Genomic DNA, 57,318 nt, shown 5'->3' with positions numbered 1-57,318 from the left:
ACGCAGGGAGGTGTGGGCCCGCCATGGTCAGCTCGCGGCGCGGGCGGTGGCCTCGGACAGGGCGCGCGCGAAGGCGAGCACGTGGCTGACGGCCTCCGGGCCGTCGGCGGCCTCGCTCACCCGCAGTTGCAGGTCGTCGGCGGTGACGGCGCCGGTGTAGCCGTGGTCGGCGTCGCAGTTCTCGTCGCCGCAGGTGGCCGGTTCGAGGTCGACGTGGGAGATGGCCCCCCAGCCGATGGTGAGCGTGACCTCGCTGGGCGGCACGCCGGGCACATAGGAGGCGGGGTCGGGGACGACCCGGGTCAGCGCGACCGACTGGATCCGGCTGAGGCGGACCGCCTCGGTCGTGGTGGACGCGTGCGAGGCGGGGTTGCCCTCGGCGGGGGGATGCTCGTCGGTGTGGCAGACCAGCAGCCGGGTGGGCGACAGCACGAGCACGGTGACGTGCCGCCTGACCTCCATGGCCGGGTCGAACGTGGCCTCGTGGTGCACGACGAACGCCGTTACCTGCTCTTTCCCTAAGGCGGAGTCGACGGCGTCGGCGACCAGGTCGGGGTAGTAGCCGCTGCGGTCGATCGCCTCACGCAGGTCGGCAGCCGAGACTCGGGTATCCCTCATGGGTCCATCCTGCCCTGTCACGGGCGCGGATTTCACATGCGAAGCCACGTTCTCGCCAGCCCAGATATACCGAATTGGCAGTATTTGGAAAGGCTGACAAGGCTTTTCCCTCGCCGGTGTTCGCCTTGACCGAACATATGCGTTCGCCCTCACCGAACTCAGGCGAGCCGGCGCGGGCCGCCGTCCGGGCGGGGGCCCACGACCGGCCGGATCACCGCGCGGGCGCCCAGCACCGCGACGCCGCTCTCCCCCACCAGGACCTGGTCGAGATCGAGCCTGGCCACCTCGGGCAGCGCGTCCGCCAGCAGCCCCACCCGCACCAGCAGATCCTCCAGCGCCGGTACGGCCACCGGCGGGTAGCCGTACTCCCCGAACAGCAGGGGCGCGGTGCGCACGGCCCGCACCAGACCGGCCGCGTCCTCCTCGGTGAGCGGCGCCAGCCGGTACGCGTGATCGCCCAGCAGCCGGGCCGCCACCTCCCCCAGCCCGAACGACACCACCGCCCCGAAGTCGCGGTCCTGGGTCATGCCCACGACGGTCGGCACCGCGGGCCCCGAAGGCGGCGCGTCCGCGACGGCGATCCCGTAGCAGGCGAGCAGCGCGCCGGCGTCGATCTCGGCGCCAGCGGGCGCCTCGGCCACGATCCGCCGCGCCTCCCGCCGGTCCACGGGGATCTCCGGCACGCTCCCGGCCGGTCCCGAACGCCATCCGGCGTGCCGGACCACGTGCGCGAGCGCGCGTACGGCGTCCTCCGGCGCGGCATAGGACGGCACCGACCCCCGCGCGGGCCCTTCGCCGGGGACGCGCAGCAGGGGAAGCAGGCCCAGCGCGCCCTGGAAGGTGGCCAGCACCGGCTTGCCGGACTCCCGCGCGGCCTTCACCAGCTCGGCGGCGACCTCCTCGGCCCGCCCGGGGATGGGCGGCATGTAGATCGCCAGCACCGCGTCCGCCTCGGGCAGCACCCCGGTGAGCGCCTTCCCGTACTCCTCGGCCCCGGCGCGCGCGCCCAGGTTGACCGGGGTGGCGGGCACCAGACCGGCCGCCAGGCAGGCGTCGGCGGCCAGCAGCGCCAGCGCGTCCGAGTTGCTGACGACGCCGACCCGGGGACCCGCAGGTAACGGCTGGTGGGCCAGGAGCTGGGCCACGTCGAACAGCTGGGTCAGATCGTCCACCCTGATCACGCCGGCCTGGGCGAACAGGGAGCTCAGGGCGGTGTCGGGCAGGCCGAGCGCCGACGCGGCGTGCCCGCTCGGCACCCCCCGCGACTTGACCACCACGATCGGCTTGGTCCGCGAGATGCGCCGCGCCAGCCGGGTGAACTTGCGGGGGTTTCCGAGGGATTCCAGATAGAGCAGGATCACCTCGGTGGCCGGGTCCTCCTCCCAGTACTGGAGCAGGTCGTTGCCGGACACGTCGGCCCGGTTCCCGGCGGAGACGAACGTGGAGATGCCCATGCCGCGCTGGGCCACCCGTTGCAGCAGGGCGGTGCCGAGGGCGCCGGACTGGCTGAAGAAGCCGACCCGGCCGCGTCCGGGCAGGGTGGCCGCCAGGGTGGCGTTGAGGCGGATGCCGGGGTCGGTGTTGGCGACGCCCAGGCAGTTGGGGCCGACGACGCGCATGCCGTACAGGCGGGAGATGCGGACGAGTTCCTGCTGGCGCCTGCTGCCCTCCTCGCCGGTCTCGCCGAAGCCGCTGGAGACCACGATCAGGCCCTTGACGCCCTTGCGGGCGCACTCCTCGACCACGTCGAGCACGCTCTCGGCCGGGACGGCCACGACGGCCAGGTCCACGTCGCCGTCGATGGCGGCGACGCTGCGGTAGGCGCGTACCCCGGCGACGGCGCGGACCTCGCGGTGCACGGGGTAGACCGGGCCGGTGAAGTCGGCGGCCAGCAGGTTGCGCAGCACGGTCTGGCCGATGCCGCCGGGTTCCCTGCTGGCGCCGATGACGGCCACCGACTCCGGCGTGAGCAGCCGTTCGATGGAGCGGGCCTCGGCGCGGTGCTCGCGGGCGGCGGTGACCTCGACGGCCGTCTCGGTGGTGGCCAGGTCGAGCGTGAGCCGTACGACGCCGTCGGCGAAGCTGCTCTTGGCCGTGTACCCGGCCTGGCGGAACAGCATGTTCATGCGGTGGTTGGCGGGCAGCACGTCGGCGATGAAGGTACGGATGCCCCGCTCCCGGGCGGCCGCCCGCAGGTGCTCCATCAGCACGGCGGCCACGCCCCGGCCCTGGTGGGCGTCCTCCACGAGGAAGGCCACCTCGGCGTGGTCGGCGGGCTGAACCCGGTCGTAGCGGACCACCGCCACCATCTCGGTGCCGATCGTGGCGATCAGCGCGACCCGGTCGTCGTAGTCCACGTTCGTGAACCAGGCGATCTCCCGATCGGACAGCCGGGGGCGCGGTCCGAAGAACCGGAAGTAGATCGTCTGGTCGGACAGCCGCGAGTAGAACGCGCGCAGCAGCTCGGCGTCGTCGGGACGGATCGGCCGCAGGTGCGCGGTGCCCCCGTCGGAGAGCACGACGTCCGCCTCCCAGTGGGCCGGGTACGGTGGTTCCACAGGTCGAGCGTATCGACGCCCGGCTTGGGATGGTTGGGCAACGCTTGTGCATCGACTGTGCCCGAGTGTCCGCTCTACCCCCCACGACGTCACCGGAAGCTGTTAAGTTTCTCGGCGTCAGCCTCATATCGCACGGAGAGGACGCCGACCCCCCAATGGTGCGGCGGAATCACCTCCCTCAGCAGTTGGCAAGGTGGTGACATCATGACCCGGGTCGTCGTGGTGGGCGATCTCATGACCGACGCGGTCGCTCGCGCCAGGTTCCCTCTCGCCCGCGCCAGTGACACCCCGGCGATCGTCACCATGCACGGCGGCGGATCGGGGGCGAACATCGCCTCCTGGCTCGCCGTGGAAGGTTCCGAAGTGGCCTTCATCGGCCGGCGCGGCGCCGACATCACGGGCCGCAACCGGGACATGGAGCTGATGGGCTACGGCGTGGACGCCCGCCTCGTGATGGACCCGGAGCGGCCCACCGGCACCTGTGTCGTGCTGGTGACGCACAAGGGCGAGCGCACCATGCTCTCCGACCCGGGCGCCAACGCCGCGCTGTCCCCCGAGGACCTGCCGCGTGACCTGTTCGCCCAGGGCGGCCACCTGCACATGTCCGGCTACACGCTGATCTGCGAGGGCTCGCGGGACGCCGGCCTGGCCGCGCTCGACCTGGCCCGCCGGGCCGGCATGTCGATCTCGGTGGACTGCGCCTCGTCCGCGCCGGTGGAGCGCACCGGGGCCGAGCCGTTCCTGGAGTGGACCCACGGGGTCAAGCTGCTGTTCGCCAACGCCGACCAGGCCAAGGTGCTGACCGGCCGCGAGGAGCCCGACGCCGCGGCCAAGGTGCTCACCGCCTGGTTCCCGCAGGTCGTGATCAAGCTCAACAAGGAGGGCGCGCTGTGGTACACCAACAGCCGCTCCGAGCCCGTGCGGGTGCCCGCCGAGACCGTCGACCGGGTGGTGGACGGAACCGGCGCGGGTGACGCGTTCGCGGCCGGCTTCCTGCCGAGCTGGCTGAACGGCAAGCCCCCGGCGGACGCCCTGGCGGCGGGCAACGCCCTGGCCGCCAAGTGCATCTCCAACCTGGGCGCCCGCCCCCGCCTCTAACCCCCCGCTCAGGTCGCCAGCGTCAACGGCAGCACCGCCGTCGCCCCCGCGTGCCTGAGCTGGGCGGCGGCCAGCGTCAACGTCCAGCCCGTGTCGGTGCGGTCGTCGACCAGCAGCACCGGACCCGCCGTCTCGGCGATCCGCGCGGCCAGCTCGCGCGGCATCGCCAGCGTGCCCCTGATCGCCTGAACCCGCTGCGCCGAGTTGTACTGCTGCCCCGGCGAGCCGTTCCGGTAGCCCAGCTGCCCCAGATCGGCCAGCCTGCCGACCTGCGCCAGCCGTTCGGTCAGCGACCGGACCAGCACCGGCCTCGTGGCGGACGGCACGCCGACCACCGCGACCGGCCGCCGCTCCCACTGCCACGTCTTGAGCACGGTCACCACGGCCGCGAACACGTCGTCGGGTACGGGACCGTCCGGCTGGGCCAGCAGCTCGCGCAGGCGCGTCCCCCACCCGATGTCGGTGAGCCGCCCGAGCGCCCGCCCGGTCTCCGCGCCCAGCTCCGGCTTGATCCGCCCCTTGAGGTCGGCCAGACCGGTCGGCCACTGCCGCCGCGGCTCGATGTCGACCCCGGGCCTGGCCAGGCGCTCCTGCGCGGCCTGGACCGCCGCCGGGTCGATCTCGGCCGCCCGCCACGCGCCGGTGCAGTTGTCACAGCGCCCGCAGGCCACCGCCGTGTCGTCGTCCAGGTGCCGCCGCAGGAACAGCTCGCGGCACTCCGCGGTCGTCTGGTAGGCGAGCATGGCCTCCTGCTCGGCCCGGCGCTCGGCCGCCACCCGGGCATACCGCTCCGCGTCGTACGCCCAGGGCTCCCCCGTGGCCTCCCACCCGCCCTTGACCCGGCGCACCGCCCCGTCCACGTCCAGGACCTTGAGCATCATCTCCAGCCGGCTCCTGCTGAGGTCCACCCGGCTCTCCAGCGCCGCCGTGGACAGCACGCCGCCCGCCTCGCCGAGCGCGCCCAGCGTGGCCCGCACGACCGGCTCCGGGGGGAACGCCAGCGACGCGAAGTAGGCCCAGATCTCCCGGTCCTCCTGGCCGGGCAGCAGCACGACCTCCGCCTTGCGCACGCCGCGCCCGGCCCGCCCCACCTGCTGGTAGTAGGCCACCGGCGACTGCGGCGCGCCCACGTGCACGACGAACCCGAGGTCCGGCTTGTCGAAGCCCATGCCGAGCGCGGAGGTGGCCACCAGCGCCTTGATCCGGTTGGCGAGCAGGTCCTCCTCGGCGGCCAGCCGTTCGGCGGGCTCGGTCTGGCCGGAGTAGGCCGCCACCGGGTAGCCCCGCTCGCGCAGGTAGGCGGCGATCTCCTGGGCGGCGGCCACGGTGAGCGTGTAGACGATGCCGGACCCGGGCAGCTCGCGCAGGGTCTCGGCCAGCCAGGCCAGCCGCTGCCCGGCGCCGGGCAGGCGCACCACGCCCAGGTGCAGGCTCTCCCGCTCCAGCGGCCCGCGCAGCACCAGGGTCTCCTCGTCCTCCCCCGCCAGCTGTTCGGCCACGTCGCGGGTGACGCGGGCGTTGGCCGTCGCGGTGGTGGCCAGCACCGGGACGCCGGGGGGCAGCTCGGCCAGCATGGTCCGCAGCCGCCGGTAGTCGGGGCGGAAGTCGTGGCCCCAGTCGGAGATGCAGTGCGCCTCGTCGACAACCACGAGGCCGGCGCTCTCGGCCAGCTCGGGCAGGACCTGGTCGCGGAACTCCGGGTTGTTCAGGCGTTCCGGGCTGACCAGGAGCACGTCCACCGTGCCCTCGGCGACCTGCGCGTAGACCTTCTCCCACTCATCGGCGTTGGCCGAGTTGACGGTGGCCGCGTGGATGCCGGCCCGCTCGGCGGCGGCGATCTGGTTGCGCATGAGCGCCAGCAGCGGCGAGACGATGACCGTCGGGCCCTCGCCGAGGTCGCGCAGGAGCGCGGTGGCGATGAAGTAGACGGCCGACTTGCCCCAGCCGGTCCGCTGCACCACCAGGGCCCGGCGCCGGTCCATGACCAGAGCCTTGATCGCCAGCCACTGGTCCTCGCGCAGCCGGGCGTCCGGCCCCGCGAGCGCGCGCAACCGCTCCTCGGCCTCTTCCCGCAACACCTCTTCTTCGGTCACCGGTCCTTAGTACCAGGTCCGGACGACGGTTACGGCATCGATCGACCGGCGAACGGATGTGCTTGGATGACCGGAATGGACGTCACCACCTGGTATCTGGAGCAGACCGGCCGCAAGGACCTGCGGCGCGCCGCGCCGGCGCCCGTCGAGATCGTCCGGGCCGAGATCCCCTCGCCCGAGTTCAGCCGGTTCCTCTACACGGCGGTCGGCGGCGGCTGGCACTGGACCGACCGGTTGCCGTGGACGCCGGAGCAGTGGTCGGAGTGGCTCTCCGGCGACGTGGAGACCTGGGTGGCCTATCACCGGGGCACTCCGGCCGGGTACGCCGAGCTGCACGGCCAGGCGGGCGGCAACGTGGAGGTGGCCTATTTCGGGCTGCTGCCGTACGCGATCGGGAAAGGCATCGGCGGGCATCTGCTGAGCGAGGCCGTGAGCCGGGCGTGGGAGCGGGAAGGGACCAGGCGGGTCTGGGTGCACACCTGTTCATTGGACGGCCCGGCCGCGTTGCCCAACTACCAGGCCAGGGGATTCCGCGTTTTCCGGATCGATAGAAAAGCGGGCTGAAACAAAAGCGGCGGCGGCCGCATCTACCTCCATGACGATCCACCCCCTCGGAATTGGAGAACGACATGGACGTATACGACGCCGGCACCTCTGAGCTCGCCGACACCGACGGCGACGGCTACTACGAGTCGGCCGCGCTGGACACCAACAACGACGGCGTCGTGGACGCCGCGGTGTCCGACCTCGACGGCGACGGCGACATCGACATGGAGGCGTACGACACCGACGGCGACGGCGCGGTGGACACCGCGGTCCTGGACACCGACAATGACGGCGTCGCGGACACGGCGCTGTTCGACACCGACAGCGACGGCGAGCCCGACGTGGTGGCGGTCACCATCCCGGCCACCGCCGACGACGCGCCGCTGTTCCCCGAGGCCGGCGCCGACACCACCGGTGGGGACTCCGGCCTCACCGCGCACGACGTGGTGGAGGGCGCGATGCCCGGTCCGGAGTACACCGCCTAGCAGGAACGTTCCATCAGCGGAAGGAAACCCGACATGGGTACCCCCCAGGATCCGACCCAGCCCGGACAGCCCCAGCCCGGCTCGTACGGCCAGCAGCTCCCGCCGTACGACCCGGGTGCGCCGCTCCCGCCGCAGCAGCCCGGCTACCAGTACCCGCCGCCGCCCCCGTACGGGCAGCAGCAGCCCCACCAGCAGTACGGGCAGCAGTACGGGAAGCCGCCGGCCACCGGCGCCCAGACCATGTCGATCATCGCGTTCGTCATGGCCGGGCTGGCCCTGCTGATCCTCCCGCCCATCCTGGGCGCGATCGGCATCGCGCTGGGCGTCATCGGCCACCGGCGCGGCGAGAAGCTGGGCTCGGCCGCCGCCATCACCTCCGGCGTCTGCCTGGTCGTCGGCATGATCTTCAGCTACATCGTGAACGTCATGTAGGAAGGTTGTTCGAAAGGAGCCCGGTGCCGTCGGCGAGATGCCGTCGCCGGGCGGGCTCTGAGCAACCCTCCGGAGACCAGGGCCGATCGAACCCCCCTTCCTGAGGAGCCCGCATGGCTGTCGGCCGCCCCGCCCCCTCCCCCGCTCAACCCCCCCTGGGCGCGGGAGACGGGTTGGCGCGCGCGCTCGCCGAAGTCGCGGCGGGCGAGCCCAGCCAGGCCGTGACCCAGCAGATCGAGCGCCTGCTCGCGGAGGAGCCCGGCCGCGAGGCGCTGGCCCTGGCCTGCGCGCGGTTCCGCGACCAGCTGGCCGGGCGTTTCCCCGAGCTGGCCGACCTGCTCGGCGCCGCGCTGGCGGAGGCCGGCGTCAGCGAGGTACGGCCCGACGGCGAGCCCTTCGACGGCGAGCTGCACGAGGCCGTGGACACCGCGCCCACCGAGGACCCGGACGCGCACGGCACGATCGCCGAGACCGTGCGGGCCGGCTACCTGGACGGCGATCAGGTACTGCGGGTGCCGCAGGTCGTCGTGTACCGGCAGGACCCCCCGTCATGAGTCCCGTATTGAATCAGCCCAGCAACTCCCGCAGGCTCCGGCGGCCCCGGAAGATCCACACTTTGACGGTGTTCAGCGGCACGTCCAGGGTGGCCGCGGTCTGCTCGTACGTCAGGCCGCCCGCCCACAGCAGCAGGGCGTCCCGGTGCGCCGGGGCCAGCGTGCCGAGCGCGCGGCGCAGGTCCACCAGGCCGGCCACGGTCTCGTCGAACCCGCTCTCCGCGGCGTGCGGCTCGGCCGCCTCGGGGAACAGCAGGTCGTCGTGGGGGTTGCGGCGGCGTACCACGCTCAGAGCGGCGTTGCGGGCGATCGCCAGCACCCAGGCGGCGAAGGGCGCGCGGCCCTCGTACCTGTGCATGCCTTTCCAGGCGGCGATCTGGGTCTCCTGCAGCGCGTCGAGCGCGTCCGGGCGGTTGGCGGTCAGATGGAAGCAGAGCCCGAAGGCCCGCCGTTCGACCGGCTCCCAGAGGCGGCGGAAGGCCTCGCCGTCACCGGCGCGCGCGGCCGCGAGCAGCACGGCGTCGTCCGCACCCTGGGCACCACCGGTACCACCGGCACCACCGCCGGTGCCACCGTCGAGCTCTCCGCCGGCCAGTGGAGCAGACATGCGCAGCACGTCCTCCCGGATCAGGAAAGACCCGGCGCCGAAGGCCAGTACCGGGAAATCTGCGACGATCAGACCACGCTCGCCGCTGAAACGACATGAGACGACACGGCATGATATTCGAACGTAATGAGGGCGCGGAGGAGGATGACGCGACCGCGTTCTACGACCTTCTCTACGGCTCGGTTCCGCCTCCCACTCCGGCGGAAAGCCTGGCCATGTTCGAGGAGACAATGAACACCACCGAAGCCGAACCCGAAGCCCTTTACGAGGACTTCGAGGCATATTTCGACATTTCTGTTGAAGAAACGGACTTTAGTGGCGATTTCTCCGATGTTGGGGATTTCGGGGATCTGGCATGAACCCTGGTGACCGCCTGCGCGAGCTGTGCGGCACGACGATCGCCAAGCTGGTCGATCCCGGACTGCGGGACCGGGTGCGCCAGGTCCGGGCCCGCCTCGACGCGCCGCTGAAGATCGCCGTCGCGGGCGCGGTCAGCAGCGGCAAGTCCACGCTCGTCAACGCCCTGCTCGGCCTGCCCGTCGCGCCCGTGGACGCCGGCGAGTGCACCCGCGTCGTCACCCAGTACGAGTACGGCACCGATGACGGCCTCGTCGAGATCGAGTGCGAGGACGGCCGTGTCCTGCGTACCCGCCTGGCTCCGGGCCACCGGCTCCCCGACGACCTCGGCGTGCCGGTGGACCTGGTCCGGCGGGTCCGCGTGCGCCTGGCCTCCGAGGCGCTGCGGGCGATCACCGTGGTGGACACCCCCGGCATGAACACCACGACCGTCGAGAACGAGCGCGCCGCCCGCCGCATGATCTTCGGCACCGACGAGGACGACGACCACGCCCAGGCCCTGATCTACGTGCTCCGCTACGTCCAGGCCTTCGACGACACCACCCTGGCCGAGTTCCGCGGCCTCACCGAGGCGTGCGGCATGACCTGCGTGAACACCCTGGCCGTGCTCAGCCAGATCGACCGGCGCGGGGACGAGGAGGACCCCTGGCCGACGGCGCGGCGGCTGGCCGTCAAGGCGTACGCGGATCTGCGCGCCTCGGTCTTCGACGTGGTCCCGGTGATCGGCCTGCTCGCCGAGACGGCCGGCACCGGCGCCCTCGGCCCGGCCGAGCTGGACGGCCTGGCCGCCCTCGCCCGGCTGGACGAGGCCGACCTGGAGTTCCTCCTGCTCGACCTGGACGACCTGGCCGACTCCCCCGACTCGCCGCTCGCCCCCGACGTGGCCCGCCGCCTCATCCGCCACCTCCACCGGTACGGCTTACGCACCGCGATCGCCCACGCCGCCGCCGGCCCCGACGCCCTCCGCCAGACATTGCTCGATAAATCGGGATTCGGGGTGGATGCCCGTACGGGCACGGTGGCCGGTGGCATCGTGCACTTCGCCCGCCGGGCCGACCAGCTGAAGGCCCTGGCCGCGATCACCCAGCTGCGGCGCGTCTCCCGCGCCCCCGCGTTCGGCTCCGACCTGGCCACGCTGGACGCCCTCGCCGCCGAACTGGACGAAACCAAGCCGATCGCCGCCGGGCTGCACGGCCTGCGCATCTTCGCGGCCGTCGAGGCGGTCGCCCGGGGCCAGCTGGTGCTCAGCGAGGAGATGCGGGACGAGCTGCTCCGGCTGGCCCGCTCCGACGACCCGGCCGAACAGCTCGGCGTACCCGCCGGAGAGGTCCCGGAGGCGGCCCGGCGCGCGACCGAGCGGTGGCGGGCCCGCGCGATGATCGAACGCGGCCGGGTCGGCGGCCAGCGCGCCAGGGACGTGCTCGGCGTGCTGGAGGACCTGGCCGCGCCGCCGATCCTCCAGACCCCTGCTCCGATCTTCCTGCCGGTGGCCGCGGCCCCCGTGGACGGCGACGCCGTCCGGCGGCTGCTGGCCTCGCCGCTGGTCCCGGCCGAGGACCGCCAGGCCCTGACCTGCCTGCTGGCGGGCGGCGACGGCGCCGCCCAGGTCGGACTCAGCGCCGGGCCGCCCGACGTCGCCGCCTACGCGGCCGCCCTGAGCGCGCGGTTCCGCTCGCTCAGCCATTTCCTCCCCTTCACCGCCGACCGGCGCGCGGCCGAGAGCGTGAGCGACAGCTACGCCCACCTCGCGGTCACGGCCGTCCAGAAAGGTTCCCCGCATGTCGGCTGAGCTCGTCACCCGCGTGCTGCGCCTGGCCAACGAGGTCAACACGCTCGCCAAGCAGGCCGGGCGCGCCGACCTGGCCGAGGTGCTGGTCCAGGTCGCGGCCAGGTGGAAGGAGAGCGAGACCACCGTCGTCCTGGCCGGCGCGCAGAAGCGCGGCAAGAGCCGCCTGCTCAACGCGCTGATCGGCCAGCCCGGGTTACTGCCCGTGGACGCCGACGTGGCCACCAACTGCTACCTGGGGCTGCGCCGCGGTCCCGCGCTCACCGCGCGGGTGCACAAGGCCGACGAGGACTTCGCGATCGACCCCGCCCAGATCACCGACTACGCCTCGATGACCGGCGACCCGGCCAAACGCCGCGAGGTCGTCAACGTCGAGCTGACCGTCGACCACCCGCTCCTGGACGGCGTGCGGCTGCTGGACACCCCCGGCGTGGACAGCCTCACGGTCGGGCACCGCCAGGCCACCGTGGCGATCCTGCAGCGCGCGGACGCCCTGCTGTTCGCGCTGAGCGCGCAGGACCAGCCGGTGCTCCGGCACGAGCTGGAGTTCCTGGCCGAGGCGGTGCAGCGGGTTCAGGCGGTCACGTTCGTGCTGACCAAGGTGGAGGACTCGGCCAACTGGCAGGCCCTGCTGGCCGAGAACCGCCGCCGCCTGGACACCTTCGTGGCCGAGTCCGGCCTGGTGGCGCCGGAGAACGCGGCCATCCTGCGGGGGGCGGCCTGGCTGCCGGTGAGCGCCAAGCTGGCCGAGGCGGCGGTGGCGCAGCGCAGGCTCGGGCGGCCGGAGCGCGCCGACCAGCTGCACGCGCGCAGCGGCATCGGCCGGCTGGAGGAGTACCTGCGCTCCTGCGCGGAAGGGCGCGAGCTGGCGCGCAGCGCCACCGTGGTGTCGGCCTGCGCGTCGGTGCTGGCCGCCCTGGGCGCGGTGGCGACCGACCACGTGGCGGGGGCCTCGGACGACCAGAAGGAGCCCGCCAAGCGGCTGGCCGAGGTGGAGGCCGCGCTGGCCGACCTGGCCGAGACGGCCAAGGAGCGCCGCCGGTCGGCGGTGGGCAACCAGTTCCTGGGGCGCGAGGTGGCGGGCATCGCGCGGGCCCACCTGGCCCGGGTGCGGCAGCCGTACGAGCTGGCGGTGGGTGAGCTGACCAAGCGCGCCGATCTCGAACGCTATCTGGAGCAGCTGCCGGAGAGCGTCGAGCGCTCCATCCAGGCCGCCTGGGACGAGATCGTCGCCGAGGTGAGCGCCCTGGTCGGGAACGCGCTCAACGAGTTCCTGCGCTCACTGCGGCTGGACCCGATGGACATGGACCTGGCCAAGGTGGCCATGCCGCGGGTCTGGTCGCACGAGCTCAGGAGCGAACCGGCGGCCGAGGTCAAGATGGACATGTTCCGGGAGGGCGTGCCCGCCGCCGCGATGGCCGCCAGCCTCGGGCTGATCATCGCGCACCTCAACCCGATCGGCTTCATCATCGGCCCCGCCCTGGCCGCCGCCGTGCTCGTACGGCGCCGCGAATGGGACCAGGTCAACCGCAACCAGCAGGCCCTGCGGCGGCTGCTGGCCGAGCAGTTCACCCAGGCGGGCAACGAGATCACGCTGGCCCTGGAGCGGGAGGTGGCGAACTGGCGGGCCACCGTCGAGCAGAGCGCCGACACCGCCCTGGCCACCCAGCGCAAGGACCTGGAGACCCGCCGCGCCGAACTGCGCGCCCTGGCGGCGAGCAACGAGGCCGACAAGCGCAACACCCGCGAGTCCGCCGCCAAACGCCTGGAGACGATCACCGCCCTCACCGGCCGGGCGGCCGGACTGCGCGGCGAGATCGCGGCGGCCCTGGTCAAACCCGCCACGTGACCTGGGCGTTCCCGAAGAGCCCGCGTGCGGATGAGGCTGTCCCGGGAGCCAGCCCCGGTCAGCCCGGTTTGTGGCCTGGCGCGTCCGGCCGACATGGCGGGGTCAGTCGGGCAGGAGGCAGAGGCGTCCCGGCTGGGACTGTTCCGGGCCCGGCATGGCGTCGGGCACGCGCAGGTAGAGCAGGCCCTGCGGGACCTTGGCCAGCGGTTCGGCCCAGCCGGGCGCGGTGAGCGCCTGGCGGGCCCCGCCAGGGGTGACGTGCATGATCCGGGAGGTGTCACGCGCTCCGGAGACGCCGAGCCAGAGGGTCTCGCCGTCGGCCACCACCCGGGGGCGCTCGGCGGGCGACCGCGAGGTGAGGTGGCCGAGCAGGGCGGTGGCGGGCTCGTGGGCGAGCGTGCGCATGTTTCCGGTGCTGCGGTCGCAGTGCAGGACCGACCAGCCCTGGGCGGGCAGCACGGTGTCCATGCCCACCGCGTACATCTCCCGGCCGGCGGGGAACCAGCGGAGCGCGCCCGCGCGAGGGCGGGTGGCGAGCACCCGGGGCGGGTTCGGGGCGGCGTCGATCTCCAGGCCGGTGCTGGTGGCCACGAACCACTTCGACTCGTGCAGGACGACCTGCTGCAGCCAGTTGGGCGGGCGGCGCTCCACCCGGCGAACCCGGCCGCCCGGGTCGATGATCAGGAACACCTGCCAGGGCAGGAAGCCGTTCTGGAACGCGTACTGGCCGAGCACCACCGTGCAGCCGGGGGAGCCGATGGCCAGGGCGGGTTCGACGCCGGTCGGGCTGTCCTGGTCGAGGAGCCTGCGGCGGACGCCGTCCTCGTTCACGAACCAGCGCGCCGAAGGACCGAGCGGGATGTGGGCGGGCTCCTGGAAGAAACCGCCCAGCCGGAACTCCAGCATGGCCAGTTCGCCGGTCTCCCCCCAGGGCAGGCCGCGCGAGTTGTCCACCGGCAGCACCGGGCCCGGGTGGAAGAACGCCCACCCGGTCCCGCCCCTGGCGATCGTCCGCACGTCGGCGACCCCGGGCAGCGCCTGGGTGGACCGGATCACCAGCTCCGGCGTGAGGGTGCGGACCACCGCGCCGTTCGGGCCGCGCTCGGCCAGCAGGATGCCCTCGTCACTGGCCGCCCAGTCGATGACCGGGCCGAAGGCCAGTTCCCGGTCGGTACGGCCGGAGGCCACGTCGAACCGGCGCAGGAGCTGCCTGCCGCCCTCCACGCACAGGCAGTAGGTGCCGTGGGCGGTGACGTGGACACCGTACACGCCCTCCATGAGGGTTTTGACGGAGCCGCCCTCGGCGGGTTTCGGGGGGATTCTGATCTGGCTGGTGACCAGGCTGGCGTTCTTGGCGGCGTTCTTGGCCTGGTTCTTGGCCTCCTCGGCCTCCAGGATGGTCCAGGCCAGGCGGGCCGCCCCCAGGGCCACGACGATCTTCGGGTCGTCGTAGGTGCGGACCAGCTCGCCGTACCTGGCCTTGATGGTCTCGTGGACCAGGGGCATGCGGCTGGCGCCGCCGGTCAGGAAGATGCCGGACAGCTGGCGGCGGTCCACCCGGGCCGCCGCGATGGTCTCGTCGAGGATGTCGGCCGTCCTGATGATGTCCGCGCCCACCAGGGCGTGCAGGTCGGCCCGGGAGATCTGCACGTCCACGTCGGCGCCGGCCACGTACTGGCTGGCGGTGTCGTAGTTGGAGAGCGTCTCCTTGGCGGCCCGCGCCTCGTCCAGCAGGTCGGCGGCGGCGGCCCGGTAGCGGCGGTCGGGGTTGGCGCTCACCTCGGCCCACCAGTCGGCGGCGGAGCGCTCCAGCTGGGCGCCGAGGAAGGCGAAGACGCGCTCGTCGAATACCTCCCCGCCGATCATGTCGTCGCCGCCCGGCTCGCCGATCACGTCGAAGTCGTCGCCGTTGGCGGCCAGCACGGCCGTGTCGAAGGTGCCGCCACCCAGGTCGTACACGGCGACCTGGCGGCCGCCGGAGACGCTGTGGATGGAGGTGTAGTGCAGCGCCGAGGCGACCGGCTCCTCCACGATCACGATCCGCGCGCCGGGCACCACCGCCCGCCCGGCGGCCATCAGGATCTCCCGCCGGTCGGGCCGCCAGGCGACCGGGCAGGTCAGCACCACGGTGGCCGGATCCGCGCCGTCGAACCGGGTACGGCCCTCGGCCACGAACAAGGAGAGGATGGCCGCCATGGCGTCCTTCACGTCCACCGGGACGCCGCCGAGCAGCATGGCGGCCCGCCCCACGTAACGCTTGGGATTGCGTTCCACCCGCTCCGGATGGCGGACCATGGACCGCTGCGCCACCCGGCCGGCCACCAGCACGCCCTGCTCGTTCAGGAGGATCGTGGACGGCACCCGGCGCTCGCCGCCGACCTCCAGGATGTCCACCCGCCGGTCGGTCGCGATCGCCCCCGCGGAGAAACTCGTCCCCAGGTCCACGCCGAGGCACCACTGCGCCATCCCGGCCTCCCATCCCTGAAACCCGGCCAAGCGACAACGATAGTGGTCCAAGCGGGACCCGGCTGCGGGCGCGAAGCGCGTCTGAGTCGCGGCACGCCTGGATGACCGGCAAAATGTTCGACATGGCCCGACGAACCACCAGCCCCCCACCCGAGGACTTCGAGGAGCGGATCGTCGACATCGACGTCTCCGCGGAGATGCGCACCAGCTTCCTGGAGTACGCGTACTCGGTGATCTACCAGCGCGCGCTCCCGGACGCCCGGGACGGGCTCAAGCCCGTGCAGCGGCGCATCCTCTACTCGATGAACGAGATGGGGCTGCGGCCCGACCGGGGGCACGTGAAGTCCTCCCGGGTCGTCGGCGACGTGATGGGCAAGCTCCACCCGCACGGCGACAGCGCCATCTACGACGCCCTGGTCCGGATGGCCCAGCCGTTCTCGATGCGCCTGCCGCTGGTGGACGGCCACGGCAACTTCGGCTCGCCGGACGACCTGCCGGCCGCCATGCGGTACACCGAGGCCCGGCTGTCGGCCGCCGCCATGCTCATGGTGCAGTCCATCGACGAGGAGACCGTCGACTTCAAGCCCAACTACGACGGCCAGGAGACCGAGCCCACGGTCCTGCCGTCGGCGTTCCCGAACCTGCTGGTCAACGGCTCCACCGGGATCGCGGTCGGGATGGCCACCAACATGGCCCCGCACAACCTGGGCGAGGTCATCGCCGCCGCCCGGCACCTGATCAGGAAGCCGGACGCGACGCTGGAAGACCTGATGCGCTTCGTGCCGGGCCCCGACCTGCCCACCGGCGGTTCGGTCATCGGCCTGGCCGGCATCCGGGACGCGTACGAGACGGGCCGGGGCACCTTCCGGATGCGGGCCAAGGCCACCGTGGACAACGTGACGCCGCGGCGCAAGGGGCTGATCGTCACCGAACTGCCGTACAACGTGGGCCCGGAGCGGGTGATCACCAAGATCAAGGAGCTGGTGAACGCCAAGAAGCTCTCCGGGATCGCCGACCTCAAGGACCTCACCGACCGGCACAAGGGCCTCCGCCTGGTCATCGAGATCAAGAACGGCTTCATCCCCGAGGCGGTGCTGGAGGAGCTCTACCGGCTGACGCCGATGGAGGAGACCTTCGGCATCAACAACGTGGCCCTGGTCGACGGCCAGCCCCGCACCCTGGGCCTGCGCGAACTGCTCCGGGTGTACGTGGACCACCGGATCGACGTGGTCCGGCGGCGCTCCCAGCACCGGCGGCGCAAGCGGGAGGAGCGCCTGCACCTGGTGGACGGCCTGATCGTCGCGCTGCTCAACATCGACGAGGTCATCCAGGTCATCCGCTCCTCCGACGACTCGGCCGCCGCCCGCGGCCGGCTGATGGAGATCTTCGAGCTGACCGAGATCCAGGCCAACTACATCCTGGACACGCCGCTGCGCCGGCTCACCCGCTACGACAAGCTGGAGCTGGACAAGGAGAAGGAGACGCTGACCCGGGAGATCGCCGAGCTGACCGCCATCCTGTCCTCCGAGGACAAGCTGAACAAGGTCGTCTCGGACGAGCTGGCCGAGGTGGCCAAGACCTACGGCACGCCGCGCCGTACGGTGCTGCTGGAGTCGTCCGGGGTGTCCAAGACGGCCGCGGTGCCGCTGGAGGTCGCCGACGACCCCTGCCTGGTGCTGCTGTCCTCCACCGGGCTGCTGGCCAGGACCGGCGACGCGGACCCGCTGCCCGGGGACGGGGAACGCACCGTGCACGACGTGCTGGTGTCGGTGGTGCGCTCCACGGTCCGCGGCGAGATCGGCGTGGTCACCTCGCACGGCCGGATGATCCGCGTCTCCGTGGTGGACCTGCCCGCGCTGCCCCCGTCGGCCAATCCGCCGTCGCTGGCGGGCGGGCATCCCGTCGCCGAATACGTGGCGCTGAACCCGGACGAGGTGGTGGTGGGCCTCGGGTCGCTCGACCCGGCCAGCCCCGGCCTGGCGCTCGGCACCGCGCAGGGCGTGGTGAAGCGCGTGGTGCCCGAGTATCCCGGCAACCGGGACGAGTTCGAGGTCATCGGGCTGCGCGACGGCGACACCGTGGTCGGCGCGGTCGAGCTGATCGCCGAGGAGCACGACCTGGTGTTCATCACCTCGGACGCGCAGATGCTCCGCTACCCGGCCAGTCAGGTGCGGCCGCAGGGCCGCCCGGCCGGCGGCATGGCGGGCATCCGGCTGGAGCCGGGCGCGCGGGTCATCTGGTTCGGCTCCGTGGACCCCGCCCGGGAGTCCCGGGTGATCACGATCGCCGGGTCGTCCACCGCCCTCCCCGGCACCCAGGTCGGCGGCGGCAAGATCGCCGACTACGCCGAGTTCCCGCCGAAGGGCCGCGCCACCGGCGGCGTGCGCGCCCAGCGTTTCCTCAAGGGCGAGGACACCCTTCTCCTGGCCTGGGCCGGGCCCGCCCCCGCCAAGGCCGTCTCCGCCGTCGGCAAGCCGGTCCCGCTGCCGTCCGACCTCGGCCGCCGGGACGGCTCCGGCGTACGGCTCACGCACACGGTGGCCGCCATCGGCGGCGCCCTCTCCGGCCCGGGCACGGACGAGGCCCCCGAGGAACCTCCGCTGTTCTGACCCGGACATGACGACGGTGGGCCACTCCATGCGGGGTGGCCCACCATCGTTTGTGAAGGACGTTGTGAAGGGGCTCAGTCGACCAGGCAGAACGGATGGCCGGCCGGGTCGAGGAAGACGATGAAGCCCTCCTCCAGGCCCGGCTGGTGGTGGTGCTTGACCGCGCCGAGGGCGATCACCTCGTCGGTGGCCTTGACCAGGTCGGGGACCCGGATGTCCAGGTGGAACTGCTGCGGGTGCTCCGCGTCGGGCCAGACCGGGGGCTTGTGGTCGGGGGCGAGCTGGAAGGCGAGCTTGAACGGCCCATCACCCGCGACCGTCACCCAGTCCTCCTCCTCCCGCTCCACCTTCCAGCCGAGGATCTCGGCGTAGAAGCCGCCCAGCGCCTCGGGGTCGGGGCAGTCGAGCACGACCTCGCTGAGTGTTCCGATGGCCATGAATCCTCCTCATTCCGTAACCAGCAAAGAGCGTATACCGGTGTCACTGGTGCCCGCCAGGGTCAGCCGGGTATTGAATGGGCGGAAGCAGTCCTGACCAGATCACCCGCCGAAAGATGGGGACAACGTGGCCGTCAACTCGTCCATGGTGCCGCTCGGCTCCGCCGCGCCCGACTTCGACCTGCCCGCGATCAGCGGCGACCGCGTCGCCCTCAGCGACCACAAGGGCTCTCCCGTCCTGGTGGTCTTCCTGTCCAACCACTGCCCGTACGTGCGCCGCGTCGAGGACGGCCTGGGCCCGTACGCGACGGACTACGCGGGCCGGGTCGCCACGGTCGCGATCTCCAGCAACGACGTCGCCAACTACCCCGACGACGACACGGAACACCTGATCGAGCAGGCCGCGCGGGCCGGGTTCACGTTCCCGTACCTGATCGACGAGAGCCAGGACGTGGCCCGCGCCTACCACGCGGCCTGCACCCCCGACTTCTTCCTGTACGACGCCGACCACCGGCTCGCCTACCGGGGCGAGTTCGACGGCGCCCGCCCCCGCAACGACGTCCCGGTCACGGGGGCCTCGCTGCGCGCCGCCACCGAGGCGATGCTGGCCGGGCAGGCCGTGCCCGGCCAGAACCCCAGCCTCGGCTGCGGCATCAAATGGAAGCCCGGGAACGAACCCTCCTGAGCTACGCGTCCGCCAGCAGGCGGATCAGGTCGGCCGGCTCGCCCCACGGCCAGTGGCGCAGGACCTCCCCGATCTCCGGGAGTTCGGGGAGCGGGTCCTCCGCGGGCAGCGTCTCCACGTAGCAGGCGGCGTCGAGCAGGGCCAGCGCCAGGCGGGCGTTGCGGCCCTCGTCACGGGGTTCGACGCGGTCGAGGCGGCGGCGGGCCTGGGCGCGGAGCTGGTCGGCCAGCGTCTCGGTGGTGCTCATCTTTGCTCTCCTCGGGACTCGGCGACACCGCCGTCGTGGCGTACGGTCACCGATCTTGCACGTTGGGTCACGACATCATCACCCAAGGTGACCACTGATCGTGCGATCTTCGGCGTATTGATAGGCCCCGGAAAAGACCATGAAACGGCCGTAAGGGAATATCGGAGTCATGAACGGTGCCTTCGATGACCTGCTAGCCGCCAACACCGAGTTCGCGAGCGCCTTCGCGGGGAGTGAGCTGACTGGACGGGCCGCCCGCGGGCTGGCCGTGGTGACCTGCATGGACTCCAGGATCGACCCCCTCGGGCTGCTCGGCCTGAAGCCGGGTGACGCCAAGATCCTGCGCAACGCGGGCGCCCGGGTCACCGACGACGTGCTACGCACCCTCGTGCTGGCCGTATTCCTGCTCGGCGTCAACCGCGTCCTGGTCATGCCGCACACGGACTGTGGCATGGCCAAGGCCACCGACGAGGACGTGCACGCGCTGGCCCGGTCTCGCGGCATCGACACGCGCAGCCTGGACTTCCACACCGTCCCCGATCAGGACGCGGCGCTCCGCCACGACCTGACGCGGATCAAGGCCAGCCCCTTCCTCGTCGAGGACCTGGCCATCGGCGGCGCGATCTACGACGTGCACACGGGCAAGCTGGAGCCCATCGAGCTCCCTTAGCGACTCCTACGCGTCGATGTGGTCGCGGTCGACCTCGGCCGCGCTGCTCACGATGAACTCCCGCCGGGGAGCCACGTCACTGCCCATCAGCAGGTCGAAGATGCGCTCCCCGGCCTCGACGTCCTCGATCCGGACCCGGCGCAGCACGCGGTGGCGGGGGTCCATGGTCGTCTCGGCCAGCTGGTCGGCGTCCATCTCGCCCAGGCCCTTGTAGCGCTGCGGGGGCTCCTTCCAGCGCTTGCCCTTCTTCCGCAGCCCTTCGAGCACCTTGTGCAGCTCCGCGTCGGAGTAGCAGTAGATGTACTTCTCCTGCCCCCGGCCCGGATTGGTCAGCTCGACCCGGTGCAGCGGGGGCACGGCCGCGAAGACCCGCCCGGCCTCCACCATCGGCCGCATGTACCGGTGGAACAGCGTGAGCAGCAGGCACCGGATGTGCGCGCCGTCCACGTCGGCGTCGGCCATGAGGATGACCTTCCCGTACCGCGCCGCCTCGATGTCGAAGCTCCGGCCGGAGCCGGCGCCGACCACCTGGATGATCGCGGCGCACTCGGCGTTCTTGAGCATGTCGCTCACCGACGCCTTCTGCACGTTGAGGATCTTGCCCCGGATCGGCAGCAGCGCCTGGAACTCCGAGTCCCGGGCCAGCTTGGCCGTGCCCAGCGCGGAGTCACCCTCGACGATGAACAGCTCGCTGCGGTCCACGTCGTCGCTGCGGCAGTCCACCAGCTTGGCCGGCAGGGCGGAGTTCTCCAGCACGCTCTTGCGCCGCTGGTTGTCCCGGTGCTCCCGAGCCGCGATGCGTGCCTTGGCCGCCGCGACGACCTTCTCCAGCACCGCCCGCATGGCCTGCTTCTGGGCCCGCTTCGGGCTGGCGAACAGCTCCTTCAGCTCCCGCGCGACCACGTGGGAGACGATCCTGGTGGCCGCCGAGGTGCCGAGCACCTCCTTGGTCTGGCCCTCGAACTGCGGCTCGGGCACCCGCACGGTGACCACGGCCGTGAGGCCCTCGAGGATGTCCTCCTTGGTGACCGCGTCGTCGCCGTTCTTGAGCAGCCGGGTCTCCCTGAGCTGCTCGTTCACGGTGCGGACCAGGGCGCGGTCGAAGCCGGCCACGTGGGTGCCCCCCTTGGGGGTGGCGATCACGTTCACGAACGAGCGCACGGTGGTGTCGTAGCCCTTGCCCCAGCGCACCGCGACGTCCACGGTGAGCTCGCGCTCGACGTCGGTGGGGGTCATGTGGCCCTGCTCGTCCAGGACCGGCACGGTCTCCCGGAAGTGGCCCACACCCTGGAGCCGTAACACGTCGCAGAGCGCCTCGTCCTGGGCCAGGAACTCGGTGAACTCGGAGATGCCGCCGTCGAAGTGGAAGGTCTCCTCGGTCACCTCCTCGGTCCGGCTGTCGCGCACCATCAGCGTCAGGCCGGGCACCAGGAAGGCGGTCTGGCGCAGCCGCACGTGGATCTCGTCCAGCGAGACCTCGGCGTCGGGCAGGAAGATCTGGTGGTCCACCCACCAGCGCACCCGGGTCCCGGTGATCTTCTTGGTCAGCCGCCCGCCGTCGCGCAGGCCCGACTTCTTACGAAATTTCGCGGTTGGGCCGTCGCCCTCGAACACCCCGGGCACGCCACGGCGGAAGCTGATCTCGTGGACCTTGCCGTCGCGGTCGACCTCCACGTCCAGCCGGGAGGAGAGCGCGTTCACCACCGAGGCGCCGACGCCGTGCAGACCGCCGGAGGCGCCGTAGGAGCCGCCGCCGAACTTCCCGCCCGCGTGCAGCTTGGTGTAGACGAGCTCGACTCCGGCCAGGCCGCTCTTGGGCTCCACGTCCACCGGGATGCCGCGGCCGTTGTCGCGGACCTCGATGGACCCGTCCGCGTACAGCTCGACCTCGATGCGGGAGCAGAATCCGGCCAGGGCCTCGTCCACCCCGTTGTCCACGATCTCCCAGAGGCAGTGCATGAGCCCCCGGCTGTCCGTGGACCCGATGTACATACCCGGACGCTTGCGGACTGCCTCAAGGCCCTCCAGCACCGACAGGTGACGAGCTGTGTAACCCGTCTCCGCTACCGTCACACCAGCTCCCACGTTCACGAGTCGAACACGCGTACGCAGCTTAGCGTGTGGCGTGAATTCCCGACTACATAGCTTGCCAGGGATAGCGGAGTGCACGTTACTTGCCGTGTGATCCGCATCACTTTTCGGAACATTCCGCTCTCGGCGTAGCCAGGGGGTGATTGGGAACGCCCTCATCGGGTTAGATGTTGTCCCAAGTGACTGTGACGCCAACATCCCCGCTCAGACGGGGTGACCCGAAAGGCGATACGTGACTGGAGCTCTCGCCCCCGCTAAGCCGCTGACCGCTCTGGACCGGTGTGACCGGTGTGGCGCTCAGGCCTACATTCGCGCGACGCTGCAGGTTGGTGCGGAACTGCTGTTCTGTGCCCACCATGGGCGTCGGCACGTGGCCGCCCTGCGCGACAAAGGTGCCGAGATCCAGGACGAGTCGGCCCGACTCTCGGAAACCCCTTCGACGGCGTCCGCCGACGAACGTTGATCATACGCAACGGCGCGACCGGTTCACACCGGATCGCGCCGTTGCCCATATCTTCAGCCCAATATCTTCAGGGGCTCACGCGGTAGTGGTATCCGCCTGAGACGACGAATCCGGCCTGTTCGTAAAGGGCCCGCGCTCCGGCGTTGGCCTCGGTGACGACCAGATAGGCGCGCCGCGCGCCGCGTCCGTGCCCCCACCCCAGCAGCTGTCGCAGTACGGCCGTCCCGTTGCCCTTCCGGCGCGCGGACGGCCGTACCGCCATGCAGTAGACCCCCAGCCATTCACCCTGGACCACGCCGCGGCCCACGGCGTCCGGCCCGGCCGAGGCGTACCCGGCCTGGACGCCGGTCAGGATGCGCCGGGCCCAGTCCCGCGCGTCGGGGCGGCCGGGATGGCGTCCGCCGTCCACCTCCCACCAGGTGTCGAACCACTCCGCCGAGGGCGTGTCCGCCACATCCGCGCCATCCGCCGGCGCGGTCTCCGCCGTCATGATCAGTGTGGGGTCCACCGTGCGGTATCCGCGCGCCGCCAGCTCCGCGTCAAGGCCGCCCTCCGCGCCGGGGCCGATGGAGAACACGCAGGCGGCTCCGAGGCCCCGATAGAAGCGCTCAGCCGCGTCCACACGGTCCCAGGAGCCCGTCCCGCTGAGCGGGAGCACGGAATTGGCCCGTTTCGTCACCCCGGCCGCGTAGCGGTAGATCCAGGAGCCCGCCGTCACCTGCTCGGGCGCGGGCCACGCCCGATGAACCAGCCGATCAAAGGTTTCAATATCGTCCATCCCGGGACGATAGCCCCTCCAGAGCCCCTCCAGCCTGCGTGTTCACGACCGATAGGGTGACCGGGTGCTGATCCTGCTGCCGCCCTCCGAGGGCAAGTCCGCCGCCCGGCGCGGGCCCGCGCTCGACCTGGCCGGCCTCAGCTTTCCCGAGCTGACCGGCCACCGCGAGAAGGTGCTGGATGCGCTCGTGCAGCTCAGCCACACCCCGGAAGCCCAGGCGGTCCTCGAACTGACCGACGGCCTGGCCGGGGAGATCGTCAAGAACCGGGCGCTGCGCACCGCGCCCACGCTGGCCGCGGGCAAGCTCTACTCCGGGGTGCTCTACGACCATCTCGGGCTGGCGACGCTGCCCGCCCGGGCCCGCCGCAGGGCCGAGCAGCGCATCGTCATCATGTCCGGCCTGTGGGGGGCGCTGCGGCTGACCGACCGCGTGCCTCCGTACCGGCTGTCGATGGGGGTGCGACTGCCCCCGATGGGCGGGCTCGCCGCGTACTGGCGTCCGGCGCTGCGCCCGGTGCTGGACGCCGAAGAAGGGCTGATCGTGGACATGCGCTCGGCCACGTACGGAGCGGCCTGGAAACCTCCGCGGGAGGCCGGATCGCGGGTGGTCGCGGTCCGGGTGCTGCAGGAGGCGAACGGGAAACGCACGGTGGTGAGCCACATGGCGAAGGCGACGCGCGGTGCGGTCGCGCGGTCGCTGGCCGAGCATGCCAAGGCCCCGGCCACGCCGGAGCAGCTCGCCCACGTCCTGGCGGGTTTCGGCCACCGCGCCGAACTCCACCCCGGACGCCTCGACGTCATCGTCAGTTCGTGATCACATTCAGCTTGCCGCAGGCCCGCTGGAACTGGGACTCCGGATCTCCCAGGTGCGACCAGGGCACCCGGCTGTAGCGCCCGCCGGTCCTGATCAGGTGCCCGCGTGCGGGCCGTCGCAGGTCGGCGAGGTAGAAGGCGGCGCCGAAGGCGTTGTGCGCCTCGATCGAACGCGGATGCGGAGGACCGATCCGGCGCTCGGACCACTGCCCGGCCGCCGACACCATCTCCCGCTGCGCGTCGAAGGAGAACCAGCCGCCCCGGGACATCGGCGTGCGTTCCGCCGCGACATTCTCGAAATGGGCCAGCGGCAGCAGCGCCGGGAGCGGGCTGCCCTCCGGGGCCCGCGCCGCCGTGGTCCTGGCGAATTCCATCATTTCCTGCGCGGTTCCGCCCCAGCCCGGCGAAAGCGTGACCAACCTGGCCACATTCGCCGAATAAAGCGTCGGCCAGCGCCGCGTGCATTCGAACCAGACCGAATCCTTGTCGGCCCTCGGCCGCTCCAGCCCCAGCGCGAGCCACAACATCGACTCCCACGGCACCGGATCGCCGGGCGCCAGCCCCGCCGCCGTCAGCAGCGGCTGCCTGGCCTGCTCCATCGCCGTGTGATAGGCCTCAAGCCGATGCGCCTGTACGGCTCGCGCCTTCACCTCCGGCTTGATCTCCCAAGCCTCCTCTATCCGCGTACGGCCGAGCCACAACCACAGGTCGGCGTTGGACTGGTCTCTCACGATGAGGCTCTCGATGCCCCGGCTCATCCCCACGGCCGCGCGGGAGAGCGCCTCCACCCGCAGCGCCCGGACTTCGGGATCACCCCTGGTCGCGGCAAGCGCGGGCAGCCCCGCCTCGAGATTTCTGCGATGGACGGCGGTCACCGTCTCATCGAGCATGATGTCCGCCCAAGGGCGGTCCGGGATCACTCGTGGCCCCCGAGCACGTGCCCGATCCACTTCGATAACTCCCACGGGGCGCAGCCTAGGCCCTCCCCGTGCTACCGACGCTAAATGCGCGTTACACACACGTTAACGGCCCCACTTTTCATGAAATCGAAAAGTGAGGCCGTCAACTTATGTCGTGGTAATTCCGGATTTAGTCCAGATAATCCCGCAGAACCTGGGAACGCGACGGGTGCCGGAGCTTCGACATGGTCTTGGACTCGATCTGGCGGATGCGCTCCCGGGTCACCCCGTAGACCTTGCCGATCTCGTCCAGCGTCTTCGGCTGACCGTCGGTCAGGCCGAACCGCATCGACACGACGCCCGCCTCGCGCTCGGACAAGGTGTCCAGAACGCTGTGCAGCTGCTCCTGGAGCAGCGTGAAGCTGACGGCGTCGGCCGGGACGATGGCCTCGGAGTCCTCGATCAGGTCACCGAACTCGCTGTCACCCTCCTCGCCGAGGGGGGTGTGCAGGGAGATCGGCTCGCGACCGTACTTCTGGACCTCGATGACCTTCTCGGGGGTCATGTCGAGCTCGCGGGCCAGCTCCTCCGGCGTGGGCTCGCGGCCCAGGTCCTGCAGCATCTGCCGCTGGACGCGGGCCAGCTTGTTGATCACTTCGACCATGTGGACCGGGATGCGGATGGTCCGCGCCTGGTCGGCCATGGCCCGGGTGATCGCCTGCCGGATCCACCAGGTGGCATACGTCGAGAACTTGTAGCCCTTGGTGTAGTCGAACTTCTCCACGGCGCGGATCAGGCCGAGGTTGCCCTCCTGGATCAGGTCCAGGAACAGCATGCCGCGGCCGGTGTACCGCTTGGCCAGCGAGACCACCAGGCGGAGGTTGGCCTCCAGCAGGTGGTTCTTGGCCCGGCGGCCGTCCTCGGCGATCCACTCCAGCTCGGCGCGGACGTCCACCGGCAGCTGCTCGCCGTCGGTGCCGAGCTGCTCCTCGGCGAACAGGCCGGCCTCGATGCGCTTGGCGAGCTCGACCTCCTGCTCGGCGTTGAGCAGCGGGACCTTGCCGATCTGCTTGAGGTAGTCCTTGACCGGGTCGGCGGTGGCACCGGCCGCGGCCACCTGGGCCACGGGCGCGTCGTCATCGTCGTCGGTGAGGATCAGCACCTCTTCCTCGACCTTGGCGACGGCCTCCGGCTTGGGCTCCTCCTCGGCCTCCGCGTCCGCGTCGACCTCGCCTTCACCCTCGACCTCGACCTCGATCTCGACATCCTCGATGTCGAAGTCCTCGATCTCGACATCCTCGATGTCGATGTCGTCCTCGTCCTCGGACAGGTCGGCCGGCTTGGCCTTCGGCTCGATCTTGGGCGCCGCCGGAGCGGCTGCCGCCGCGGCGGGCTCGGCCTTCGGCTTGACCGGAGCCGCCTTCTTGGCCGGGGCGGCCTTCTTGCCCACCGGCTTCTTCGCCGCGGCGGGAGCGTCGGACACGGGATCGTTCACCACGGCGGTGACGGTCTCCGGATGCGACTCCTTGGCGGCGGCGGCCTTGGTGGTCTTCTTGACGGGCGCGGCCTTGGCGCGGCTCTTCGCCGGGCTCTTGGCCTTCTTGGGCGCTGCGGAATCCTCGGCCGTGAGCCTCACGATGATGCCCTCTTTGCTGAGGCTGCGCAGGATTCCGGCGACTTGCGGAACAGGAATGTCCGCTTCCTCGACGGCCCGGCGGACATCCTCAGCTTCGAGGAAACCCTGCGAGCGCCCACGCTCGAGGAGCTGCTGAATCACTGGCTCGTTCAGCTCCGACGGCTTCGAGCGAGTCGAACTTGCAGGCGACACGAACACCTCTCGAACGAACGCATGGCGAGAATGGACCCAGGTGGTTGCTTCTTTTCCGATGGCGAGGCCGCGCGGACCGCGACATGCCATTCTGGCACGCCATGACAGCCCGTACGGCCACCTCCGGCCGGTTGCTTCTCCACCCTAGGCCGACCGAGACAGTAGTGCGTACGGAAGTCGGTCACCGATACCCGAAAGCAACCGTTATGACTGATTCATTCAGTCACTCTTCGTGGCTGCGGGAACGTGGACCGCGAGCACCGTCACGTCGTCATCCTGCTCATACCCGGACAACATCCTGTCCACCAGGAAATCCAACAACATATGCGGACTTGTCACGACTTCTTCCGGCGCTTCGGCCACGACGGCCGCCAGCTCCCGCAGGCCGGCGTCGAGACCGCGCTTGCGGTTCTCCACCAGACCGTCGGAGTAGAGCACCGCCGTGTGCCCGGGCGGCACGGCGAACCGGAACTGCTTGCGGCTGGTCGCCCAGCCCAGCGGGGTGCCGGGCTCGGTCTCGTACAGGATCGCGGTGCCCTGCGGCGAGACCAGCAGGGGCGGCGGGTGACCGGCCAGCGCCAGCGTGCCCTCCCCCGTGCCGGGCTCCACCACCATGTAGGCCAGGGTGGTGACCTGCTCCTCCTCCTCGGTGGCCTCGAACACCCGGTCCAGGCCGGTGAGGACCGCCGCGGGCGGCGGATTGGTGAGGGCCAGGGCGCGCATGGCGTTGCGGATCCGGCCCATCCCGGCCGCCGCCTTGACGCCCTTGCCCATGACGTCGCCGACCACGGCCGCGACCCGCCCGTCCTGGAGCACGAACGCGTCGTACCAGTCGCCGCCGACCTGCACGTGTCGGGAGCCCGAGCGGAACCGCTGGGCCAGCACCAGGCCGCGCACCACGGGCAGCCGATCCGGCAGGAGGCTGCGCTGGAGCGTCTCGGCGGTCTTGTGCTCGCGCTCGAACAGGGTGGCCCGCTCCACGGCCAGCGCGCACTGCCCGGCCAGGGCCTCCAGGAAGACGCCGTCCTCCTGGGAGATCTTCTGCGGCCGGGTGAAGGAGAACCGGAGAGCGCCCAGGGCGCGGCCGGCGGCCAGCAGCGGCAGACCCACCCAGGCCCGCTCCTCGGTGTGCGAGAGGAACCCGTTGACCTGGGCCGCCTCGGCGCCGGCGTCGGTGAGCTGGGTGCGCAGGCTGTCCGGCGACTCGGCGAAGACCGGGCGGCGGCTGTTCACCGCCATGGTCATCACGCTGGAGCGGGACAGCAGGATGTCCTCGCCGGGCGCGCTCGGCACGTCCGGGATGCCACCGCTGTTGATCACTTTGAGGCTGGCGCGTTCCGCGTCCAGCAGGGCCACGGCCGAGTGGTCGGCGGCCAGCGCCGTACGCCCCACGTCGATGATGACCTGGACGACCTGCTCCACGGTGAGCGCCTCGGCCAGCATGGCGGTGGCGCCCTGGAGGCGGGCGGTGCGCAGCGCCGCGGCGCCGAGCTGGTCGGTGAGGCGGCCGCGCATCTCCTCGGCCTCACGCTGCGGGGTGACGTCGGAGTTGGCGCCGACCCACTCCACCACCCGGCCGTGCCGGATGATCGGGACGGCCCTGACCTCGAAGTGCCGGTAGCCGCTGGCCCGGGTGCGGACCCGGTAGCTCCACTCGAACATGGTCCGGCCGCGCAGCGCCTCCCGCCAGGCCTCCTCCGCGCCGGGACGGTCGTCGGGGTGGACCGCGTCCAGCCAGCCGTGCGCGAGGTACTCCTCCAGGCCCTGGCCGGTGATGGCGCGCCACTGCGGCGCGTCCTCGATCACGGCGCCGCTGGGCGAGGTGATCCAGACGAGCTGCTGCTGGGACTCCACCAGCGAGCGGTAGCGCTCCTCGCTGCGGCGCAGGTCCTCCTCGGTGAGCTGGCGCTCGGTGACGTCCACGCCGAACAGGGCGGCCCCCAGCGGGGCGCCCTCCTCGTCGTGCATGGGGAAGAAGGCGACCGTCCAGTGCCGGGTGTCGCCGTTCTCCGCGCGGGTCCTGAGCCTGAGGTCGGTGACCGGAAGTCCCTCGTCCGTGATCCTGCGCAGCGCGGAGTCGATCAACGTGGTCAGATCCGCCGAGAGGAGATCGGCGGGAATACGATCGATATGCCGCTCAACAGCGAGCCCGGTCAGTTCAGTAAAGGTCGAGTTGACACGGACGAACCGACCAGAGGGGTCGAAAAACGCGAAGGCGAACGGCGCCTCCGACATAAGGCCTCTGAGGAGGCCCGAGTCTGAGATGTCCAAACCCGACTCCCGGGGACGGGGCACGGAGGTTTCGGCGCTCATGGTCGGCACCTCCGTCGCGTGCCAGGGTCTCCCACGAGGCACATCTCCATAACTGTGTTGAGTAGCGCAGGTCTGCCCTACATCATCGGCGATGGGCATGCGCGGACGGAAGCCCCGCCCGGCATGCGGTCAACGCATCCTGTCAAAAAAGCGCCACCTCGCGCAGCAAGATCTGACGGCTCACCCCCACGGATGTGAGGACTACTTCTTCGCAGCCCGCTTCGCTTCCTGCTTCGCCTCGCGCACTTTCGCCAGGCTGTCGGGGTCGACCACGTCGGCCACCGACCGGTGCACCCCCTCCTCGCCGTACGGCCCGGCCGCCTCGCGCCAGCCCCGGGGACGCACCCCGAGCTGCTTGCCCAGTAAAGCCAGGAAGATCTGTGCCTTCTGTTTGCCGAACCCGGGCAGTGCCAGCAGGCGGCGCAACAGCTCGGCGCCGTCGTCGACATCGGTCCAGATCCCGTCGGCGGAGCCATCGTAGTGCTCGACCAGATAGGCCGCCAGCAGTTGGATACGACCGGCCATCGCGCGCGGATAGCGGTGCACCGCGGGCTTGGCGGCCAGCAGGGCCTCGAACTCCGACGGATCATAGGAAGCGATCGCGGCCGCGTCCAGATCGCGGCCCATCCGGGACTCGATCGTGTACGGCCCGGCGAACGCCCACTCCATCGGAACCTGCTGGTCGAGCAGCATGCCGAGGAGCAGAGCCAGCGGGCTGCGGCCGAGCAGCGCGTCGGCTTCCTGCTGCTGGGCGAGCTGGATTCGCATGGGCCAAGCTTCGCACGCGCCGCCCGGCCGGGGGGCGAGGACGGGCGATCGAGGGGAAAGATCGCCCTTAATCAGGTCAGAACCAGACCACAATAAGGGTTGACACCCGCGCGGAAAGTTATGGAATGAGAGACGCACCACCCCCCATCAATGAGAAAGTCGTGATCTGGGACAGCCGCGGCGGACGAACCCGCCCGGCCGGCCGCTGACCGGCTGTCTGTGGGACGGGTTTCTCGTTGGTACGACAGTGCCCGTGCGGACTTGGACACCTTCGGAAATCGAGCCTGCCTGCCGGCCATGAGCCCAGTCAGCGAGGAGTGCATCCGTCAATGCCTGTTCTGGCGCCACACATCCAAAAGAACCCCAAAATTCCCGACATTTCCGGCAAAGGCGAAATTTCCGGCGTGGTGGCTGGGCCGGACCCGCGCTTGACGCAGCCGGTCAACGCCGTGCTGGCCGCCGAGTTCCCCGCCGTGCCCCGTCCGGCCGTGGAGCGATGTGTCGCGGATGTCTGGGCTTGTGCGGAACACCTCGGCGTCGAGGTGACTCCGGCTATCATCGAAAGGATCGCTCGCGAGCACCTCCTCGCGATGATCAACTCTGCCCCGCCGAGCAGCAGATAACGGGGTAGTCACCAGCCCGCGTTCCGGATGCCGTTTCGCGCCGTTATGCGAGAAGGTAGAAGCGTGAGTGTGCGGACCGAGCCGACCGACTGGAACGGCAGTCGCGACGCCGGAAACGACGGGAGGACCGAGGAGCCCCCGTGAGTCGAAGACGGCGACGAGACCCCCGTGAGAATCCGCCCGACGACGTCTTCGCGGAGATGCTGCTGGCGGCGCGCGAACTGCTCGCCGTGCGGAGCCCGCTGGACGCGGAACTCATGGTGTCCGACATGCTCGGCGCCTGGTGGGGCAAACGGCTGCGCGGCGGCGACGTCGAGCAGATCCTGGGTGAGGGCCTGGTCGACTACGCCGCCAAGGCGGGCAGCCCGGCGGCGCTCACCCTGCTGATCTCGGTGGCCTACCTGGGCACGGCGCGCCAGGCGGCCAAGGCCGAGGGGGCCGCGCTGGCGCTGATGGAGTCCGACGTGGCCCGGCCGCGCTGGGCGGACCGGGTCGGCGCGGTCAAACCCGCCGGCTGTTTCGTCTCCCGGGACATCTACGGCGACCAGGACACCGTCGTCTGCACCTTCAACTACAACGGCGAGGACACCCACGCCCTGGTCATGGTCGTGGACTACAACATGCGCGGCATGGCCAGGGACGCCTGGGTGTCCACCCAGGTGGACAAGCTGCTGGAGCAGGCGGGCCTGGAGGCGGCCGGCAACCCGATGCTGCGCTTCGAGGAGATCGAGCCGCAGCAGGCCCGGGCCCTCCTGGAGTTCGCGATGAAGGCCACCAAGGAGGCGTACGACCGCAAGGCCCCCAAGCTGGTCAGCGACAGCTACAGCGCCTACCACGCGTTCGCGCGGTCCAGGATCAAGGCCTTACCGCCTGGCCGCAAACGGCCGGCGCCACCGCACAGCGAGGCCCCCTACACCCGGGAGCGCCGGGCGATGCTGGCCGCCGAGTTCCTCGGCTCCGACGCGGCCGAGAACCTGTCCGACCCGTCGGCGGCCTCCCGCTGCGCCGACCACATCATCGACTACGGCTGCGACCAGGACTTCGGCCGCCCCCGGCGGGTGAGCCCCACCAAGTGCGAGACCTTCCTGCTGGACTGGCTGCCGCGCAAGGTCATGCTCACGCCCGCCGAGCAGGACGCGATGCCGCACGTGCTGGCCGCCTGGGTGCGGTTCGCCGGGTACCGCATCGGCCTGTCCGAGCACGCCGTACGGGCGACGCTGGACGCGGTCTGGGAGGCGACCGGCCGGTTCACCGAGGCGTACCGGGATCCGACCACGTTCGGGCTCGACCGGTCGCTGGTCGAGCGCCTGCTGCCGGACGGCGACCTGTCCGCGCTGGCCCGCCGGGCGTTCGTGTTCCCGATGCTCCAGGGCAAACACGGCGACATCGACCTGGACGCCCTCAATCCCGCCGACGAGGCCGACCGGCGCATCCTGCTGGAGATCGACCACGCGGCCGAGTTCGACCGGCCCGACTTCGCCGAGCATCTGGCCTGGCACCAGGAGATCGCCGGGCGGCTCTGGGACGGCGACCCGCCGCAGATGTGGGAGGCCGCCCAGCGGCTGATCGACCTCGGCCACGACCGCCACGACGTGCTGCACGTGCTCATCGAGATCGCCGAGCGCATCGGCGACCACCCGGACGAGCTGGCCGCCGCCCTGGACGACATCGCCGACATCCCCGACGAGCCCCCGTCCTGAAGCCGGCCCGCAAGCCTGGGATGTTCCTGAGGGCGCTGAGCTGCCCCGGCGGGCATGATGTGACGATGATCGATCTCAACGCCGACCTGGGCGAAGGGTTCGGCGTCTGGAAACTCGGCGACGACGAGGCTTTGCTGGATGTTGTGACCAGCGCGAACGTCGCATGCGGCTTCCACGCCGGCGACCCGCTCACGATCCGCCGCACGTGCGCGGCGGCCGTCAGCCGAGGGGTGGCCGTCGGCGCCCAGGTGTCCTACCGCGACCTGCCCGGCTTCGGCCGCCGCGACATGGACGTGCCGCCGGAGGAACTGCGCGCCGAGATCCTCTACCAGCTGGCCGCGGTGGACGGCATCGCCCGCGCGTGCGGCGGCCGGGTCTCCTACGTGAAGCCGCACGGCGCCCTCTACAACCGGATCGTCCACGACCCCGTCCAGGCCGAGGCCCTGCTGGCGGCCGTGTCCGACTACCCCGCTCCCGCTCCGCTGCCGGTGCTCACCCTGCCCTCCTCGGTCGTCCATGACCTCGCCCCCCGGTACGGGATCCCCGCGGTCGCGGAGTTCTTCGCCGATCGCACGTACACGCCGGCCGGCACGCTGACCTCGCGGCGTGAAGCCGGGGCGGTCCTGCACGACTCCGCCGAGGTGGCCGCCAGGGCCGTACGGATGGCGGCCGACGGCACGGTGACGGCCACGGACGGCACCGAGCTGGCCATGCGCGCCCGGTCCATCTGCGTGCACGGCGACACGCCCGGCGCGGTGGCGCTGGCGCGGGCCGTACGGGACGCGCTGGCCGGGGCCGGCCTGACCGTGGGGCCGTTCGCGTGACGGGCGCGAGCGGGGTGCTGCGGCGGGTCGGGGAACGCGCCCTGCTGGTGGAGACGGGCGCGCTCGCGGAGTCGCACCGGCTGGACGCCGCCCTGCGCGGGCTGGCCCTCGCGGGCGTGGAGGAGATCGTGCCGGGGCCGGAGACCGTGCTCGTGGTGGCCGCCGAGGAGGACTTCGAGGAGATCTGGGAGCGGGTCGAGGCGGTGGTCCGGGAGCCGGGCGGCCTCGGGCCGGACGCCGGGCCGGCTCCGGCCGAGGTGGTCGTCGAGGTCGAGTACGACGGAGCCGATCTGGCCGTGGTCGCGGAGCTGACGGGCCTGAGCGTGGACGAGGTGGTGGCGCGGCACTGCGCGTCGCCGTTCGTGGTGGGGTGGCTCGGGTTCGCGCCCGGGTTCGCCTACCTGGTGGGGCTCGACCCGGCCTTGGAGGTGCCCCGGCTGGAGGTGCCGCGCACGTCGGTGCCCGGCGGTTCCGTGGCGATCGCCGGGCGTTATTCGGCGATCTATCCGGCGGCTTCCCCGGGTGGGTGGCGGTTGCTGGGCCGTACCAGGACGCGGGTCTGGGATGTGACGGCCGAGCCGCCGTCGCTGCTGCGGCCGGGGACGCGGGTGCGGATGGTGGCGGCGTGATCGAAGTCATGGAGCCGGGTCCGTACGCGACCGTCCAGGATCTCGGGCGGCCGGGGTACGCGCATCTGGGGGTGCCCCGGTCGGGGGCGGCCGACGCCGGCAGCGCGGCGCTGGCGAACCGGCTGGTCGGGAACCCGAAGTCGGCCGCGCTGATCGAGCTCACCTTCGGCGGGGCGGTCCTGCGGTTCGGCCAGGGCGGCTGGATCGCGATCACCGGAGCCTGCTGCCCGGTCCGGGTACGGGGACGCGCGGTCGGCATGGCCGGTCCGGTCTGGGTGCCCGCGGGCGGCGACGTCCGGATCGGTATGCCCACGTCGGGACTGCGGACCTATGTGGCGGTCCGGGGCGGCGTCGCCGTCGAACCGGTCCTGGGGAGCCGCTCCACCGACTCCCTGTCGGGGCTGGGGCCGCCGCCCCTCCAGCGGGGGACCGTGCTGCCGGTGGGGTCCACCGGCGAGCCGCTGTCGGTGGACCTCGCCCCGGTCGCGGGTTTCCCGCCGGACCCGGTCGTCGAGGTGATCCGGGGCCCGCGGGACGACTGGTTCACGCCGGAGGCCCTGGACGAACTGTGCGCGGAGCCGTACGAGGTGAGCTCGGACAGCAACCGGGTCGGCGTGCGGCTGACCGGACGGGCCCTGACCCGGAGCCGGCAGGGCGAGCTGCCGAGCGAGGGCATGGTGGCGGGCGCCGTCCAGGTCCCGCCGAACGGCCAGCCGATCGTCTTCCTGGCCGACCATCCGCCGACGGGCGGCTATCCCGTCGTCGGGGTCGTCCGGGCGACCGACCTGCCGGCCGTCGCGCAGTGCCGCCCGGGGACCCGGATCCGCTTCCGCCTGAGCGAGACGCAGGAGGCCACCGGACCGCTGGACCTCCTGGCGTATCACGAGTGGTTCTGGACGAATCCGATATCCGCGTAGTCCAGGTCGCGGAAGCCGCGGGCGCCGACGTTGGCCAGATCGGCGCGGACCGCCACGTTCTGGGGGCGTTGGTAGAGGGTGAGCACGTTGACCTTCTGCCAGACCAGGCGGTCCGCGGCGTTCAGGTGCGCCTTGGCCTTGACCGGGTCGAGCTCGGCGCCGGCCTGCCGGAGCAGGGCGTCGATCTCGCGGCTGCCGCTGCGCCCCAGGTTGGCGTTCCACCGGACGTCGTCCCCGGGGCCGGTGACGCCGTTCGCGTACGTCCCGTAGCTGGCCGACACCGGGAACGGCGTCCCGACGTAGGAGAAAGGCGCGATGTCGTAGTTGCCGGGGATGACGTATTTGGTGAAGAAATCGCTGCTCGGCACCGTCTGGATGGTCAGCCGCACGCCCAGCGGACGCAGCATCGTCTGCACGATCTCGCCCTCGGACTTGGCCAGTTGCAGGCCGGACGGGATGACGAAGCGGACCGTCAGCTCCTTGCCCTCGCGGACCCGGGCCGCGCCGGTCATCTTCCAGCCGGCCTCGTCGAGCAGCCGGCTGGCCCGCGCCGAATCCTGCGCGCCGAGACTCCCGGCGTTGGCCTGGTAGCCCTCCTGGCTGTTCATCAGGAAGTGGTTGTCCAGCAGGGTCGTCGGCCAGTTCAGCCCCTGCAGGTCGGACTGGGCGATGACCCGCCGGTCCAGGCCGAGCACGAGCGCCTGCCGGACCCGCAGATCCGACAGGACCGGGCTCTCCCCGTTGAAGGTGAGATGCCGGAAGTCGGGCGCGGCGGCCTGGCGCACGACGCCGCCCCGGGTGGTCCGGGCGCGGGCGTAGTCGGGCGCGGACGGCCCGATGTCGAAGACGTCGAGTTCCCCGTTGGCGAAGGCCCCGATCCTGGCGTCGGACTCGAGCCCCCGGAAGATGATCTTGTCGAGCTTGGCCTTGGCCCCCCACCAGGCGTTGTCCCTGGCGAGGGTCACCGTCTTGGCCGTGTGGTCGAAGGAGGCGAACTTGAACGGCCCGGCCGTGACCGGGATCCTGCTCGCCCAGGCGCTGTTGAACGCCTCGGGCGTGGCGTTGGCGGAGGCCGGGTAGAGCGGGGAGAACAGCGAGCGCCAGTCCCCGAAGGGCCGCGCGAAGGTCACCACCACCTGGTAGTCGTCCTTGCCCTTGGCCACGCTCGCGATGTCCTGGTAGCCCGTGACCGCCGCCACCCGGTAGCCGGCGTTGGCCCCGCGCAGCGCCTGCCACTGCGCCGCGTAGTCGGCGAAGGTGATCGGCTTCCCGTCCGACCACTTCGCCGACCGGTTCAGCGTGTACGTCACGACCTGCCGCGGCGCGGTGGCCGTCACCTCGGCCGAGATCACGTAGTCGGGGTCGGCGCTGATGTCGGCCCGCTCGTCGGACCGGAACGCGCGCGGCAGCAGCGCGTCCATGACGGTCTTCACGTCCGCGTGGTTGCCGTCGATGTGGTGCTGGTTCCACTGCGCCGGATACTCCGTCAGCCCCCACCGCAGCGTCCCGCCGTCCCGCACCCGCTCCCGCGGCAGCGGATTGATGTCGTACGCCTTGAGCGGGGACACCGCGGCCACCTCCCCGCCCGGCGCGCCCCCGCAGGCCGTCAGCGCCGGCGACACCGGCAGGAGCCCCGCCAGCAGTGCCCCGATCCATCGTGCTCTCAACGTGTTCCTCCAGAAGGGTGGTGGCAGGCGGCCCCATCCGCCCCGCCAAGCTCGGGCTCCTCGTTCACGCACCGGGACGCCGGCGCGGCGGCGAGCTCCGCGTACACGGGGCAGCGGCCGCGGAAGCGGCAGCCGCCGGGGTACGCCGCCGCTCCCCCGGGCGGTTCCCCCCGCAGCGGCGCCCGCCGCCGGGCCCGTTCCCGCGCCGGGTCCGGCACGGGGACCGCCGCCAGCAGCGCCCGCGTGTACGGATGACGGGGTTCGGCGAAGACGGCCTCGACCGGGCCGATCTCGACGATGCGTCCCGCGTACATGACCGCGACCCGGTCCGCGATCCCCCGGACGAGGGCCAGGTCGTGGGCGACCAGCAGGTAGGACAGCCCCAGCCGCGCCTTCAGGTCCGCCAGCAGCGCGATGACCTCGGCCCTGATCGAGACGTCCAGCGCGGACACCGGTTCGTCGAGCACCAGCAGCCGGGGGGCCAGGGCCAGCGCGCGGGCGATCGCGATGCGCTGCCGCTGGCCGCCGGAGAAGTCCTGCGGGTAGCGCGCGGCCTGCCCGGGGTCCAGCCCGACCAGCCGGAGCAGCTCGGGCACCCGGTCGGCGGCGAGCCCGTGCGCGCGCAGCGGTTCGGCCACGATGTCGTGCACGGTCATCCGGGGGTCCAGGCTCGCCATCGGATCCTGGAAGACCACCTGCAGGTCCCGCCGGAGCTCCAGCCGTTCCCGCCGGGTCAGCCCGGCCGTGTCCCGGCCCAGCACCACGATCCGCCCGGCCTGCGGCGCGGCCAGCGCGAGGATCTCCATCAGCGTCGTGGTCTTGCCGCAGCCCGACTCGCCCACCAGCCCGAACGTCTCCCCCGCCCGTACGGCGAAGCTGACCCGGTCCACCGCGCGGGCGCCCCGCCCGTACCGCTTGACCAGGCCCTCGACCTGGAGCACCCGCTCGCCCCCAGGCGGCGGGGCCGATCGGCGGTGTCGCCGGTCGATCCGGGGTACGGCCGCGAGCAGGTTCCGCGTGTAGGCGGTGCGCGGCCGGAAGAAGAGGTCGTCCACCGGCGCGGTCTCCTCGACGCGGCCGGCGCGCAGCACCATGACCCGGTCGGCAAGGCCGGCCACGACGCCGAGGTCGTGGGTGACGAAGACGACGGCGGCCCCGGTCTCCCGGCGGGCGGTGCCGAGCACGTCCAGGATCTGGGCCTGGACGGTGACGTCCAGCGCGGTGGTCGGCTCGTCGCAGATGATCACGTCCGGGTCGTTGGCCACGGCCATCGCGATCATGACGCGCTGGCGCATGCCGCCGGAGAACTCGTGCGGGAAGGCCCGCGCCCGGCGGCCGGGCTCGGGGATGCCGACCAGGTCGAGCAGGTCGACCGCCCGCGCCCTGGCCTGCTTCCTGGGCAGGTCCTGATGCGCCAGGATCGCCTCGGCGACCTGGTCGCCGATCCGGTGCACCGGCGTCAGCGCGGCGAGCGGGTCCTGGAAGACCATGGCCAGGGACCTGCCGCGCAACGCGGTGAGCTCCTTCTCCGGCGCGCCGAGCAGTTCCCGGCCGTGCAGCCGCACCGAGCCGGTGACCGCGGCCTGCCGGGGCAGCAGGCCGAGCACGGCCAGCACGCTCACGGACTTGCCCGAGCCGGACTCGCCGACGACGCCGAGGACCTCCCCGCGCGCGACCTCGAAGGCGACCCCTTGCACGGCCGGGGTCTCCCCGAACCGCACCGTCAGGTCGCGCACCTCCAGGACCGTCACCGCCGCCTCCCGTCCGAGGTGGGGTCGAAGGCGTCCCGCAGCGCGTCGCCGATCAGGTTCACCGCGAGCACCAGCAGGACGAGCAGCCCCGCCGCGAACCAGAACGTCCAGGGCGCGTAGAGCGCCGTCCTGGCGCCGTCCGCGATCAGCCCGCCGAGGGACACGTCCGGCGGGCGCACCCCGAACCCGAAGTAGGACAGCGAGGTCTCGGTCAGGATGGCCGCGCTGACGTTGATCGTGGCGTCCACGATCAGCAGCGAGGCCATGTTGGGCAGCACGTGCCGGAAGATGATCCGGTAGCCGGGCACGCCCATGAAGCGGGCGGCCAGCACGTACTCCCGTTCCTTGATCGAGATGGTCATGCCGCGGACCACCTTGGAGGTGACCATCCACATGAACGCGGCGAGCAGCATCACCAGGACGAGCCACGCGCCGTGGCCGATGGCGGGCGACAGGACGGCGATGACCAGGAACGCCGGCAGCACGAGCAGCAGGTCCGTGACCCAGCCGAGCACCCGGTCCGTCCAGCCCAGGTAGTAGCCCGCGAACGCGCCCACGACGGCGGCGACCCCCGTGGACACCACCGCGACCAGCAGCCCGATCAGCAGCGACTTCTGCATGCCGCGCAGCGTCAGCGCGAACACGTCGCCGCCGGTCTGCGTGGTCCCGAACCAGTGCGCCCAGGACGGCCCTTGCAGGAACGCCAGGAAGTCCCTGTCCTCGTACGACCACGGCCCGACCACCGGCCCGGCGAACGCCAGCACGAACAGCCCCCCGAGCAGCACCACCCCGGCCCGCCCGCCCCAGGACCCCGCGAACCGCCCCAGCACGATCCGCCACCGCGCCGGGACGCGGACGACCGGCTCCCCCGGCGGCGTCACCCGCACGCCCGCGACCGCGTCCGGCTTCATGTCATGGGTCATGTCGCGCGCACCCGCGGGTCGAGCACGGCGTGCAGCACGTCGGCGGCCACGGCGGCCACCAGCAGGGCCACCGCGGCCAGGCAGCTGATGGCGGCCACGGTGTTGACGTCGTTGGCGCGGATGGAGGCGACCAGCTGCTGGCCCAGCCCGTACCACCCGAAGATGGTCTCGGTGACGGTGGTGCCGACGAGCAGGGCGCCGAAGGTGAAGGCGAAGTACGTGGCCACGGGGATCAGGGCCACCCGCAGGGCGTGCCGCCCGTACGCGGCGCGGCGGGTGAGCCCCTTGGCGCGGGCGGTGCGCACGAAGTCGGCGCCGAGCACGTCCAGGAGCATGTTGCGCTGGTAGCGGCTGAAGACGGCGGCCATGCCGAGGGCGAGGGTGAGCGTCGGCAGCACCAGATGCCGGAGGCGGTCGAGCACCGAGTCGACGCCGGGCGTGGCCTCGCCGCTGACCAGGAATATCTTCATGCCGGTCAGGTCGTTGAGCCAGACCGCGCCGATGATCAGCACGTTGGCCAGCACGACCGTCGGCACGGCCAGCACGCCGAAGGACGCGAGGGTGGAGAGCCGGTCGAACCACCCGTACTGCCCCACGGCCGCGCAGGCGCCCACGGCGATCCCGGCCACCGCGCCCAGCAGCAGGCCGGCCGCGACCAGGCGGAGCGTCACCCCGGCCCGGCGGCCGAGGTCGTCGTTGACGGACGCGCCGTTCCAGGTGCGCCCGAAGTCCCCGCGCAGCGCGCCGCCCGCCCAGGTGGCGAAGCGGGAAGCCAGCGGCTCCTTGTCGTTCAGGTTGTAGGCCGCCAGCTGGGCGTCGACCGCGGACTCGGGCGGACGCGGCGTGCGCTCGGCGTAGTTGGCGCGCGGGTTCAGCGCGACGGCGGCCAGCAGGTAGGCCACGCTGGCGGCGACGGCCACCAGCACGACATACCCGATCAGCCGCCGGGCCAGAAACCCCGCCACCTGGTCGCCCCCTGACACCGGATAACAACAGTGCGCAACAGAGTAGCGACTATGAGTGACAGTTTCAGGCCAGCCGGACCCGCGGATCGAGGAACGAGTACGCGACGTCCACCACGATGTTGGCCACCACGATGAACGCCGACGCCAGGATGGCCGCGCCGATGATCACCGGCAGGTCCCCGTACCGGACCGAGCGGATCATGAGCTGCCCGAGCCCCTGCAGGCCGAACACCGACTCGGTGACGACGACGCCGCCGAGCAGGGTGCCGATGTCCACGCCGAACTGGGTGACCACGGGCGTCAGCGCGGCCCGCAGCCCGTGCCGGTAGGTGACCCGGCGCTCCGGCGCGCCCTTGGCCCGCGCGGTGCGGATGTAGTCCTCGCCGAGCGTGTCGAGCATCGAGCCCCGGGTGAGCCGCACGTACACGGCGGCCTGCACGACCGCCAGGCAGACCCAGGGCATGATCATGACCTGGAGGAAGCCCTTCAAGTCCAGCAGCGGCGAGATGTACGGCCCCGGCTGCAACCCCGTCCACGGGAACACCGACAGCGCCAGATAGACCATCAGCATGCCGAGCACGAACGTCGGCAGCGAGATGCCGGCCAGCACCAGCACGGTCGTCGTACGGTCCAGGACGCTGCGCGGCCGGACCGCGCTGATCACCCCGCCGGTGATGCCCGCCGCCATCCACAGCACCGCCGCCCCCGCGACCAGCCACAGCGTGCCGGGCAGGCTCTGCATGATGAGCGTGGTCACGGGCGTCTGGCTGATGAAGGAGATGCCCAGATCCCCGTGGAGCAGGTTGCCCAGGAAGCTCGCGTACTGCTCCCACATCGACCGGTTCAGGCCCAGCGTGTCCTTGATCTGCTCGATCACCTCCATCGGCGCGCGCGGCCCGGCCAGGCGGCGGGCCACGTTGTCGGCGGGACCGGCGAAGAAGAGCAGGAAGACCGTGGTGGCCACCAGCCAGAGCACGATCACGCCGAACAGGACCCGGCGGATGATGAAGCGTGTCATCGGCGGCTACTTTCCGGGAAGCAGCCGGTCGCTGCGCGGGTCGAGGGCGTCGCGGATGCCGTCCCCGAGCAGGTTGAAGGACAGCGTGGTGAGCAGGAGCATCAGCGCGGGGAAGACCAGCAGCCCGGGGGCGACCCGGTAGAAGTCCACCGAGTCGGCCAGGATGGCGCCCCAGCTGGCGGTGCGGGGGTCCACGCCCAGGCCGAGGAAGGACAGCGTGGCCTCGAACACGATGGAGGTCGGGATCAGCAGCGTGGCCAGCACCGTGACCGGCGCGATCAGGTTCGGCACCACGTCCACGAACATGGTGCGCACCTTGCCCGCCCCCATCGACCGCGCCGCCTCGATGAACTCCCGCTCCTTGTACGCGATGGTCTGCCCCCGCACCACCCGCGCCATGGCCGCGAACGAGAAGAACGCGATCACGAAGATCATCAGCGGCACGCTCGCCCCCAGCGCCGCCACCAGCACGATCGCCACCAGCAGGTACGGGAAGCTCAGCACCACGTCCAGCACCCGGGCCAGCACGCCGTCCACCCAGCCGCCGTAGAACCCGGCGACCATGCCGGCCACGATCCCGAAGACGGTGGCCAGCAGCGTGGACAGCAGGCCCACCAGGAGCGAGATCCTCGCGCCGTACAGGATGCGGATGAACAGGTCGCGGCCGAGGCTGTCGGCGCCCAGCCAGAAGTCCGAGCCGGGTCCCACCGGCAGGCCCTCCGGCGTCAGCCCGGTCTCCGGGAACTGGGCCTGCGGGTCGTGGCCGGTGATCGCCGCGAACACGGGCGCGAGCAGCGCCAGCAGCACGATGACGGCGATCACCCCCAGCGAGACCATCGCCGCCCGGTCCCGGGCCAGCCGCTCCCAGGCCAGCCGCCACGGCCCTTTCCCCCGGACCGCCGGCGCCTCCTCGGGAACGTGCTCCGCCTCCGCCGAGGCGTCCGTCAGGCTCATTCGCCACCCCTGTCCGGCTCCGTACGGCCCAGCCCGGGCTCGGTCGACTCCTGCGGGATCCCCGCGTGCTCCGCACCGAGACGCTCGCCCGGTACGACCGGGAAGTGGCACGCGGCGGAGTGGTCGCCGCCCGGCAGCAACAGGGGGTCCTCGCGCACGCACCGGGCCTGGGCCTTCGGGCAGCGCGGATGGAACCGGCAGCCCGAGGGCGGCGTGATGGGCGAGGGCACGTCGCCGGTGAGCACGATCCGCTCGCGCCGGGCCGACAGGTCGGGGTCGGCCACCGACGCGGCCGACAGCAGCGCGTTGGTGTACGGATGCCGCGGCGTCTTGTACAGATCCTCCCCCGGCGCGATCTCCACGATCCGCCCGAGGTACATCACCGCCACCCGGTCGCTCACGTACCGGACCACCGACAGGTCGTGCGCGATGAACACGTACGTCAGCCCCAGCTCCGCCTGGAGGTCCTTCAGCAGGTTGATGACCTGCGCCTGGATCGACACGTCCAGCGCGGACACCGGCTCGTCGCAGACCACCAGCCGGGGCCGGGACGCCAGCGCCCGCGCGATCCCGATGCGCTGCCGCTGCCCGCCGGAGAACTCCGCCGGGAACCGGTTGAAATGCTCGGGGTTGAGCCCAACCAGCTCCATCAGTTCCTGGACCCGCCGGCGGCGCTCGGCCGCGTTCCCGATCCGGTGGATGACCAGGGGGTCGGCGATGATGGAGCCCACCCGCCGCCGCGGGTTGAGCGAGCCGTACGGATCCTGGAAGATCATCTGGACGTCGCGCCGGAAGCCCTTGCCGCCGATGGGCGCGCCGTCGAACTCGATGGAGCCCGACGTCACCGGATAGAGGCCGGTCACGCAGCGGGCCAGCGTGGACTTCCCGCAGCCGGACTCGCCCACGATCCCGAGGGTCTCCCCGGCCCGCACCTGGAGGCTCACGCCGTCCACGGCGTGGACCCGGCCGACCTCGCGCCGGAGGAACACACCCTTCCTGATCGGGAAGTACTTCCGCACGTCGGAGACGTTGAGCAGGGGCGTCACGAGGATTCCTCCGTACGCCGCCGCGCGGCCTCGGGGCCCAGCCCGACGACGTCCAGCGGCAGCCAGCACGCCGACAGGTGCTCCTCCCCCATCAGCGGCGGCACGTCCGTCCGGCATTTCGGCATGACGTACGGGCAGCGCGGATGGAACGCGCAGCCGGACGGCGGCCTGAGCAGGCTGGGCGGCTGCCCCGGCACCGGCTTGAGCCGCTCCTTGGCCCCGGTGGTGCTGGGCACCGACTCCAGCAGCCCCACCGTGTACGGATGGTGCGGCCGGTAGTACAGCTCCCGCCGTTCCGCGACCTCGATCGGCTTGCCCGCGTACATGACGAGGACCTGGTCGGCCATGTCGGCGATCACCCCGAGATCATGGGTGATCATGATGAGGGCGGTGTCGAACTCCCGCTGGAGCCGGGCCATCAGGTCCAGGATCTGCGCCTGCACGGTCGCGTCCAGCGCGGTCGTGGGCTCGTCCGCGATGATCAGCTTGGGTTGCAGGGCCAGCGCCATGGCGATCATCGCGCGCTGCCGCATGCCGCCGGAGAACTGGTGCGGGTAGTCGTCCACCCGCCGGTCCGGCTGCGGGATGCCGACCAGGGCCAGCTGCTCGATCGCCCACTTGCGGGCCTGCGCCTTGGTGGTCGCGGGCTCGTGGATCCGGATCAGCTCGACGATCTGCCAGCCCACGGTGTACAGCGGGTGCAGGCTGGACAGCGGATCCTGGAAGATCATCGCGATCTGCGCCCCGCGCAGCCGCCGCAGCTCCTCCGCCGGCATGCCGATCAGCTCGCGCCCCTCGAACCGCGCCGAACCGGACACCTCGGCGCCCCGGGTGAGCCCCATCAGCGTCTGCGTGCTGACGCTCTTGCCCGAGCCCGACTCGCCCACGATGCCGAGCGTCCTGCCCCGCTCGACCTCGAAGCTCATCCCCCGGACGGCCCGCACCACGCCGTCCGGCGTCGGGAACGACACCGTGAGCCCGGAGACCTCCAGCAGCGCCATCAGCCCAGCCACAGCTGCGTGTAGTCGAACTGCTGGGACAGCGGCGAGTAGACCGCGTTCTGCACCCGGCTGGAGTGGAAGGTCGGCACGTTCTGCGAGATGACCGGCACGATCGGCGCGTCCGCCATGATCATGGCGTTGGCCTCCTTCCAGTAGCCCGCCGCGGCGGACTCGGTCCCGGCCGTGAGCGCCTTGTCGATCAGCGCGTTGACCGCGGGGTTGTTGTAGGCGCCGTAGTTGGTGGAGCCCTCGGTGTAGTTGCGTCCGTCGAACAGCGGCACGACGACCGACCGGCCGTTGTTGCCGTACCAGTCGGGCAGCCAGCCCGGGCCGCCGATGTCCCACTTGCCTTCGCGGCTCTTGGCCACGCTCGACAGGTACCGCCCGTAGAAGTCGTCAGGCGAGGTGGCGATGAGGTTGCTGGTGATGCCGCACTTGCCCAGGTCACCCGCGATGGACTGGGCCACCTTGGCGTGGTTGCCCGTGGTCCGGTACGGGAACTGGAGCACCAGGCCGGACACGCCCGCCTGCGCCAGCATCGTCCGGCATTTTGCCGGGTCCCCGGTGTGCCCCGGCACCATGTACGGCTTGACGTCCGCGTCGAACCCGATGCTGCCCGGCGGGATCGCCCCCTCCACCACGGTGTTCAGCCGGGGCCCGCCGAAGATCTGCGCGATCGCCACCTTGTTGACGGCGTAGTTGATCGCCTGCCGTACCTTCACGTCGGCCAGGGCGCGGTTGTTGTTGGGGCTCTGCAGGTTGAAGACCAGGAACGGGTTGAGCGAGGAGCCCTCGTACACGTGGAAGCCCGGGTCGCCGTTGAGCCGCTGGATGGCCGAGGTGGGCACCGGCTGGTCCCAGGACAGGTCCGAGAGCCCGGCCTCCAGGAGCTGCTGCACGACGTCGGCGCTCTCCTGGCCGAGCGTGATCTGGATGCGGTCCACGTACTGGTGCCGGACCGGGTCGGCCTCCTGGTTCCAGGACGGGTTGCGCACCAGCAGGATCGTCCGCCCCGCCTGGTAGTTCCCGATCTGGTACGGCCCCAGCGAGATCGTGTTCTGCCGGAAGTCCGGCCCGTCGGGCACGAACTTCTCGTACTCCACGGGAGCTGGCGAGGCGAACGGCAGCGCCATGATGTTGAGGAAGTCACTGGCCTTGTTGGTGAGCCGGATCTCCAGGGTGGCCGCGTCGACCGCGCGTACCCCCTTGATCTGGTTGGCCGCCATGAAGTGCGCGATCCCGGCCGCCGTCTTCGGCGCCTTCTGGAAGGCGTTGAAGAACTCCTGCATGCCCTCGATCGTCTGGGTGTAGTACGAGATCCCCCCGGACGGCTGCACCGGGTTCGCCAGCCGCTTGAGCCCCCGGACGAAGTCGGCCGCCGTCACCTGCCGCGCGGGCTTGGTGTTCCACCGCACCCCTTGCCGGATCTTGAACGTGTACGTGCGCCCGTCGCCGCTGATCTCCGGCAGGCTCTCCGCCACGTCCGGCACGACCGCGATGGCCTTCTCGAAGTCATTGCTCGCCGGATAGGTCACCAGCTGCCGGGTCCACGTCCGGTTCAGGTTGTACGCGACGACCGTGTACGACGAGGAGGGATCCAGATGGTCCACGTCGCCGGACCCGACGACCTTGAGCGTGCCGCCCGGCTGCGGGATGCCGCCCCCACCGGGGAGGGCGTGGTCCTCGTGCCCCCCGCACGCCGCCGCGACCATCACGATCGCCGCGAGCGCCACACCGTCGCGGATCTTCACCGAGCCCACCCCCCGGCATCAATAGTGAGATCCGGTGGGGTGGCTTAACGCCACGAGCAGGCAAAACTCTGATCAGGACAGCTCGTCCACGGCTGAGCGCACGTCCTCGCTGGTGATGGTGACCAGTTCGGCCGCGCTGGCGCTGCTCTGCGCCGCCAGCCGCACGTCCCGGCGGAGCGCGGCCCGCTCGTACAGCGAGCGCGCGAACCGCCCGTTGCCCAGGCCGTCGATCAGCCGCTCCTGGCAGACCCACGCGAACACGTCCGCCAGGTCCCGCGACGCGGCCGGATCGAAGCGGTCCCCCGCGGTCTCCGCGGTCATCGCCGCGATCTCGGCCAGCTCCTCGGGCGAGTACGAGGGGAACGCCACCCGCTGGTTGAACCGGCTGGCCAGCCCCGGGTTGGTGGCCAGGAACGCGTCCATCTCCCGCTCGTAGCCGGCCAGGATGATCACCAGCCGGTCCCGGTCGTCCTCGGCCCGCTTGAGCAGCGTCTGCACGGCCTCCTGGCCGAACGCGTCCCCGCCCGAGTATCCGGTGTTGGCCAGGCTGTACGCCTCGTCCACGAAGAGCACGCCGCCCAGCGCCCGGTCGACCAGCTCGTTGGTCTTGATCGCGGTCGCGCCGAGATGCTGCCCGACCAGGTCGGCCCGGGACGCCTCCACCACGTCGGATCTGGCCAGCAGCCCGAGCGCCGAGAAGATCCGCCCGAGGATGCGGGCCACCGTGGTCTTCCCCGTCCCGGGCGGCCCGGCGAAGACGAAGTGCCGCATCTGCGACTGCACCGGGAGCCCCTGCTCCTCCCGCATGCGGGCCACCCGCAGCTGCGCGGTGATCGCGTGCACCTGCCGTTTGACCGGTTCCAGCCCGGCCATGCGATCCAGGTCGCGCAGCGCGTCCTCCAGCGTCGGCGTGGCCTGGTAGCCGCGGAAGCGCGCGGTGATCTCGTTGAACGCCTTGCTCACGTCGGCGGCGGTGGTGGTGACCAGGTCCTCGCCGCGGGGCGCGCCGCCCGCGCTGACCACCCGGACGTCCCTGGCCTGCGCCGCCGCCTCGGTGACGCTGCGGGCGAACCTGGCGTTGCCCAGCTCGTCGACCAGGCCGCGCCGGTGCACGTCCTCGAACAGGCCGCGCAGCACCGGGCGCGCCTCGGGGGCGAGCCGGTCGCCGCGCCCGGCCTGCAGCGACTCGGTGATCGCGAGCAGTTCGTCGGCGTCGTAGCTGGGGAACCTGACCCGGCTGGAGAATCGGCTGGACAGCCCGGGGTTGGAGCCCAGGAAGGCGGCCATCTCCTTCTCGTAGCCGGCCAGGATGATGATGAGCCGGTCCCGGTCGTCCTCGGCGCGTTTCAGCAGCGTCTGCACGGCCTCCTGGCCGAACCGGTCCGGCTGCCCGTCCCCGGAGTTGATCAGCCCATACGCCTCGTCCACGAAGAGCACGCCGCCCAGTGCCCGGTCGATCAGCTCGTTGGTCTTGATGGCGGTGGCCCCGAGGTACTCGCCCACCAGGTCGGCCCGCTGCGCCTCCACCACGAACGGCGTCTCCAGCAGCCCGAACGAGTAGAAGATCTTGGCCAGGCTGCGGGCCACGCTGGTCTTGCCGGTGCCGGGCGGGCCCACGAACACGAAGTGCCGCATCGGCGGCTCGGTGCTGTAGCCCGCCTCCCGGCGCAGCCGGGCCGCCTCGATGGAGGCCGCGATGGAGCGGACCTGCTCCTTGACCGGGGCCAGCCCGATCATGCCCTCCAGCTCGCCGAGGGCCTGCTCCACGGTGATCGGGGGCGGTGTCTTCTGGCCGCGTTCGGCGGAGGGCTGCTGGTAGCCGCCCGCCCGGCCGCGCTGCTGGGCGGGCACGTCCTCGACCGGCATGTCCGCCTTCACCCGGCGGGCCTGCACCAGGCGGAAGACCAGGGCGACCGCGGCCACGCCGTACGCGCCCCAGATGCTGGCGGCGAAGGAGATCGAGGACAGCGCGAAGCCCACGGCGGCGGCCGGGCCGAGGGCGGCCAGGGCGGTCAGCCAGGGCGGCACCCAGCGGATCAGGTGCGCCGCCGCGCCGACCACGATGCCCAGCAGGAAGAGCATGAACAGCGCGTACGGCCCCGCGCCCTGGCCGCTGAGCGCGCCGAGCACCCAGGGCGTGAGCACCGTCCACCCGGCCAGCACCAGCGTGGTCGCGGCGGCGCGCGGGAAACGCAGCGCCAGCGCGACGAAGGCCAGCAGCACGACGGTGACGAAGAACGTGCTCCACAGCGACCACCCGAAGGCCACCGCCAGGGCGAGCGCCCCGATCAGCCCGCCGATGAAGACCGCCCGTCTGGCGAACGGCGGGAGGTGGAAATAGCGAAGTCGCACCTGCTCGAACAGGTCCCGTGCTGCCGCGCGTCCCGTGGGACGGGCCCGGCCATCCTCCCGCATGACACCTCCCCGGTCGCCCCCGGTTATACCGCACGGAAGCGTCGAATGGACGTCCCCGCCGGATTCGGCGCGTCTTCTCCGCTGCCCCGAATCCGTCAGTCCAGCACGTCGGCCCGGAGTTGCGGAAATACCTTGGCGACCTTGGACAGAAGGTAGTCGCCGTATGTGCCGGTGAACGCCCTGAGGTCCTGTCCGTCCCAGCGCGGCCTCCCGCCGTCCAGGCGCGGCCGGGACGGCAGCGGCGGCACTTCGCTGTCCCAGCCGGGATCGAAGAAGAACGGGAAGGACAGGCGTTCCGCGCCGCTCTCGTTGCGCACCCGGTGCGGGGTGGAGCGGTAGTGCCCGCCGGTCAGCTTGTCGAGCATGTCGCCGATGTTGCAGACGAAGGTGCCGGGGATGGGCGGCGCGTCGATCCAGCCGCGCGCGGTGTGCACCTGCAGGCCCGCGTTCTCGTCCTGGAGCAGCAGGGTGAGCAGGCCGTAGTCGGTGTGCTCGCCGACTCCCCAGCCGTCGTCGGAGGGCTCGGCGGGCGGGTAGTGGAAGATCCGGAACAAAATGGTCGGGTCGGCCGTGTACCCGGTGGCGAAGTAGTCCTCCTCCAGGTCCAGGCTGAGCGCGACGCCCCGCATGACCGCCTGCGCGACCTCGGTCATCACGTCCAGGTAGCGCAGCACCGCCGCGCCGAGCTCGGGCACCTCCTCGGGGAACAGGTTGCGTCCCCGCAGCGGCCGTCCGTCGGGCTCCCGCTCCGCGCCGAAGTAGACGCCCTCCTTCAGGTCCGGACGCCCCGAGGTGAGCTCTCCGCCCACGGGGAAGAAGCCCCGCCAGGCCCGCCCGCCGGCGGCCATCGAGATCTTCATCTTGGTGTCCGGCGGGAGTTCGAAGAAGCGCCGCGCGCTCGCGTCCAGCCGCGCGATCAGGTCGGCCGGGACCCCGTGCCCGCTGATGTAGAAGAAGCCGCTGTCCACGCAGGCCGCCTCGATCCGCTTGGCGACCTCTTCGGTGGGCCCGCCGCCGAGCAGCGGTGAGACGTCGATGACCGGAAGTTCACTGCCCATCGCACTATTCTCTCCGGTTTGGCCTGATTTCCGATAGAAATCAGGTACGTAGCCCCACTACGCTCCTTACGTCTATGCGAAGGGACACGTAGTGCGGCGCTGGCTTCCGTCATTCGTGCTGTTGGCCGCCATCTGGGGCAACAGCTTCTTCTTCATCAAAGTGGCCGTCGGAGCGCTGCACCCGCTCCAGGTCTCCTTCGGCCGGATGGCCGTCGGCGCCCTCACCCTGCTGATCATCCTGTACGCCACCGGCCGCCGCCTCCCCCGCGACCCCCGCCTCTGGGGCCACTTCGCCGTCGCCTCGGTGACCCTCACCACCATCCCCTTCACCCTCTTCGGGTACGGCGAGCAGTACGTCTCCTCGGTCCTGGCCGCCATCTGGAACGCCACCACCCCGCTCTGCACGCTGCTGTTCGCCCTGGTGCTGCGCACCGAGAAGGTCACCGCCAAGCGGGTCACCGGCCTCGGCCTGGGCTTCGCCGGGGTCATGGTCGTGCTCGGGGTGTGGGAGCCGATGGCGGGCGGCGCCCTCATGGGCAGCCTGGCGTGTTTCACCGCGGCCGCCTGTTACGGCCTGGGCGGGGCGTACCTGGGGAGGTTCATCGTGAACCGGGGCGAGGAGCCGCTGGTCCTGGCCACCGGGCAGCTGGTGGCGGGCACGGTACAGCTCGCGGTCATCACCCCGCTGGCCGGGCTGCCGCTGGTCGACTTCTCGGCGCCCGCGGACGCCTGGGCCAGCCTGCTCGCCCTCGGCGCCCTCGGCACCGGCCTCGCCTACCTGCTCCTCTACCGCGTCCAGCGCCTCGCGGGCGTGACCACCACCTCCACGGTCACCTACCTGCTCCCGATCTTCGCGACCGTCTCGGGCGTGGCCATCCTGGACGAGCGCCTCACCTGGCACCAGCCCGTGGGCGCCGTGATCGTCCTGGCCGCCATCGCCCTCACCCAGAACATCCGCCTGCGGCGCGCCACACCGGAGAAGGTACCCGTCTGATCAGTCCGCTTTGCCGGTGCGGCGGCCGGCCACCAATGTGTCGCCGGACTCGCCGCCGGCGGGGCGGGGGGTTTCAGGGACGCCGGCCGGGGCCTCGGTCTTGCTCTCGGTGGTCTCCTCGGGGCGCTTGGGGCGGCGGCCCCGGGGTTTCGGGAGGGTCTCGGTGACCTCCTCGGAGGGGCTGGCGGAGGCGGGGAAGGTGACGGGGCCCTTGGGGTCGGGCTTCTTCTCGGGGCGGGGCTCGCGAAGGGCGTTGATGACCGCGTCGGCCTCGGCCTCGGCGGCGAGGTCGTCGGCCTCCTCGGCGTCACGCCGTTTGATGACCACCATGTGGTCCACCGAGAGCCGTCCCGCGCCGTTCACGGAGAGCAGCACGGAGGCCGCGCCGAGGGCGACGATCAGGCTGATGTCGCCGCCGGTGAGCGGCAGCCCGGCGTCACCGGCGGTCAGGATGAACACCGCGAGCGCCTCGGCGAACAGCAGCATGCCGACGAAGGAGACGGCCAGACCGGCGACGAGCAGGGTGCCGCCGATCAGCTCGATGAGCATCGTGGAACCGGCCCATAACTTGGGGGCGGGCGCGCCCAGCTGGGCGAACTGGTCGCCGGTCTTGAGCAGGCCGGCCTCCAGCTTCTGCCAGCCCTGGGCGAAGAAGATCCCGCCGACGCCCAGCCGGGCCGCCAGCGAGGCGAGGTCGTGGAATGTTCTGTTCACGGGGACCATTCTGGGACTGGTAGGGGACGCTTCCTATGCATTTCTCCCCATAACAGGCACGGTCATGTCAGACCGCAACCCGTTCGCGCTCCCGCTCCGCGATCCGCGCGGCCTCGCGCCGGGGCAGCAACACGGCCACCGAGACCGCGGTGACCAGCAGGAACAGCACGCTCACGAGCACCGCCGAGTGCAGCGCGCCGACGAACGCGAACCGGGCCTCGGCCAGCAGGGAGGCTCCGGCCGGGCCGCCGATCTCGGTGGCCACGTGGGCGGCGGCGGCCAGCGACTCCCGGGCCTGCGCCGCCGACTCGGGCGGCAGGTCCGGCGGCACCAGCAGCGCGGGCGCGTACACGAGCGTGGTGATCGTGCCGAGTACGGCGATGCCGAGACCCGCCCCCAGCTCGTACGCGGTCTCCTCAATCGCGGCGGCGCCGCCCGCGCGGGACTCCGGGGCCGACGCCATGATGGTGTCCGAGGCGGCCAGCAGCGCCACCTCGACGCCGAAGCCGATGCCCACGAAGCACACCGCGAGCATCACGGGATGGTCCTCGACCCCCCAGGCCAGCACCGGCATCAGGGCCAGCGCGGTGAGCGCGAGCCCGCCGCTCATGGTGGCCCGCAGGCCCACCCGGTCCAGCAGCCGGGCCGCCGTCAGGCCGCCCACGATGGCCGCGATCATCAGCGGCACCATCCGCACGGCCGCGCCGAGCGGCGAGAGCCCGAGCACCAACTGCAGGTACTGGGCGAGCATCAGCTCCAGGCCGACCAGGGCGAAGATGGCCAGCAGCACGCAGACCACCCCGGTGGCGAAGCCCCGCCGGCGGAACAGGTCCACGTCCAGCAGCGGCGTGGCCAGCCGCCGCTGCCGCGCGGTGAACCACACCAGCAGGGCCACCCCGGCCGCGAAGACCAGTACGGCGGCCCCGCGCCCGATCGTGTGCCCGTACCCGGCCTCCTTGAGCCCGAAGGCGAGGGCGAGCAGGCCCGCCACGGAGAGCAGGGCGCTGAGCGCGTCCCAGGGATGGTCGCGGCGCTCGGTGGGCGGCAGCAGGCGGACCGCCAGCGGCAGGGCGATCAGCAGCAGCGGGACGTTGATCAGGAAGACCGCGCCCCACCAGAAGTGCTCGACCAGGACGCCGCCGAGCATCGGGCCGACGGCCGCGCCCCCGGCGGCGACCGCGCCCCAGACGCCGAGGGCGATCGCGCGCTCCCTGCGGTCGGTGAAGACCTGCCGGATGATGGACAGGGTGGCCGGCATGATCATGGCGCCGCCGACGCCCAGGAAGGCGCGGGCCAGGATCAGGGCCAGCGGGGTGGGGGCGAACGCGGCGGCCAGCGAGGCCAGGCCGAAGACGAGATAGCCGCCGAGGACGAAGGCGCGCCTGCCGTACCGGTCGCCGAGGGTGCCGAAGGTGACCAGCAGGGGGGCCACCACGAGCGAGTAGCTGTCGATGATCCACAGCAGCTGGACCGCGGAGGGCTCCAGCGCGGCGGTCAGCGCGGGCACCGCGATGTGCAGCACGGTGGCGTCTACGGCGACGAGGAGAAGACTGAAGCAGAGCAGCGCCAGGACGTGCCACCGGTTCGCGCTCCGCCCGGCTCCTCCAGGTTCGCCCCTGAGAAAGACCATGATCGCTCAGGGGGTCCTGGCCCGGATGGACATGCGTGGCAGCTTAGGTGATACGCGAAGGATCCTCAGGCATTCCGGCAAACAGTCAAGTCACGCATTCGCGGACTACTAGTCACATATCGTGAGCCCATGATGCCTTGGAGTCCTGAAATATCCGGACGCGTGGAGAAGGTCACGGTTGTCAGCGATCAACTGCGGGGCAACGCCCTCGGCGACCCGTACGAACGGCCGCTCTGGATCTATCTCCCGCCGGGCTACGACGACACCGCCGGACGGTACCCGACGATCTACGTGCTCCAGGGCTACTCGGGGCAGGTGACCATGTGGGACAACCGCGCCGCGTGGCGGCCGACCTACCCCGAACTCCTGGACGAGCTGTTCACCTCCGGCGAGGCCCCGCCCGCGATCGTCGTCTTCGTGGACGCCTGGACCAGGCTCGGCGGCAGCCAGTTCGTGGACTCGGCGGGCCACGGCCGCTACCACTCCTACCTCTGCGACGAGATCGTCCCGTACGTGGACGCCCGCTACCGGACCCTCGCCGCCGCCGAGCACCGCGCGATCACCGGCAAGTCCAGCGGCGGCTACGGCGCGATGATCACCCCGATGCTCCGCCCCGGCCTGTTCGGCGCGCTGGCCACCCACGCCGGCGACTGCCTCTTCGACGTGCTCTACCCGCGCGAGTTCCCCCCGGCCGCCCGCACCCTGCGCGACGAGTACGAGGGCTCCTGGGACCGCTACCTGACCCGCTTCTTCGACACCGGCGGCCGCTGCCCCGGCAGCGACATGATCCTCCTGTACGGCAACGCCGCCTCCTACTCCGCCAACGAGGACGGCACGGTTGACATCCCCTTCGACGCCACCGGCCACCTGATTCCGGAAATCTGGCAGAGATGGCTGGAATATGACCCGGTGGTCATGGCCGGCGAGCGCCCCGAGACGCTGCGCGGCCTGCACTCCATCTGGATCGACGCGGGCCGCAGCGACCAGTACTACCTGGACCTGGGCGCGACCGCCTTCCACCGCGCGGTCCGCGCCGCCGGCGTCCCGGAGGACCGGGTCAGCTTCGAACTCTTCGACGGCACGCACAGCAACCTTGAACACCGGTACGTGATGGCCGTCAAGTGGCTCACGCCGCGCTTGACACCTGAGAACCTCTCTAGAGAGATATAGGTATATGTCCGACACCTAGGCAATCAAAGGCAGGCGCTGGATCATGCGGTGGGTGGGGAACGATGCCGAGGAGTCATCCGCGCATGCCCGGCGCGAAAGCGGTTCCGAGGACTCGGTCCCGAACGACCGTGCCGACCCTCGGGCCTGGTGCGCGGTTGCGGCTTCCAGGCTCAGCCGCGACCGACCGGAGGCGGCACTGGAGGCCGCTCGTCAGGCGGTGGATCGTGAACCGCACGGCGAGTGGGGGCATCGCCTGGCGAGCCTCGCCCTGGAGCGCCTGGGCCGCGACTCCGAGGCGGTCGACGCGGCCCAGGAGGCCGTCCGGCTCGCGCCGGGCTCCTGGGCCGCGCGCCTCCGCCTGGCCGGGGCCCTGCGGCACCTACCGGGCCGCTGGCGCGAGGCGTCCGCGGAGGCCGCCAAAGCCGTCAGGTACGCCCCGGAGGAGCCGGGCCCGCACGCGCTGTCCGGAGATCTGGCCCTGGCCCGAGGCGACCACCGGCGGGCCGCCACGGCCTACCGGGCGGCGCTCCGCCGCGATCCCGGCCACACCGGGGCCCGGGTGAACCTGGGCCTCACCTATCTCGGCTGGGAGCCCGCCGGCCGCCACCACGACCCGGCCTGGGAGACCGACCCCGCCGAGACCGGCCAGACCCGGCAGGCGCTGCTCGTCTGGTCCTGGCAGGTCAGGATCCTGCTCGCGGTCGCGCTCACGGCGGTCGCGGTGGCCGCCCAGGTCTTCGACCTGCACCTGCAGGCGCAGATCGGCGGCGCGCTGGTGCTGGGCGCGGTGCTCGCGCTCACCCTCCGGCAGATCGGCGGGATCCGGACCTGGTCGTACGTGCCGGCCATGCTCGGCCGGGACCTGTGGCTGAGCGTCGCGGTCTCGGTCGCGTTCTTCTCGATCGCAGGGTACGTGGTCGGCCTGGCCACCCTGCCGGAGCCAGGCGACACGGGCTGGGTGTGGCCGGGCGCGCTCGGCCTGGTGCTGTTCAACCCCGTGGGCGTCGTGCTGCTGTGGCTGCTCGTGGAGGCGTGGCGGGGTCGGCCGGTGAAGGCGCTGACCGAATTCGCGCACGCCTCCGCCAACCGGGTGGCCCGGCGCAACATGGACGTGGCGTTATGGATCATCGCGGGGCGGGCCTGGTGGGGGCTGCTGGCCCTCTCCGTGCTGCCGGTTCCCCGGCTGGCACTGGCCGCGCTGGCGGTCCCGGTGGCGATGGTGCTGGTCGGGCGGAAGACCAACCCGCGCGGCGTGGTACGGCGGGACCGGTGGCTGGTGGTGGCGCTGGCCTTCCTGGTGGCGTCGTCGGTCTCGCTGGCGGTGGGCGGCGTCGTGCCGTCCATGGACCGCGCCTGGCTGGGGGCGTGGCTGGCGCTGACCGCCGCCGCGCTGGCGTTCTGCGCGCGGGCGGTCCGGGCCAGGTTCCGGGGCACGCCGGGCCCGTGGCGGGCCGCGCTGACCCGGGTCGAACTGCCGACCGGGGACATCAGCCCGTCCTCCGACCTCACCGACGAGGTCAGGCACGCGGTCACGTTCTCGCGCAGCGTGGTGCTCTCCTACACCGGTCCCGACGGCCCCCGCTCGGTCGCGGTGAGCGCGGTCACCTCGGTGAGCCGCTCCGGCGAGCTTCGGGTGATCGCGGGCGACGAGGCGTGGGAGGCCGTGGAGCGCGACCCGCGGGTCGCCATCTTCGTGGGCGACCCGCGGTTCTGGGCCGAGGTGCGCGGGGTCGCCATCGCCGACAACGACGTGCTGCGCATCACGCCCAGGGACGTGATGGTGCGCGAGTACCCGGGCCGCCAGGCCCGGGCCCGCTGAAATTCGGCTAGGCCAGGCCGTTCCTGGCGATGACCTCCCGGAACCAGTGCGCGCTGTCCTTGGGCAGCCGCTCCAGGGAGTCGTAGTCCACCCGGACCAGGCCGAAGCGCTTGTGGTAGCCGCGCGCCCACTCGAAGTTGTCCAGCAGCGACCAGACCAGGTAGCCGCGCAGGTCCGCGCCGCGCTGGATGGCGCGGTGCGCGGCCCGGAAGTGGCCGTCCAGGAAGGCGATGCGGTCGGTGTCGGCCACCCGGCCGTCCCTGACCACGTCGTCGTAGGCCGCGCCGTTCTCGGTGATCATCAGTGGCGTGCCGGGGTAGTCCTGGCTGAGCCGGACCAGCAGGTCCTCCAGGCCGGACGGGATCACCTCCCAGCCCATCTCGGTGGGCACGCCGTGCGGCGGCAGCCAGGCGACGCCCTCGCTGCCCGGATACTCGGCGTGGCCCGGCGAGGCGGGGTCGGCGGCCAGCCGCGCGATCGTGTAGTAGTTCACGCCCAGCACGTCGATCGGCTCGTACGGCAGATCGTCCAGGTCCAGGTCCGTATATTTCGCGATGTGGGCGCGGACGTCGTCGGGGTAGCCGCCGCGCAGCACCGGGTCCAGGAAGAGGCGGTTGGCCAGGCCGTCCATCAGCGTGACCGCCTCGGGGTCGCCGGTCATCGGCGTGAGGTTGAGCGTGACGCTGAGCTCGGCCGCGCCGCCCGCGCGCAGCGCCCGTACGCCGAGCGCGTGGGCGCGCAGCAGGTTGTGGGCGGCGGTGAACGCGGCGGCCGGGTCGCTCACGCCGGGGGCGTGCCGGCCGGAGCCGTACCCGACGAAGGCCGAGACCCAGGGCTCGTTGAGGGTCGTCCAGGTGGCGACGCGGTCGCCCAGGCGGTGGTGGACGATCTCGGTGTAGTCGGCGAAGCGCTCGGCCGTGTCCCGGTTCCGCCAGTCCAGCTCGGCCGGCAGGTCCCAGTGGTAGAGCGTGGCGATCGGGGAGATGCCCCGGGCCAGCAGCTCGTCCACCAGGCGGTCGTAGAAGTCGAGGCCGGCCGCGTTGATCACGCCGCCCGGCAGCACGCGCGGCCAGGCGATGGAGAACCGGTAGGCGTGCAGCCCCAGATCCTCCATGATCGCGACGTCCTCGCGGTACCGGTGGTAGTGGTCGCAGGCCACGTCGCCGGTGTGGCCGTCGGCCACCTTGCCCGGCGTGTGGCAGAACACGTCCCAGATGGACGGCCCCCGGCCGTCCTCGCGCACCGCTCCCTCGATCTGGTACGACGCCGTGGCCGCACCCCAGACGAATCCTTCGGGGAAAGTGACGGCCCCGGAACCTCTGGAATCACCGGAATCAGCGGTCAACGTGTGCTCTCCCTGATCGTGAGTCGTGGCTCCAGCAGCATCGAGTCCGCCGGCAGCCCGTCGAGCTTTGCCATCAGCAGCCTAACCGCCTCATGTCCGACATCCTCGGCTGGAATCAGCACGGAGGTGAGCGCGGGGCTCGCCCGTTCGGCCACGTCGTCCGGGCAGATCGCCACCACGGACACGTCCTCCGGCACCGACCGGCCGAGCGCGCGCAGCGCCGCCAGCACGTGCCCGACCGCCGCCTCGTTGTGGACCACCAGGCCGGTCAGGCCCGGATGCCGGTCGAACAGGAGCTTCACCGTCTCGGCGACCTCGTCGTAGGTCTCCTCGCACGGGACGGCGACCGCCGTC

The 57,318-nt window shown here is 71.7% G+C and carries 50 protein-coding genes (2 of these 50 running past the window's edge); 21 read left to right on the top strand and 29 right to left on the bottom strand.

All coding sequences use genetic code 11. The annotated features are described in order from the left end of the window. The 3 genes from Aph01nite_RS14110 to Aph01nite_RS14100 all read right to left on the bottom strand — a co-directional run. A protein-coding gene (locus tag Aph01nite_RS14110; RefSeq protein WP_204041305.1) for an alkaline phosphatase family protein crosses the window boundary here: on the bottom strand, window positions 1-25 show its 5' portion. Its footprint begins 1,091 nt before the window's first position; only the first 25 of its 1,116 coding nucleotides appear in the window; it begins with the start codon at window positions 23-25; its stop codon lies off the left edge, out of view. Between the two features lie 2 nt (window positions 26-27). Further along, entirely contained in the window at window positions 28-618 is a 591-nt protein-coding gene (locus tag Aph01nite_RS14105) for a DUF5998 family protein (protein WP_204041304.1), read from the bottom strand. Between the two features lie 158 nt (window positions 619-776). Beyond that, the gene (locus Aph01nite_RS14100) at window positions 777-3,176 is read right to left on the bottom strand and encodes a bifunctional acetate--CoA ligase family protein/GNAT family N-acetyltransferase (RefSeq protein WP_204041303.1); all 2,400 of its coding nucleotides are present in this window, start codon (window positions 3,174-3,176) and stop codon (window positions 777-779) included. A 204-nt stretch (window positions 3,177-3,380) separates the two neighbouring features. Between Aph01nite_RS14100 and Aph01nite_RS14095 the strand changes: the two genes are divergently transcribed. After that, window positions 3,381-4,274, top strand: a complete 894-nt coding sequence (locus Aph01nite_RS14095) for a carbohydrate kinase family protein (protein ID WP_204041302.1) — start codon at window positions 3,381-3,383, stop codon at window positions 4,272-4,274. Between the two features lie 8 nt (window positions 4,275-4,282). Here the strand turns inward: Aph01nite_RS14095 and Aph01nite_RS14090 are convergent, their stop codons facing one another. Continuing rightward, on the bottom strand, window positions 4,283-6,367 hold the full coding sequence (locus Aph01nite_RS14090; RefSeq protein WP_239161668.1) for a RecQ family ATP-dependent DNA helicase: 2,085 nt from the start codon (window positions 6,365-6,367) through the stop codon (window positions 4,283-4,285). 75 nt (window positions 6,368-6,442) lie between these two features. Between Aph01nite_RS14090 and Aph01nite_RS14085 the strand changes: the two genes are divergently transcribed. The 4 genes from Aph01nite_RS14085 (at window position 6,443) to grpE (ending at window position 8,384) form a co-directional block, all read left to right on the top strand. Beyond that, complete coding sequence (locus Aph01nite_RS14085) at window positions 6,443-6,931, top strand: GNAT family N-acetyltransferase (protein WP_204041319.1); 489 nt, start codon at window positions 6,443-6,445, stop codon at window positions 6,929-6,931. Window positions 6,932-6,996: 65 nt separating this feature from the next. Then, complete coding sequence (locus tag Aph01nite_RS14080) at window positions 6,997-7,398, top strand: hypothetical protein (protein WP_204041301.1); 402 nt, start codon at window positions 6,997-6,999, stop codon at window positions 7,396-7,398. A gap of 33 nt (window positions 7,399-7,431) precedes the next feature. Then, a complete protein-coding gene (locus tag Aph01nite_RS14075) occupies window positions 7,432-7,830 on the top strand; it encodes a hypothetical protein (protein WP_204041300.1) in 399 nt (132 codons plus the stop codon). A gap of 113 nt (window positions 7,831-7,943) precedes the next feature. Next, window positions 7,944-8,384: a nucleotide exchange factor GrpE gene (gene grpE / locus Aph01nite_RS14070; protein ID WP_204041299.1), complete on the top strand. Its 441-nt coding sequence runs from the start codon at window positions 7,944-7,946 to the stop codon at window positions 8,382-8,384. A gap of 13 nt (window positions 8,385-8,397) precedes the next feature. Here grpE and Aph01nite_RS14065 read toward each other — a convergent pair whose 3' ends face one another. After that, window positions 8,398-8,991, bottom strand: a complete 594-nt coding sequence (locus Aph01nite_RS14065) for an RNA polymerase sigma factor (protein ID WP_204041298.1) — start codon at window positions 8,989-8,991, stop codon at window positions 8,398-8,400. 110 nt (window positions 8,992-9,101) lie between these two features. Here Aph01nite_RS14065 and Aph01nite_RS14060 point away from each other — a divergent pair, with 110 nt between their 5' ends. From Aph01nite_RS14060 to Aph01nite_RS14050, 3 genes are read left to right on the top strand one after another with little or no spacing between them, the layout of a single operon-like run. Further along, window positions 9,102-9,350 (top strand): hypothetical protein, encoded by a 249-nt coding sequence (locus Aph01nite_RS14060; protein WP_204041297.1) that lies wholly within the window; start codon window positions 9,102-9,104, stop codon window positions 9,348-9,350. After that, a complete protein-coding gene (locus Aph01nite_RS14055; protein WP_204041296.1) occupies window positions 9,347-11,137 on the top strand; it encodes a dynamin family protein in 1,791 nt (596 codons plus the stop codon). Before Aph01nite_RS14060 ends, Aph01nite_RS14055 begins: the two co-directional genes overlap by 4 nt. Further along, window positions 11,127-12,983: a dynamin family protein gene (locus Aph01nite_RS14050; protein ID WP_204041295.1), complete on the top strand. Its 1,857-nt coding sequence runs from the start codon at window positions 11,127-11,129 to the stop codon at window positions 12,981-12,983. Before Aph01nite_RS14055 ends, Aph01nite_RS14050 begins: the two co-directional genes overlap by 11 nt. 102 nt (window positions 12,984-13,085) lie before the next feature. On the opposite strand, the gene Aph01nite_RS14045 is transcribed toward Aph01nite_RS14050, so the two are convergent. Next, a complete protein-coding gene (locus Aph01nite_RS14045; RefSeq protein ID WP_204041294.1) occupies window positions 13,086-15,479 on the bottom strand; it encodes an Hsp70 family protein in 2,394 nt (797 codons plus the stop codon). 92 nt (window positions 15,480-15,571) lie between these two features. Here Aph01nite_RS14045 and Aph01nite_RS14040 point away from each other — a divergent pair, with 92 nt between their 5' ends. Beyond that, window positions 15,572-18,058: a DNA gyrase/topoisomerase IV subunit A gene (locus Aph01nite_RS14040; RefSeq protein WP_204041293.1), complete on the top strand. Its 2,487-nt coding sequence runs from the start codon at window positions 15,572-15,574 to the stop codon at window positions 18,056-18,058. A 74-nt stretch (window positions 18,059-18,132) separates the two neighbouring features. Here the strand turns inward: Aph01nite_RS14040 and Aph01nite_RS14035 are convergent, their stop codons facing one another. Continuing rightward, on the bottom strand, window positions 18,133-18,495 hold the full coding sequence (locus Aph01nite_RS14035; protein ID WP_204041292.1) for a VOC family protein: 363 nt from the start codon (window positions 18,493-18,495) through the stop codon (window positions 18,133-18,135). A 127-nt stretch (window positions 18,496-18,622) separates the two neighbouring features. Between Aph01nite_RS14035 and Aph01nite_RS14030 the strand changes: the two genes are divergently transcribed. Next, window positions 18,623-19,180 carry a thioredoxin family protein gene (locus tag Aph01nite_RS14030; protein WP_239161667.1) on the top strand — a complete coding sequence of 186 codons (558 nt, stop codon included), beginning with the start codon at window positions 18,623-18,625 and terminating at the stop codon, window positions 19,178-19,180. Window position 19,181: 1 nt separating this feature from the next. On the opposite strand, the gene Aph01nite_RS14025 is transcribed toward Aph01nite_RS14030, so the two are convergent. Next, window positions 19,182-19,427 (bottom strand): hypothetical protein, encoded by a 246-nt coding sequence (locus tag Aph01nite_RS14025; RefSeq protein ID WP_204041291.1) that lies wholly within the window; start codon window positions 19,425-19,427, stop codon window positions 19,182-19,184. A 169-nt stretch (window positions 19,428-19,596) separates the two neighbouring features. Between Aph01nite_RS14025 and Aph01nite_RS14020 the strand changes: the two genes are divergently transcribed. Next, window positions 19,597-20,097 (top strand): beta-class carbonic anhydrase, encoded by a 501-nt coding sequence (locus tag Aph01nite_RS14020; RefSeq protein WP_204041290.1) that lies wholly within the window; start codon window positions 19,597-19,599, stop codon window positions 20,095-20,097. Between the two features lie 6 nt (window positions 20,098-20,103). Here Aph01nite_RS14020 and Aph01nite_RS14015 read toward each other — a convergent pair whose 3' ends face one another. After that, entirely contained in the window at window positions 20,104-22,188 is a 2,085-nt protein-coding gene (locus Aph01nite_RS14015; RefSeq protein ID WP_275419229.1) for a DNA gyrase/topoisomerase IV subunit B, read from the bottom strand. 232 nt (window positions 22,189-22,420) lie between these two features. Here Aph01nite_RS14015 and Aph01nite_RS41405 point away from each other — a divergent pair, with 232 nt between their 5' ends. After that, a complete protein-coding gene (locus tag Aph01nite_RS41405) occupies window positions 22,421-22,651 on the top strand; it encodes a DUF7455 domain-containing protein (protein WP_239161666.1) in 231 nt (76 codons plus the stop codon). 67 nt (window positions 22,652-22,718) lie between these two features. Here the strand turns inward: Aph01nite_RS41405 and Aph01nite_RS14010 are convergent, their stop codons facing one another. Beyond that, window positions 22,719-23,429, bottom strand: a complete 711-nt coding sequence (locus Aph01nite_RS14010; protein WP_204041288.1) for a GNAT family N-acetyltransferase — start codon at window positions 23,427-23,429, stop codon at window positions 22,719-22,721. A gap of 64 nt (window positions 23,430-23,493) precedes the next feature. On the opposite strand from Aph01nite_RS14010, the gene Aph01nite_RS14005 reads away from it, so the two are divergent. Beyond that, complete coding sequence (locus Aph01nite_RS14005) at window positions 23,494-24,243, top strand: YaaA family protein (protein WP_204041287.1); 750 nt, start codon at window positions 23,494-23,496, stop codon at window positions 24,241-24,243. On the opposite strand, the gene Aph01nite_RS14000 is transcribed toward Aph01nite_RS14005, so the two are convergent. From Aph01nite_RS14000 to Aph01nite_RS13985, 4 genes are all read right to left on the bottom strand, one after another. After that, window positions 24,233-25,132, bottom strand: a complete 900-nt coding sequence (locus tag Aph01nite_RS14000; RefSeq protein WP_239161665.1) for a hypothetical protein — start codon at window positions 25,130-25,132, stop codon at window positions 24,233-24,235. The genes Aph01nite_RS14005 and Aph01nite_RS14000 overlap by 11 nt on opposite strands. A 199-nt stretch (window positions 25,133-25,331) precedes the next feature. Then, the gene (locus Aph01nite_RS13995) at window positions 25,332-26,969 is read right to left on the bottom strand and encodes an RNA polymerase sigma factor (protein ID WP_239161664.1); all 1,638 of its coding nucleotides are present in this window, start codon (window positions 26,967-26,969) and stop codon (window positions 25,332-25,334) included. 219 nt (window positions 26,970-27,188) lie between these two features. Then, window positions 27,189-29,282 (bottom strand): SpoIIE family protein phosphatase, encoded by a 2,094-nt coding sequence (locus Aph01nite_RS13990; RefSeq protein WP_204041284.1) that lies wholly within the window; start codon window positions 29,280-29,282, stop codon window positions 27,189-27,191. Between the two features lie 201 nt (window positions 29,283-29,483). Continuing rightward, the gene (locus tag Aph01nite_RS13985) at window positions 29,484-30,050 is read right to left on the bottom strand and encodes an HhH-GPD-type base excision DNA repair protein (protein ID WP_204041283.1); all 567 of its coding nucleotides are present in this window, start codon (window positions 30,048-30,050) and stop codon (window positions 29,484-29,486) included. A gap of 428 nt (window positions 30,051-30,478) precedes the next feature. On the opposite strand from Aph01nite_RS13985, the gene Aph01nite_RS13980 reads away from it, so the two are divergent. From Aph01nite_RS13980 to Aph01nite_RS13960, 5 genes are all read left to right on the top strand, one after another. Beyond that, window positions 30,479-30,673 carry a hypothetical protein gene (locus Aph01nite_RS13980; RefSeq protein ID WP_239161672.1) on the top strand — a complete coding sequence of 65 codons (195 nt, stop codon included), beginning with the start codon at window positions 30,479-30,481 and terminating at the stop codon, window positions 30,671-30,673. 200 nt (window positions 30,674-30,873) lie between these two features. Next, on the top strand, window positions 30,874-32,373 hold the full coding sequence (locus Aph01nite_RS13975) for a hypothetical protein (RefSeq protein WP_239161671.1): 1,500 nt from the start codon (window positions 30,874-30,876) through the stop codon (window positions 32,371-32,373). Between the two features lie 65 nt (window positions 32,374-32,438). Next, window positions 32,439-33,197, top strand: a complete 759-nt coding sequence (locus Aph01nite_RS13970) for a LamB/YcsF family protein (RefSeq protein WP_204041281.1) — start codon at window positions 32,439-32,441, stop codon at window positions 33,195-33,197. Then, window positions 33,194-33,826 carry a 5-oxoprolinase subunit B family protein gene (locus Aph01nite_RS13965; RefSeq protein ID WP_239161663.1) on the top strand — a complete coding sequence of 211 codons (633 nt, stop codon included), beginning with the start codon at window positions 33,194-33,196 and terminating at the stop codon, window positions 33,824-33,826. The genes Aph01nite_RS13970 and Aph01nite_RS13965 overlap by 4 nt, the downstream gene beginning before the upstream one ends. Continuing rightward, window positions 33,823-34,743 carry a 5-oxoprolinase subunit C family protein gene (locus Aph01nite_RS13960; RefSeq protein WP_239161662.1) on the top strand — a complete coding sequence of 307 codons (921 nt, stop codon included), beginning with the start codon at window positions 33,823-33,825 and terminating at the stop codon, window positions 34,741-34,743. Before Aph01nite_RS13965 ends, Aph01nite_RS13960 begins: the two co-directional genes overlap by 4 nt. Here the strand turns inward: Aph01nite_RS13960 and Aph01nite_RS13955 are convergent. The 11 genes from Aph01nite_RS13955 to Aph01nite_RS13905 all read right to left on the bottom strand — a co-directional run bounded on the left by Aph01nite_RS13955 (window position 34,707) and on the right by Aph01nite_RS13905 (window position 49,292). Beyond that, complete coding sequence (locus tag Aph01nite_RS13955) at window positions 34,707-36,410, bottom strand: ABC transporter family substrate-binding protein (RefSeq protein ID WP_239161661.1); 1,704 nt, start codon at window positions 36,408-36,410, stop codon at window positions 34,707-34,709. The genes Aph01nite_RS13960 and Aph01nite_RS13955 overlap by 37 nt on opposite strands. Next, window positions 36,407-38,161 (bottom strand): ABC transporter ATP-binding protein, encoded by a 1,755-nt coding sequence (locus tag Aph01nite_RS13950; protein ID WP_204041280.1) that lies wholly within the window; start codon window positions 38,159-38,161, stop codon window positions 36,407-36,409. Before Aph01nite_RS13950 ends, Aph01nite_RS13955 begins: the two co-directional genes overlap by 4 nt. Further along, on the bottom strand, window positions 38,158-39,084 hold the full coding sequence (locus Aph01nite_RS13945) for an ABC transporter permease (protein WP_373872294.1): 927 nt from the start codon (window positions 39,082-39,084) through the stop codon (window positions 38,158-38,160). The genes Aph01nite_RS13950 and Aph01nite_RS13945 overlap by 4 nt, the downstream gene beginning before the upstream one ends. Beyond that, window positions 39,081-40,049, bottom strand: coding sequence for an ABC transporter permease (locus Aph01nite_RS13940; protein ID WP_204041279.1), 969 nt, complete (start codon window positions 40,047-40,049; stop codon window positions 39,081-39,083). The genes Aph01nite_RS13945 and Aph01nite_RS13940 overlap by 4 nt, the downstream gene beginning before the upstream one ends. 64 nt (window positions 40,050-40,113) lie before the next feature. Then, window positions 40,114-41,067, bottom strand: a complete 954-nt coding sequence (locus Aph01nite_RS13935; protein WP_204041278.1) for an ABC transporter permease — start codon at window positions 41,065-41,067, stop codon at window positions 40,114-40,116. A gap of 6 nt (window positions 41,068-41,073) precedes the next feature. Continuing rightward, the gene (locus Aph01nite_RS13930; RefSeq protein ID WP_204041277.1) at window positions 41,074-42,021 is read right to left on the bottom strand and encodes an ABC transporter permease; all 948 of its coding nucleotides are present in this window, start codon (window positions 42,019-42,021) and stop codon (window positions 41,074-41,076) included. Beyond that, on the bottom strand, window positions 42,018-43,067 hold the full coding sequence (locus Aph01nite_RS13925; RefSeq protein ID WP_204041321.1) for an ABC transporter ATP-binding protein: 1,050 nt from the start codon (window positions 43,065-43,067) through the stop codon (window positions 42,018-42,020). Before Aph01nite_RS13925 ends, Aph01nite_RS13930 begins: the two co-directional genes overlap by 4 nt. After that, window positions 43,064-44,068 carry an ABC transporter ATP-binding protein gene (locus tag Aph01nite_RS13920; protein WP_204041312.1) on the bottom strand — a complete coding sequence of 335 codons (1,005 nt, stop codon included), beginning with the start codon at window positions 44,066-44,068 and terminating at the stop codon, window positions 43,064-43,066. Before Aph01nite_RS13920 ends, Aph01nite_RS13925 begins: the two co-directional genes overlap by 4 nt. Then, on the bottom strand, window positions 44,068-45,819 hold the full coding sequence (locus tag Aph01nite_RS13915) for an ABC transporter substrate-binding protein (RefSeq protein WP_239161660.1): 1,752 nt from the start codon (window positions 45,817-45,819) through the stop codon (window positions 44,068-44,070). Before Aph01nite_RS13915 ends, Aph01nite_RS13920 begins: the two co-directional genes overlap by 1 nt. Before the next feature lie 72 nt (window positions 45,820-45,891). Next, a complete protein-coding gene (locus tag Aph01nite_RS13910; RefSeq protein ID WP_204041276.1) occupies window positions 45,892-48,234 on the bottom strand; it encodes an AAA family ATPase in 2,343 nt (780 codons plus the stop codon). A gap of 95 nt (window positions 48,235-48,329) precedes the next feature. Further along, window positions 48,330-49,292 (bottom strand): isopenicillin N synthase family dioxygenase, encoded by a 963-nt coding sequence (locus Aph01nite_RS13905; RefSeq protein WP_204041275.1) that lies wholly within the window; start codon window positions 49,290-49,292, stop codon window positions 48,330-48,332. A gap of 91 nt (window positions 49,293-49,383) precedes the next feature. On the opposite strand from Aph01nite_RS13905, the gene Aph01nite_RS13900 reads away from it, so the two are divergent. Beyond that, the gene (locus tag Aph01nite_RS13900) at window positions 49,384-50,286 is read left to right on the top strand and encodes a DMT family transporter (RefSeq protein ID WP_204041274.1); all 903 of its coding nucleotides are present in this window, start codon (window positions 49,384-49,386) and stop codon (window positions 50,284-50,286) included. Here Aph01nite_RS13900 and Aph01nite_RS13895 read toward each other — a convergent pair whose 3' ends face one another. Then, window positions 50,287-51,000, bottom strand: coding sequence for a DoxX family protein (locus Aph01nite_RS13895; RefSeq protein ID WP_204041273.1), 714 nt, complete (start codon window positions 50,998-51,000; stop codon window positions 50,287-50,289). 67 nt (window positions 51,001-51,067) lie between these two features. Next, entirely contained in the window at window positions 51,068-52,630 is a 1,563-nt protein-coding gene (locus tag Aph01nite_RS13890) for an MFS transporter (RefSeq protein WP_204041272.1), read from the bottom strand. A 129-nt stretch (window positions 52,631-52,759) separates the two neighbouring features. On the opposite strand from Aph01nite_RS13890, the gene Aph01nite_RS13885 reads away from it, so the two are divergent. Continuing rightward, window positions 52,760-53,800, top strand: coding sequence for an alpha/beta hydrolase (locus tag Aph01nite_RS13885; protein WP_204041271.1), 1,041 nt, complete (start codon window positions 52,760-52,762; stop codon window positions 53,798-53,800). 43 nt (window positions 53,801-53,843) lie between these two features. Then, window positions 53,844-55,619, top strand: a complete 1,776-nt coding sequence (locus Aph01nite_RS13880; protein ID WP_373872293.1) for a tetratricopeptide repeat protein — start codon at window positions 53,844-53,846, stop codon at window positions 55,617-55,619. A gap of 7 nt (window positions 55,620-55,626) precedes the next feature. Here Aph01nite_RS13880 and Aph01nite_RS13875 read toward each other — a convergent pair whose 3' ends face one another. After that, window positions 55,627-56,964 carry a GH1 family beta-glucosidase gene (locus tag Aph01nite_RS13875; protein ID WP_204041269.1) on the bottom strand — a complete coding sequence of 446 codons (1,338 nt, stop codon included), beginning with the start codon at window positions 56,962-56,964 and terminating at the stop codon, window positions 55,627-55,629. After that, a protein-coding gene (locus Aph01nite_RS13870) for a LacI family DNA-binding transcriptional regulator (RefSeq protein ID WP_204041268.1) crosses the window boundary here: on the bottom strand, window positions 56,961-57,318 show its 3' end. Its footprint extends 644 nt past the window's final position; the window shows 358 of its 1,002 coding nt (coding positions 645-1,002); the start codon falls outside the window, past its right edge — the gene reads right to left on this strand; it ends in the stop codon at window positions 56,961-56,963. The genes Aph01nite_RS13875 and Aph01nite_RS13870 overlap by 4 nt, the downstream gene beginning before the upstream one ends.

Origin of the sequence: Acrocarpospora phusangensis (assembly GCF_016862995.1) — a bacterium.
Lineage (GTDB): Bacteria > Actinomycetota > Actinomycetes > Streptosporangiales > Streptosporangiaceae > Acrocarpospora > Acrocarpospora phusangensis.
This window is presented reverse-complemented; position numbering and strand designations above follow the sequence as displayed.

Bases quoted from the DNA above. Each gene is read 5' to 3' on its own strand.
- Aph01nite_RS13920 (WP_204041312.1), bottom strand. From the start codon at position 44,068: ATGGCGCTGCTGGAGGTCTCCGGGCTCACGGTGTCGTTCCCGACGCCG.
- Aph01nite_RS14105 (WP_204041304.1), bottom strand. From the start codon at position 618: ATGAGGGATACCCGAGTCTCGGCTGCCGACCTGCGTGAGGCGATCGAC.
- Aph01nite_RS13990 (WP_204041284.1), bottom strand. From the start codon at position 29,282: ATGAGCGCCGAAACCTCCGTGCCCCGTCCCCGGGAGTCGGGTTTGGAC.
- Aph01nite_RS13970 (WP_204041281.1), top strand. From the start codon at position 32,439: ATGATCGATCTCAACGCCGACCTGGGCGAAGGGTTCGGCGTCTGGAAA.
- Aph01nite_RS13930 (WP_204041277.1), bottom strand. From the start codon at position 42,021: ATGAGCCTGACGGACGCCTCGGCGGAGGCGGAGCACGTTCCCGAGGAG.
- Aph01nite_RS14065 (WP_204041298.1), bottom strand. From the start codon at position 8,991: ATGTCTGCTCCACTGGCCGGCGGAGAGCTCGACGGTGGCACCGGCGGT.
- Aph01nite_RS13975 (WP_239161671.1), top strand. From the start codon at position 30,874: ATGCTGCTGGCGGCGCGCGAACTGCTCGCCGTGCGGAGCCCGCTGGAC.
- Aph01nite_RS14010 (WP_204041288.1), bottom strand. From the start codon at position 23,429: ATGGACGATATTGAAACCTTTGATCGGCTGGTTCATCGGGCGTGGCCC.
- Aph01nite_RS14085 (WP_204041319.1), top strand. From the start codon at position 6,443: ATGGACGTCACCACCTGGTATCTGGAGCAGACCGGCCGCAAGGACCTG.
- Aph01nite_RS14035 (WP_204041292.1), bottom strand. From the start codon at position 18,495: ATGGCCATCGGAACACTCAGCGAGGTCGTGCTCGACTGCCCCGACCCC.
- Aph01nite_RS14025 (WP_204041291.1), bottom strand. From the start codon at position 19,427: ATGAGCACCACCGAGACGCTGGCCGACCAGCTCCGCGCCCAGGCCCGC.
- Aph01nite_RS14095 (WP_204041302.1), top strand. From the start codon at position 3,381: ATGACCCGGGTCGTCGTGGTGGGCGATCTCATGACCGACGCGGTCGCT.
- Aph01nite_RS14080 (WP_204041301.1), top strand. From the start codon at position 6,997: ATGGACGTATACGACGCCGGCACCTCTGAGCTCGCCGACACCGACGGC.
- Aph01nite_RS13945 (WP_373872294.1), bottom strand. From the start codon at position 39,084: ATGACCCATGACATGAAGCCGGACGCGGTCGCGGGCGTGCGGGTGACG.
- Aph01nite_RS13910 (WP_204041276.1), bottom strand. From the start codon at position 48,234: ATGCGGGAGGATGGCCGGGCCCGTCCCACGGGACGCGCGGCAGCACGG.
- Aph01nite_RS14040 (WP_204041293.1), top strand. From the start codon at position 15,572: ATGGCCCGACGAACCACCAGCCCCCCACCCGAGGACTTCGAGGAGCGG.
- Aph01nite_RS13935 (WP_204041278.1), bottom strand. From the start codon at position 41,067: ATGACACGCTTCATCATCCGCCGGGTCCTGTTCGGCGTGATCGTGCTC.
- Aph01nite_RS13885 (WP_204041271.1), top strand. From the start codon at position 52,760: ATGATGCCTTGGAGTCCTGAAATATCCGGACGCGTGGAGAAGGTCACG.
- Aph01nite_RS14055 (WP_204041296.1), top strand. From the start codon at position 9,347: ATGAACCCTGGTGACCGCCTGCGCGAGCTGTGCGGCACGACGATCGCC.
- Aph01nite_RS13905 (WP_204041275.1), bottom strand. From the start codon at position 49,292: ATGGGCAGTGAACTTCCGGTCATCGACGTCTCACCGCTGCTCGGCGGC.
- Aph01nite_RS13880 (WP_373872293.1), top strand. From the start codon at position 53,844: ATGCGGTGGGTGGGGAACGATGCCGAGGAGTCATCCGCGCATGCCCGG.
- Aph01nite_RS14020 (WP_204041290.1), top strand. From the start codon at position 19,597: ATGAACGGTGCCTTCGATGACCTGCTAGCCGCCAACACCGAGTTCGCG.
- grpE (WP_204041299.1), top strand. From the start codon at position 7,944: ATGGCTGTCGGCCGCCCCGCCCCCTCCCCCGCTCAACCCCCCCTGGGC.
- Aph01nite_RS13890 (WP_204041272.1), bottom strand. From the start codon at position 52,630: ATGGTCTTTCTCAGGGGCGAACCTGGAGGAGCCGGGCGGAGCGCGAAC.
- Aph01nite_RS14050 (WP_204041295.1), top strand. From the start codon at position 11,127: ATGTCGGCTGAGCTCGTCACCCGCGTGCTGCGCCTGGCCAACGAGGTC.
- Aph01nite_RS14075 (WP_204041300.1), top strand. From the start codon at position 7,432: ATGGGTACCCCCCAGGATCCGACCCAGCCCGGACAGCCCCAGCCCGGC.
- Aph01nite_RS13985 (WP_204041283.1), bottom strand. From the start codon at position 30,050: ATGCGAATCCAGCTCGCCCAGCAGCAGGAAGCCGACGCGCTGCTCGGC.
- Aph01nite_RS14000 (WP_239161665.1), bottom strand. From the start codon at position 25,132: ATGCTCGATGAGACGGTGACCGCCGTCCATCGCAGAAATCTCGAGGCG.
- Aph01nite_RS14060 (WP_204041297.1), top strand. From the start codon at position 9,102: ATGATATTCGAACGTAATGAGGGCGCGGAGGAGGATGACGCGACCGCG.